The organism is Siculibacillus lacustris, assembly GCF_004328075.1.
Taxonomy (GTDB): Bacteria; Pseudomonadota; Alphaproteobacteria; order Rhizobiales; family Ancalomicrobiaceae; genus Siculibacillus; species Siculibacillus lacustris.
In genome coordinates, this window is record NZ_SJFN01000017.1 from 113912 (window position 1) to 156724 (window position 42813).

39 protein-coding genes and 1 pseudogene are annotated in these 42813 nt (G+C 69.2%); 18 read left to right on the top strand and 22 right to left on the bottom strand.

What is annotated here, in order from left to right; all coding sequences use genetic code 11:
- Nucleotides 1–188 precede the first annotated feature (188 nt).
- From EYW49_RS12775 to kduD, 3 genes are read left to right on the top strand one after another with little or no spacing between them, the layout of a single operon-like run.
- Nucleotides 189–905: a GntR family transcriptional regulator gene (locus EYW49_RS12775; RefSeq protein ID WP_131309967.1), complete on the top strand. Its 717-nt coding sequence runs from the start codon at nt 189–191 to the stop codon at nt 903–905.
- Nucleotides 906–962: 57 nt separating this feature from the next.
- A complete protein-coding gene (gene kduI, locus EYW49_RS12780; RefSeq protein ID WP_131309968.1) occupies nt 963–1799 on the top strand; it encodes a 5-dehydro-4-deoxy-D-glucuronate isomerase in 837 nt (278 codons plus the stop codon).
- Nucleotides 1796–2560: a 2-dehydro-3-deoxy-D-gluconate 5-dehydrogenase KduD gene (gene kduD / locus EYW49_RS12785; RefSeq protein ID WP_131309969.1), complete on the top strand. Its 765-nt coding sequence runs from the start codon at nt 1796–1798 to the stop codon at nt 2558–2560. Before kduI ends, kduD begins: the two co-directional genes overlap by 4 nt.
- 84 nt (nt 2561–2644) lie before the next feature.
- Here the strand turns inward: kduD and hflX are convergent, their stop codons facing one another.
- The 9 genes from hflX to EYW49_RS12830 form a co-directional block, all read right to left on the bottom strand.
- Nucleotides 2645–4051 carry a GTPase HflX gene (gene hflX / locus EYW49_RS12790; RefSeq protein WP_131309970.1) on the bottom strand — a complete coding sequence of 469 codons (1407 nt, stop codon included), beginning with the start codon at nt 4049–4051 and terminating at the stop codon, nt 2645–2647.
- An 85-nt stretch (nt 4052–4136) separates the two neighbouring features.
- The gene (gene hfq, locus EYW49_RS12795; RefSeq protein ID WP_131309971.1) at nt 4137–4376 is read right to left on the bottom strand and encodes an RNA chaperone Hfq; all 240 of its coding nucleotides are present in this window, start codon (nt 4374–4376) and stop codon (nt 4137–4139) included.
- A gap of 277 nt (nt 4377–4653) precedes the next feature.
- Nucleotides 4654–6021, bottom strand: coding sequence for a nitrogen assimilation response regulator NtrX (gene ntrX / locus EYW49_RS12800; RefSeq protein ID WP_131309972.1), 1368 nt, complete (start codon nt 6019–6021; stop codon nt 4654–4656).
- Nucleotides 6011–8326 carry a sensor histidine kinase NtrY-like gene (locus EYW49_RS12805; protein WP_206365460.1) on the bottom strand — a complete coding sequence of 772 codons (2316 nt, stop codon included), beginning with the start codon at nt 8324–8326 and terminating at the stop codon, nt 6011–6013. Before EYW49_RS12805 ends, ntrX begins: the two co-directional genes overlap by 11 nt.
- Before the next feature lie 122 nt (nt 8327–8448).
- Nucleotides 8449–9081 (bottom strand): LysE family translocator, encoded by a 633-nt coding sequence (locus EYW49_RS12810; RefSeq protein ID WP_131309973.1) that lies wholly within the window; start codon nt 9079–9081, stop codon nt 8449–8451.
- A 399-nt stretch (nt 9082–9480) separates the two neighbouring features.
- On the bottom strand, nt 9481–10923 hold the full coding sequence (gene ntrC, locus EYW49_RS12815; RefSeq protein ID WP_131309974.1) for a nitrogen regulation protein NR(I): 1443 nt from the start codon (nt 10921–10923) through the stop codon (nt 9481–9483).
- Nucleotides 10924–10945: 22 nt separating this feature from the next.
- Nucleotides 10946–12085: a two-component system sensor histidine kinase NtrB gene (locus EYW49_RS12820; protein ID WP_131309975.1), complete on the bottom strand. Its 1140-nt coding sequence runs from the start codon at nt 12083–12085 to the stop codon at nt 10946–10948.
- Nucleotides 12082–13134: a tRNA dihydrouridine synthase DusB gene (gene dusB, locus EYW49_RS12825; RefSeq protein WP_131309976.1), complete on the bottom strand. Its 1053-nt coding sequence runs from the start codon at nt 13132–13134 to the stop codon at nt 12082–12084. The genes EYW49_RS12820 and dusB overlap by 4 nt, the downstream gene beginning before the upstream one ends.
- A 194-nt stretch (nt 13135–13328) precedes the next feature.
- Complete coding sequence (locus EYW49_RS12830) at nt 13329–14192, bottom strand: response regulator (RefSeq protein ID WP_165498235.1); 864 nt, start codon at nt 14190–14192, stop codon at nt 13329–13331.
- Between the two features lie 222 nt (nt 14193–14414).
- Here EYW49_RS12830 and EYW49_RS12835 point away from each other — a divergent pair, with 222 nt between their 5' ends.
- Complete coding sequence (locus EYW49_RS12835) at nt 14415–15620, top strand: bifunctional 2-C-methyl-D-erythritol 4-phosphate cytidylyltransferase/2-C-methyl-D-erythritol 2,4-cyclodiphosphate synthase (RefSeq protein ID WP_131309978.1); 1206 nt, start codon at nt 14415–14417, stop codon at nt 15618–15620.
- An 11-nt stretch (nt 15621–15631) separates the two neighbouring features.
- Nucleotides 15632–16129 carry a CinA family protein gene (locus EYW49_RS12840; protein ID WP_131309979.1) on the top strand — a complete coding sequence of 166 codons (498 nt, stop codon included), beginning with the start codon at nt 15632–15634 and terminating at the stop codon, nt 16127–16129.
- Between the two features lie 14 nt (nt 16130–16143).
- On the opposite strand, the gene kdsA is transcribed toward EYW49_RS12840, so the two are convergent.
- The 5 genes from kdsA to secG form a co-directional block, all read right to left on the bottom strand.
- Nucleotides 16144–16974 carry a 3-deoxy-8-phosphooctulonate synthase gene (gene kdsA / locus EYW49_RS12845; RefSeq protein ID WP_131309980.1) on the bottom strand — a complete coding sequence of 277 codons (831 nt, stop codon included), beginning with the start codon at nt 16972–16974 and terminating at the stop codon, nt 16144–16146.
- Nucleotides 16971–17927: a VOC family protein gene (locus tag EYW49_RS12850; RefSeq protein ID WP_165498236.1), complete on the bottom strand. Its 957-nt coding sequence runs from the start codon at nt 17925–17927 to the stop codon at nt 16971–16973. Before EYW49_RS12850 ends, kdsA begins: the two co-directional genes overlap by 4 nt.
- A gap of 43 nt (nt 17928–17970) precedes the next feature.
- Entirely contained in the window at nt 17971–18390 is a 420-nt protein-coding gene (locus EYW49_RS12855) for a DUF350 domain-containing protein (RefSeq protein WP_131309982.1), read from the bottom strand.
- A gap of 35 nt (nt 18391–18425) precedes the next feature.
- Nucleotides 18426–20054 (bottom strand): CTP synthase, encoded by a 1629-nt coding sequence (locus EYW49_RS12860; protein WP_131309983.1) that lies wholly within the window; start codon nt 20052–20054, stop codon nt 18426–18428.
- A gap of 187 nt (nt 20055–20241) precedes the next feature.
- Nucleotides 20242–20625 carry a preprotein translocase subunit SecG gene (gene secG, locus EYW49_RS12865; RefSeq protein WP_131310012.1) on the bottom strand — a complete coding sequence of 128 codons (384 nt, stop codon included), beginning with the start codon at nt 20623–20625 and terminating at the stop codon, nt 20242–20244.
- 331 nt (nt 20626–20956) lie between these two features.
- On the opposite strand from secG, the gene EYW49_RS12870 reads away from it, so the two are divergent.
- A complete protein-coding gene (locus EYW49_RS12870) occupies nt 20957–21355 on the top strand; it encodes a DoxX family protein (protein WP_131309984.1) in 399 nt (132 codons plus the stop codon).
- Nucleotides 21356–21678: 323 nt separating this feature from the next.
- Here EYW49_RS12870 and tpiA read toward each other — a convergent pair whose 3' ends face one another.
- Both tpiA and EYW49_RS12880 read right to left on the bottom strand, forming a co-directional pair.
- The gene (gene tpiA, locus EYW49_RS12875; protein WP_131309985.1) at nt 21679–22419 is read right to left on the bottom strand and encodes a triose-phosphate isomerase; all 741 of its coding nucleotides are present in this window, start codon (nt 22417–22419) and stop codon (nt 21679–21681) included.
- Between the two features lie 130 nt (nt 22420–22549).
- Nucleotides 22550–23062 carry a hypothetical protein gene (locus tag EYW49_RS12880; protein WP_131309986.1) on the bottom strand — a complete coding sequence of 171 codons (513 nt, stop codon included), beginning with the start codon at nt 23060–23062 and terminating at the stop codon, nt 22550–22552.
- Between the two features lie 267 nt (nt 23063–23329).
- Between EYW49_RS12880 and EYW49_RS12885 the strand changes: the two genes are divergently transcribed.
- The 3 genes from EYW49_RS12885 to EYW49_RS12895 all read left to right on the top strand — a co-directional run bounded on the left by EYW49_RS12885 (nt 23330) and on the right by EYW49_RS12895 (nt 28247).
- Nucleotides 23330–25225 (top strand): peptidylprolyl isomerase, encoded by a 1896-nt coding sequence (locus EYW49_RS12885; protein ID WP_165498237.1) that lies wholly within the window; start codon nt 23330–23332, stop codon nt 25223–25225.
- An 8-nt stretch (nt 25226–25233) separates the two neighbouring features.
- The gene (gene trpE, locus EYW49_RS12890; RefSeq protein ID WP_131309988.1) at nt 25234–26751 is read left to right on the top strand and encodes an anthranilate synthase component I; all 1518 of its coding nucleotides are present in this window, start codon (nt 25234–25236) and stop codon (nt 26749–26751) included.
- A gap of 197 nt (nt 26752–26948) precedes the next feature.
- Entirely contained in the window at nt 26949–28247 is a 1299-nt protein-coding gene (locus tag EYW49_RS12895) for a TadE/TadG family type IV pilus assembly protein (protein ID WP_131309989.1), read from the top strand.
- 8 nt (nt 28248–28255) lie between these two features.
- Here the strand turns inward: EYW49_RS12895 and EYW49_RS12900 are convergent, their stop codons facing one another.
- Both EYW49_RS12900 and EYW49_RS12905 read right to left on the bottom strand, forming a co-directional pair.
- Nucleotides 28256–28972 (bottom strand): ankyrin repeat domain-containing protein, encoded by a 717-nt coding sequence (locus tag EYW49_RS12900; protein WP_131309990.1) that lies wholly within the window; start codon nt 28970–28972, stop codon nt 28256–28258.
- Between the two features lie 59 nt (nt 28973–29031).
- Nucleotides 29032–29724 (bottom strand): ankyrin repeat domain-containing protein, encoded by a 693-nt coding sequence (locus EYW49_RS12905; RefSeq protein ID WP_131309991.1) that lies wholly within the window; start codon nt 29722–29724, stop codon nt 29032–29034.
- Between the two features lie 257 nt (nt 29725–29981).
- Between EYW49_RS12905 and EYW49_RS12910 the strand changes: the two genes are divergently transcribed.
- The 5 genes from EYW49_RS12910 to EYW49_RS12930 are packed head-to-tail and all read left to right on the top strand — an operon-like array spanning nt 29982 to nt 34143.
- Nucleotides 29982–30587, top strand: a complete 606-nt coding sequence (locus tag EYW49_RS12910; protein WP_131309992.1) for an anthranilate synthase component II — start codon at nt 29982–29984, stop codon at nt 30585–30587.
- A 37-nt stretch (nt 30588–30624) separates the two neighbouring features.
- Complete coding sequence (gene trpD, locus EYW49_RS12915; RefSeq protein ID WP_131309993.1) at nt 30625–31638, top strand: anthranilate phosphoribosyltransferase; 1014 nt, start codon at nt 30625–30627, stop codon at nt 31636–31638.
- The gene (trpC, locus tag EYW49_RS12920) at nt 31635–32438 is read left to right on the top strand and encodes an indole-3-glycerol phosphate synthase TrpC (RefSeq protein WP_206365461.1); all 804 of its coding nucleotides are present in this window, start codon (nt 31635–31637) and stop codon (nt 32436–32438) included. The genes trpD and trpC overlap by 4 nt, the downstream gene beginning before the upstream one ends.
- Before the next feature lie 2 nt (nt 32439–32440).
- Nucleotides 32441–32926, top strand: a complete 486-nt coding sequence (moaC, locus tag EYW49_RS12925) for a cyclic pyranopterin monophosphate synthase MoaC (RefSeq protein ID WP_131309994.1) — start codon at nt 32441–32443, stop codon at nt 32924–32926.
- A complete protein-coding gene (locus tag EYW49_RS12930; RefSeq protein ID WP_131309995.1) occupies nt 32923–34143 on the top strand; it encodes a molybdopterin molybdotransferase MoeA in 1221 nt (406 codons plus the stop codon). Before moaC ends, EYW49_RS12930 begins: the two co-directional genes overlap by 4 nt.
- A gap of 56 nt (nt 34144–34199) precedes the next feature.
- Here the strand turns inward: EYW49_RS12930 and EYW49_RS12935 are convergent, their stop codons facing one another.
- Together EYW49_RS12935 and EYW49_RS12940 are read right to left on the bottom strand one after the other, a co-directional pair.
- Nucleotides 34200–36023, bottom strand: coding sequence for an SPFH domain-containing protein (locus EYW49_RS12935; protein WP_131309996.1), 1824 nt, complete (start codon nt 36021–36023; stop codon nt 34200–34202).
- A gap of 273 nt (nt 36024–36296) precedes the next feature.
- Nucleotides 36297–37235: an AEC family transporter gene (locus EYW49_RS12940; protein WP_131309997.1), complete on the bottom strand. Its 939-nt coding sequence runs from the start codon at nt 37233–37235 to the stop codon at nt 36297–36299.
- Between the two features lie 423 nt (nt 37236–37658).
- On the opposite strand from EYW49_RS12940, the gene EYW49_RS12945 reads away from it, so the two are divergent.
- Both EYW49_RS12945 and EYW49_RS12950 read left to right on the top strand, forming a co-directional pair.
- Nucleotides 37659–38642, top strand: a complete 984-nt coding sequence (locus EYW49_RS12945; RefSeq protein ID WP_131309998.1) for a carcinine hydrolase/isopenicillin-N N-acyltransferase family protein — start codon at nt 37659–37661, stop codon at nt 38640–38642.
- Nucleotides 38643–38762: 120 nt separating this feature from the next.
- Nucleotides 38763–39230 carry a DUF1203 domain-containing protein gene (locus EYW49_RS12950; protein WP_131309999.1) on the top strand — a complete coding sequence of 156 codons (468 nt, stop codon included), beginning with the start codon at nt 38763–38765 and terminating at the stop codon, nt 39228–39230.
- Nucleotides 39231–39329: 99 nt separating this feature from the next.
- On the opposite strand, the gene EYW49_RS12955 is transcribed toward EYW49_RS12950, so the two are convergent.
- Nucleotides 39330–39878, bottom strand: coding sequence for a hypothetical protein (locus tag EYW49_RS12955; RefSeq protein ID WP_131310000.1), 549 nt, complete (start codon nt 39876–39878; stop codon nt 39330–39332).
- Between the two features lie 599 nt (nt 39879–40477).
- On the opposite strand from EYW49_RS12955, the gene EYW49_RS12960 reads away from it, so the two are divergent.
- Both EYW49_RS12960 and EYW49_RS12965 read left to right on the top strand, forming a co-directional pair.
- Entirely contained in the window at nt 40478–41722 is a 1245-nt protein-coding gene (locus EYW49_RS12960) for a YbjN domain-containing protein (protein ID WP_131310001.1), read from the top strand.
- Nucleotides 41723–42207: 485 nt separating this feature from the next.
- Nucleotides 42208–42558 carry a hypothetical protein gene (locus EYW49_RS12965; protein ID WP_131310002.1) on the top strand — a complete coding sequence of 117 codons (351 nt, stop codon included), beginning with the start codon at nt 42208–42210 and terminating at the stop codon, nt 42556–42558.
- A 100-nt stretch (nt 42559–42658) separates the two neighbouring features.
- Here EYW49_RS12965 and EYW49_RS12970 read toward each other — a convergent pair.
- Nucleotides 42659–42813 (bottom strand): annotated as a pseudogene (locus EYW49_RS12970) (IS256 family transposase); the annotation flags it as partial.

Consider the following 42813-nt stretch of genomic DNA (forward strand, 5'->3'; position numbering starts at 1 on the left):
TGGCTGTTCCTCTCCGCCGCGGGTCATTGCTGGTCCTGCCGGGACCGTGATCCGTCGTTTTGATTTTTGGTATGGTACGCCATTCCCAAGTGGCCGGCTAGTGTGGTATGGCAGATCTCGTCAGAGATTTCCAGTGGTCAGTGGCCTTACCACTTTACCAGCCTCTGCGCAGATCGGGTAAAATGCAGATGAGAAGTGCTGTGGCCGGCCAGGGGCCGGACATTCTCGAGCAAGTTGCGATCGCCGGCGCCGAAACGGCCGCTCGGCGGGTCGAACGTGCGATCCGCAAAGCCATCATAATGCTCGAATTTCCGCCCGGCGCATCGCTGTCGGAGAAGGATCTGGCGGAGCATTACGGCGTGTCGCGCCAACCGGTGCGCGAGGCCTTCATCGCGCTCGCCCGCGCCGAACTGGTCGAGATCCACCCGCGCCGCGGTACCTTCGTGGTCAAGATCTCCAGCGAACGCATGCGCCAGGCGCGATTCGTGCGCGCGTCGCTCGAGGTCGCGGTGGTCCGCGCCGCCGCCACCGGCCCCTTCGATCCGAAGGTACGCGAACGCATCGAGCGCCTGCTCGACGCCCAGGAAGAGCTCGCCGCCGACCGCGCCCACTACCCGTTCCAGCGCGCCGACGAGAACTTCCACCGGGCGCTCGCCGAGGGCGCCGGCTTTCCCACGGCCTGGGACGTGATCGACGACATCAAGGCCCACATGGACCGGGTGTGTCACCTCACCCTGCCGCTGCCGCACACCACGCCGCTCCTGCTGCGCCAGCATCGCGACATCGTCGCGGCGATCGACGCCCGCGATCCCGACGCCGCCGAACGCGCCATGCGCGACCATCTCGAAGAGATCCTGCGCGCCCTGCCCGAGATCGAAGCCGCGTACGGCGACCTCTTCGCCTGATCATCGCCGCCCGCCGGCCCCGCCCGAATTCGTCGTCATCCTCGAAAGGACCCGACATTGGATAACCGTCACGCCGTCCATTACACTCAGGCCGAGACGCTCGGCACCGAGGAGCTGCGTCAGCACTTCCTGATCGAGAAGCTGTTCGTTCCCGGCGCCATCTCCGCCACCCTGACCCACTATGACCGTCTGCTGCTGCTCGGCATCATGCCGACCACCACCCCGCTCGCCTTCGGCGAGGCCGAGGCCAAGCCGGTCGGCACGTCGTTCTTCCTGGAGCGGCGCGAAGTCGGCTTCATCAACATCGGCGGCCCGGCCCGCATCGTCGCCGACGGCACCACCTGGGAGATCGGCTTCCAGGAGGCGCTCTACCTCGGCATGGGCATCCGCGAGGTGTCCTTCGCCAGCGTCGATCCGGCCAACCCCGCCAAGCTCTACGGCGCCTCGGCCCCGGCCCACGCCACCCATCCGACCCGCAAGGTGACGATCGACGAGGCGTCGCCCGCCCCGCTCGGCGCGCAGACCACGGCCAACGCGCGGACGATCTACAAGTATTTCCATCCCGGCCTGCTGCCGACCTGCCAGCTGGTGATGGGGCTGACCCGCCTCGAGCCGGGCAGCATCTGGAACACCATGCCGGCGCATACCCACGATCGCCGCATGGAGGCCTACCTCTATTTCGAGCTGCCCGCCGACGCCTTCGTCGTCCACCTGATGGGCCGGCCGCAGAACACCCGCCATCTGATGATCCGCAACGAGCAGGTCGCGGTGTCGCCGCCGTGGTCGATCCACAGCGGCGCCGGCACCTCGGCCTATGCCTTCATCTGGGCCATGGCCGGCGACAATCAGTCCTTCGCCGACATGGACCACATCCCGATGGGAGAACTGCTGTGAGCGGTACCAATCTGTTCGATCTGACCGGCAAGACCGCGTTGGTCACCGGTTGCCGCGCCGGTCTCGGCCTCGGCATGGCCAAGGCCCTGGCCTCGGCCGGTGCCGACATCGTCGGGGCCGACTACATGGAAATGGGTCAGGCCCAGGCCGAGATCGAGGCGATGGGGCGCCGGTTCCACGGCGTCGTCGCCGACTTCGGCAAGCCGATCGACTTCCATGCGATGGTGGCGAAGATCGAGGCGGACTTCGCGCCGGTCGACATCCTGATCAACAACGCCGGCATCATCCGCCGCGCCGACGTCCTCGAGTTCACCGAAGAGGACTGGGACGCGGTGATGAACATCAACATCCGTGCCGCCTTCTTCATCGCGCAAGCCGTGGCCAAGCGGATCGTGGCGCGCGGTGTGCCGGGCCGGATCATATCGACCGCCTCGCTGCTGGCCTTCCAGGGCGGCATCCGGGTGCCGTCCTATACCGCGTCGAAGCACGGGATCGCCGGCATCACCAAGCTGCTCGCCAACGAGTTGGCCGGCAAGGGGATCACCGCCAACGCCATCGCGCCGGGCTACATGGCGACCGACAACACCACGGCGCTGCGCGCCGACGCAGTGCGCGAGCGCCAGATCGTCGAACGGATTCCCGCCGGTCGCTGGGGCCTGCCCGAAGATCTCGCGACCACGGTGCTGTTCCTCGCCTCGCCGCACTCCGGCTACGTCAACGGCATCGTCGTGCCGGTCGACGGCGGCTGGCTGGCGCGCTGACGCGTCGGTCATCGCAGGATACGCGAAGGGCGCCGGGCAACCGGCGCCCTTCGGCGTTCAGGAACCTGTGCGGAAACCGCCGATTCAGGCCAAGGGATCGAACGGCACCAGCGGCCGATTCTTCTCGACCGGCTCGGCGACCACCCGTCCGTGCACTTCGCGGATGAAGCGGCCGGCGCGCGAGCGGAACAGATCGAGCGACTTGGCCGGCACCCGCAGGCTGAGCGAGGTCGCGCCGTCGAGATCCTCGCGCGCCACGACTTCCGCCGAGCGATAGAGCCAAGCCTGCAATTCGCCTTCGGCCGCCGGGATCTCGACGCGGAACACCGCGCGGTCGCGGTTGAGCCGCTGTTCGACGAGCTCCAGCAGGGCCGGGACGCCGTCGCCGGTCACCGCCGAACACGGGGCCGCGGTCGGCCCGTCGAGCGCCGCCCGCGTCCCCTCGTCGAGGAGCAGGGCGCGCCGTTCGGGGTCGAGCTTGTCGATCTTGTTCCACACTTCGACGACGCGGTCGCGATCGGTGACGTCGACCCCGAGCTGGGCCAGCACCGTCTCGACGTCCTTGGCCTGGGCGGCGCTGTCCTCGTGGGAAATGTCGCGGACGTGGAGGATCAGATCGGCCTCGATCACCTCTTCCAGCGTCGCCCGGAAGGCAGCGACCAGGGTGGTCGGCAGATCGGAGACGAAGCCGACGGTGTCGGACAGGATCACCTCGCCGCCGTGCGGCAGGCGCACCTGACGCAGCGTCGGATCGAGGGTCGCGAACAGCAGGTCCTTGGCGAAGACGTCGGACGAAGTCAGGAGATTGAACAGGGTCGACTTGCCGGCGTTGGTGTAGCCGACCAGCGCCACGACCGGATGCGGCACCTTGCGGCGGTTCTTGCGATGGAGCGCGCGCGTCCGGGCGACGCTCTCGAGATCGCGCTCGAGCTTGGCGATGCGCTCCTGGATCTGCCGCCGGTCGGCCTCGATCTGGGTTTCGCCGGGGCCGCCGAGGAAGCCGAAGCCGCCGCGCTGGCGCTCCAGATGGGTCCAGGACCGCACCAGCCGGCTCTTCTGATAGGTGAGATGGGCGAGCTCGACCTGCAGCCGCCCTTCCTTGGTCTGGGCGCGCTCGCCGAAGATCTCCAGAATCAGGCCGGTGCGGTCGAGCACCTTGGCGCCCCAGGCCTTCTCGAGATTGCGCTGCTGGATCGGGGTCAGCGGATGGTCGACGATCACCAGCTCGATGGTGTCGGCCTCGATCATCGCCTTGATCTCGTCGACCTTGCCGGTCCCGAACAGGGTGGCCGGCCGCGGCGCGGTGATCTTGACCGTCGGATCGCCGATGACGTTCAGTTCGATCGCCCGGGCCAGTCCGACCGCCTCTTCACGACGCGCATCGAGCGAGCGCGGGGCCACCGTCCCTCCCCCGACGTCGCCGCGATGATGCGGCGGTGTGCGCCACGGCACCACCACCAGGGCACGCGTCGGCTGACGGTCGCGGGCCATGGCCTTCTGCGTCCGTTCGTTCCGGCGTTCCCGATCGGTCTCTTCCGAGCCGTCGTCTGGATCGCTCAAAGGCGGCTGTCCTGGGTCAAGCGTCTTCCGAGGGTTCGAACAACTGCACCGGTCCGCCCGGCATCACGGTCGAGATCGCATGCTTGTACACGAGCTGCGAGTGTCCGTCGCGACGCAGGAGGACACAGAAATTGTCGAACCAGGTCACGACTCCCTGCAGCTTGACGCCGTTGATGAGGAAGATCGTCACCGGGGTTTTGTTCTTACGAACGAAGTTGAGGAACGTGTCCTGGAGATTGGGAGCGCGGTCCGCCATATGTTACGACCTCTTTTGAATTCGATTTTGTGTCGCGAGGTTCCCGCCACGTAGCGAGCGGGTTGTCACCCGTTCGTCACGGGCGCCTCGGGGTCCAGCCATACAAGATAGAGCGGCACACCGGCTTCGAACAGTCTGCTGTGCGCATGGCTGCCCGAGAAGTGCGCAATTGCAACAGTTGCCGGTCGATTGTGCTTCCCGCGCAACGGCGATGCAGCGAAACCACGGGCGGCCGCCTTCGCAATCCCCCGTCGCGCCGTCGACGGCGATTCTCCGATCAACCGACCCCGAGCGACTTCAACTTGCGGTGCAGCGCCGAACGCTCCATGCCGACGAACTCGGCGGTGCGCGAGATGTTGCCGCCGAAGCGGTTGATCTGGGCCACCAGATATTCGCGCTCGAAGATCTCGCGGGCGTCGCGCAGCGGCAGGCTCATCAGGTGCTCACCGCCGGTCGAAGTCGGCAGCGCCGGCAACATCGCGCCGATCTCGGCCGGCAACAGGTCGGCGGTGATCACCGCGTCGGGGTCGCCGCGGGTCAGAATCAACAGCCGTTCGACGTTGTTGCGGAGTTGCCGGATGTTGCCCGGCCAGTCGTGGGCCTGCAGCACCGCCATGGCGTCCTCGCCGATCTTGCGGATCGGCAGGCCCGAGGCGCGCGAGATCTGCTCCATGAAATAATCGACGAAATGCGGGATGTCGTCGCGTCGTTCGGCCAACGACGGCACCCGGATCGGCACCACGGCGAGGCGGTGGAACAGGTCCTCGCGGAACCGCCCTTCCTGGATTTCGCGCGGCAGGTCGCGGGCAGTCGAGGAGACCACACGCACGTCGACCTGGACCTTGGTCGAGCCGCCGACCCGGGTGAAGCTCTGTTCGACCAGGACCCGCAGGATCTTGCTCTGCGTCTCGCGCGGCATGTCGGCGACTTCGTCGAGATAGAGGGTGCCGCCGTGGGCCTCCTCGAGCGCACCAATCTTGCGCCCCGCCCCGGTGTCCTGTTCGGTGCCGAACAGCTCGACCTCCATGCGGTCGGGGGTGATCGCCGCGGCGTTGAGCGCCACGAAGGGGCCGCTCGCCCGGAGCGACATGGCGTGGATGGTGCGCGCCGCCATCTCCTTGCCCGAGCCCGAGGGGCCGGTGATCAGGATGCGGCTGTTGGTCGGGGCGACCCGCTCGATCTGCTGGCGCAGTTGATGGATGGTGGTCGAGGTGCCGAGCATCTCCTGCGAGGCGCCGGTGCGCTCGCGCAGTTCCTTGACCTCGCGCTTGAGTTTCGACGCCTCGAGCGCCCGCTCGGCGATCAGCACCAGCCGATCGGCCTTGAACGGCTTTTCGATGTAGTCGTAGGCGCCGCGCTTGATCGCCGAGACCGCGGTCTCGACGTTGCCGTGGCCGGAGATGATCACCACCGGCAGGTCCGGGTGCTGGCCCTTGACCACGTCGAGCAGCGCCAGCCCGTCGAGCCGGCTGCCCTGCATCCAGATGTCGAGAAACACCAGCGACGGTCGCCGCTTCTCGATCGCCGCCAGGCATTCGTCGCTGTTGCCGGCGGTCCGGGTGCCGTGGCCCTCGTCCTCGAGGATGCCCGAGACCAGGTCGCGGATGTCTTTCTCGTCGTCGACGATGAGGATGTCAGACGCCATCTGTGGGCACTTCGCTGTCGGTTGTGGAAATGGAAGCGGTCGGAGCAGGCGCGGAGGGCGGAAGGGTACGGGTCGAGGTTTCGTCTTCGGGCACGCCGGCTTCCGGCAACAGCAGCCGCACCAGGGTGCCGCGGCCGCCGGAGGCCACGGCGGGCGCATCGACCAGATCGATGCGACCGCGATGGTCCTCGACGATCTTGCGGACGATCGCGAGCCCGAGGCCGGTGCCCTTCTCGCGGGTGGTCACGTAGGGCTCGAGCAGACGGTGACGGTTCTCGGCGGGCAGGCCGATGCCGTCGTCGATCACCTCGACGACGATGCCCTCGGGCGTCCGTCGCAGACGCGCCTCGACGTGGCCGCCCGCTCCGCCGTCGCCGGTCACCGCCTCGATCGCCTCGCAGGCGTTCTTGACGATGTTGGTGAAGGCCTGGAGCAGCAGCCGCTGATCGAAGCGCCCGAGCACCGGGATGTCGGGCAGATCGGTGTGGAAGACGATGTCGGGCTTGGCCACCGCCATCAGGAATACCGCCTCGCGCAGCGCCTCGCCAACGTCCGCGGCGACCAATTGGGGCTTGGGCATCCGCGCGAACGAGGCGAACTCGTTGACCATCCGCTCGATGTCGCCGACTTGACGGATGATCGTGTCGATGCACTGATCGAACACCCCGCGGTCGTCCTCGATGCGCTTGCCGTAGCGCCGCTTGAGGCGCTCGGCGGAGAGCTGGATCGGGGTCAGCGGGTTCTTGATCTCGTGGGCGATACGCCGCGCCACGTCGGCCCAGGCCGAGGAGCGCTGGGCGGCGACCAGATCGGTGATGTCGTCGAGCGTCACCACGTAGCTGCGGCCGATGGCGTCGGAGGCCTCGCGGGTCAACCGCGCCGTGATCGTCTGTTCGCGGCCCGCCCGGCGCAGCGTGATCTGCCCCTGATGCGGTCGCGGCGTCTCGTCGCCGAGCGCCGCCTCGAGGATCGGCCCGAGTTCCGGCGCGACCTCGAAGACCCGCGCGCCGATCAGGTCGGCTTCGGGGGTCGCCAGCAGCGTCGTTGCGGTGCGGTTGGCCAGCGTGATGCGGCCCTCCGCGTCGATGCCGAGCACCCCGGCGTCGACCCCGGCCAGCACCGCCTCGGTGAAGCGACGGCGCCGGTCGATCTGATCCTTGGCGGCGATCAACTCGGCGCGCTGGCCGCGCAATTCATTGGTCATGGTGTTGAAGGTCTCGGCGAGATGGGCGAGGTCTCCCTCCTTGCGCCGCACCGGCACCTGCACCGCCAGATGGCCCTTGGAGACGTAGTCGGCGGCGAGGATCAGCCGGCGGATCGGCGACACCAGCCGATTGGCGAAGCCGATGCCGATCCAGATCGCGGCGATCAGGAAGATGAAGGCGACGCCGACGAAGATCAGGCCGAAGGCCAGTTGCGCACCGAAGCGGCTCGATTCGAGCTGGCGATAGTCGCCCGCCGCCGCCTGGGCCTGATGCAGCGGCCCGAGCACGACCGGATCGAGCGGTCGCGTCACGTAGAGATAGGTGTCCTCGAATTCGCCGAGCTTGGTGATCACGCCGACCTGGCTGGACGCCCCGGGGGTCAACACGATCGGCTCGCCCTGGGCCGCCTCGACCATCGCCTCGGGCGGCGGCATCAGAGGCTCCGTCCATTCCGGGGCCAACAGGGTTCGGGTGATGATCGTGCCGTCGGCGGCGAGCAGGAACACCGCCGGCAGGCCGCGCAGCCGCGCCTGGGTCATCATCAGCGCATCGAAGCGGTCGGGCTCGCTGTCGTAGAGCGCCTTGGCGCGGTCGACGTCGGTGGCCATGGCGATGGCGTCGGCGCGGATCGCCCGGCCGTGTTCGCGGATATAGGCCTCGCCGACCTGGGCGGCGCTCTCGACGATGGTCCGGGTGCGGTCTTCGAACCAACGGTCGAGGCCGCGGTCGAGGGTCACCGAGGCGAGGATCGCGACGATCAGCGCCGGCGCCGCGGCGACCGCCGAGAACACCCCGATCACCCTGAGATGCAGGTTGGCGGCGGCGCGGCCCGCTCGCCAGGCGACCCACAGGCCGACCAGTTCCCAGGTGATCAACCCGGTCAGGACCGCCAGGAACACCGCGTTGACGGTCAGGGTGACGCGCACCACGGCGGAGGTCGGGACGATCCGGGTCATGCCGGTGAGGATCGCGAAGGAGGCGACGACGGTCGCCAGGGCGATCACCGTCAGCACCAGCCCGAGCTTGCGCATCCGTCGCGTCGCGTCGCCGACGGGGGCGATCGCCATCTTCGGGATGGTCAGAATCGGCTGCTGGTCCAAAGCGTACTCCCACCGCACGACGCGACGCCGCTCGCGCGGGGAATCGCCGGCCCTGTCTCGCCCTCTATTGTTGCCGAATTACGGCAGTGTTGCCACGACACAACAGCGCCTGCGGCAACCGGTCAGGATCGGTGGAGCCCGGCGGCGGCGTCCCAGGCGGTGCGCAGGCCGAAGGCGACGAAGATCAGCCCGATCGCCCGCGAGATCGGCCCGCGGAAGCGCAGGAACGCCCGCCCGACCGCCGGAAGCCCCGTCCAGGCGACGGTCAGCCCGTCGCCGATCGCCATGCCGAGGGTGGTGGCGGCGAACAACAGGCCGGCGTCGGCGAGGGTCAGGCTCGGCCCGGCCCCGACCGACAGGGCGCCGTACATGGCCAGCGAGAAGGGATAGGCCTTGGGATTGGTCAGCCCGAAGATCATACCGGTGCGGATCGGTCGTTCCGCGCCGATCACCGTCGCGTCGGCGGAGCCGCCGCCGCCGCGCAGGGCGCGAAGCCCGAGGTGGACCAGATAGAGGCCGCAGATCAGGCCGAGCAGATGGAACAGCTCCGGGCCGAGCCGGCTCGCCCCGAGCAGCGCGGCGAGCGCCAGCGCCGACCAAGTGACGTCGCCGACCCCGTGGCCGAGGAAGAAGGCGAGGCCGCGCCGGCGCCCGTGGGTGGCGGAGAGCCCGAGCACCGCCAGCGTCGCCGGTCCGGGGGTGACGACATAGACGACGCCGGCGGCGACCGCGGTGAGGAACAGGCTGAGGGTCATGGTCCGGCTCCGGTTCGGGGGCGTCGCGCGACGGCGGCGCCCTGCCCCCCTCCCTGTCCCTCACCCTCCGAGGGGGAGGGAACGCTGGGGAGATCACCTTCGAAAATGCTCGTTCGGTCCCCGCGGGCATCGTCCCCTCCCCCCTTGTGGGGGAGGGACAGGGAGGGGGGTACGCGGCGCCCCAGCAGTGGAATTACGCCGACGTGGCAACGGGTTGATTCTTCCCGCACCCCCCTCTCCGTCTCTCCCCCACAAGGGGGGAGAGGGCGCTGGGGAGGTCGCCTTCGAACCACTCGCGCCGTCGCCTTCCGATCACCCTCGCCCCCACGTCCCCTCGCCCCTAGAGGGGGAGGGACAGGGAGGGGGCTCGGCGTCTCCATACGGCACGCCGCCCATCCCTCACCGCGACGAGCGGATCACCTGGACGTCGAGGTCGCGGATCTTCTTGCGCAGGGTGTTGCGGTTGACCCCGAGGAGCTCGGCCGCCTTGATCTGGTTGCCCCGCGTCGCCGCCAGCGCCGCCGAGATCAGCGGATATTCGACCTCGCGCAGGATCCGGTGATAGAGGCCGGGGGGCGGCAGGTTGTCGCCGAAGCCGGTGAAATAGGCGTTGAGATGCCGCTCGACCGAGGCCGACAGGCCCTCGTCGCCCGGCTTCTCCTCGGGCATCGACGACAGCACCGGCTGGGCCAGCTCGGTCTCGATCACCGAGGCGGCGATCACGTCCTGCGGGTAGAGCGCGGCGAGGCGGCGGATCAGGTTCTCGAGCTCGCGGATGTTGCCCGGCCAACGATAGCGGCGCAGGCGCTCCAGCGCGGCGTTCTCGATCTGCTTGGCCGGCAGACCCTCCTTCTCGGCCTGGGAGAAGAAGTGGCGGACCAGATCGGCGATGTCCTCCGAACGCTCGCGCAGGGGCGGCAGGCGGATCGGCACGACGTTGAGGCGGAAGTACAGGTCCTCGCGGAACAGGCCCTGGTTGATCAGCTGACGCAGATCCTTGTTGGTCGCGGCGACGATCCGCACGTCGGTCTTGATCGCCGTGCGCCCGCCGACCGTGGTGTATTCGCCCTGCTGCAGCACCCGCAGCAGCCGGGTCTGGGCGTCCATCGGCATGTCGCCGATCTCGTCGAGGAACAGCGTGCCGCCCTCGGCCTGTTCGAAACGCCCGGCCGAGCGCGAGGCGGCGCCGGTGAAGGCCCCCTTCTCGTGGCCGAACAGTTCCGATTCGATCAGATCGCGCGGGATCGCCGCCATGTTGATGGCGACGAAGGGCCCGGCCCGGCGCTTGCCGTAGTCGTGCAGCGCCCGCGCCACCAGTTCCTTGCCGGTGCCGCTCTCGCCGGTGATCATCACCGTCAGGTCGGTCTGCATCAGGCGGGCGAGGACCCGGTAGATGTCCTGCATCGCCGGCGAGCGCCCGACCAGCGGGATCGCGTCGGCCTCGGCGTCGCTGTCGTCGACCACCCGCTTGTGCTTCGGCTCGGCGAGCGCCCGGCCGACGATGGCGATCAGCTCCTTCAGGTCGAAGGGCTTGGGCAGATATTCGTAGGCGCCCCGCTCGGAGGCGCGGATCGCCGTCATGAAGGTGTTCTGGGCGCTCATCACGATCACCGGCAGATCGGGCCGGAGCTTCTTGATGCGCGGCAGGAGGTCGAAGGCGTTCTCGTCCGGCATCACCACGTCGGTGATCACCAGATCCCCCTCCCCTTGCGCGACCCAACGCCACAGCGTCGCGGCGTTCGAGGTCAGGCGCACTTCGTAGCCGGCGCGCGACAGCGCCTGATTGAGCACGGTGCGGATGGCGGCGTCGTCGTCGGCGACGAGAATGTTGCCGGAAGGCATGACCGTATGTCCTCGTCAGATGTCAGAAACCGCCACGCGTCTTGTCGTCCCTGGCGCCGCTGAAGGCGGGCATCAGGATCCGGAAGACGGTGCGACGGGGCTGGGATTCGCATTCGACCACGCCACCGTGGTCACGGATGATCTTGGCGACCAGGGCGAGGCCGAGGCCCGAACCGTTGGTCTTGGTGGTCACGAAGGGGTCGAACAGATGTTCGATCAGATCGGCCGGCACACCGGGGCCGTTGTCCTTGACGCAGAACTCGAGGGCCAGCGTCACCTTGTCCTTGGAGCCGGGCACCGACAGGCGGACGCCGGGCCGATAGGCGGTGGTCAGGATGATCTCGGCGTCCGGCTGCTCGCCGAGCGACTCGCAGGCGTTCTTGACCAGATTGAGGAACACCTGGACCAATTGGTCGCGGTTGGCATAGACCGGCGGCAACGACGGATCGTATTCCTCGACGATCCTGACCGAGCGTCCGAAACCCGATTGCGCCAATCTCTTCACGTGATCGAGCACGGTGTGGATGTTGACCGCGTCGCGCTCGACCGGGCGATCGTCGGAGAACACCTCCATCCGGTCGACCAGTTTGACGATCCGGTCGGCCTCGTCGCAGATCAGCCGGGTCAGCGCCCGATCCTCGTCGCCGGCCGACTGCTCGAGCAACTGGGCGGCGCCGCGGATGCCGGACAGCGGGTTCTTGATCTCGTGGGCGAGCATCGCCGCCAGCCCCGACACGGTGCGCGCGGCGCCGCGATGGGTCAGCTGGCGGTCGATCTTGTCGGCCATCGAGCGTTCCTGGAGCATCACCACCACGGCGTCGGGACGCTCGCCGAGCGGCGCGGCGTAGATGTCGACCATCTTGTCGCCGGGCAGGCGCGGGCTCTCGATGTCGACGCGGTATTCCGACACCGGCGCCTGACGGTCGCGCACCTGATTGATCAGTTCCAGGAGCGGCGAGCCGAAGGGGATGAAATAGCTGATCTTGTGGCGGCGCATGAAGCCGACGCTGGCCTGGAAGAAATGTTCGGCGGCGTCGTTGGCGGCGATGATCATGCCGGCCCCGTCGACGGTGATCACCGGATGCGGCAGCGCGTTGAGGACCGAGATCGGCGTCGCGGGCACGGGCGTGACGGGCGCCGGGGCGGAGTCGGTGTTGGTCATGCGGCACTCCTTGCCGACAGATCCGCGAACAGGCATTCGATCAGACGGATCGCCCGGACGGGATCGTCGGCGGTCAACAGGGCTCGGCGGTCGGCGGCCGCGACGGGCGCCGCACCGGCGGATTCGGCGGCGTCGAGATACCAGGCGAGATGCTTGCGCGCCGCCTTGACCCCGACGAAGCGGCCGTGATGGGCGATCATCGCCTCGTAATGTTCGGCGACCAGGGCGGCGAGCGCCGCGCCGCTCGGTGCAGGCACCTCGGGTCGTCCCGCCAGCGCCGCCGAGATCGCTCCCGGCAGCCACGGCCGACCGCAGGCGGCACGCCCGATCATCACCCCGTCGGCGCCGGACGCGAGAAGCGCATCCTCGGCGGTTTCCGGCGAGGCGATGTCGCCGTTGACGATCAGCGGAATGGCGATCGCCGCGCGCACCGGCCGGACCGCCGCCCAGTCGGCTTCGCCTTCGTAGAACTGATCGCGGGTGCGGCCGTGGACGGTGACCATCGTCACCCCTTCGGCCTCGGCACGACGAGCGAGCTCGGGCGCCACCAGCGCCGAGCGGTCCCAGCCGAGCCGCATCTTGACGGTCACCGGTACTGCCACCGCGGCGCGCACCGCGACGATGATCGCCGTCGCCAGATCGAGGTCGCGCATCAAGGCGGCGCCCGACCAGCCGTTGACCACCCGTTTGGCCGGGCAGCCCATGTTGAGATCGATCACGTCGGCGCCGGCGTCGACCGCCATCTTCGCCGCCCGCGCGGTCTGGGCCGGCTCCCGTCCGGCGATCTGCACCACGTGGCAGGCGAGCCCTTCGCCCGCCAGCCGCACCGTGGCGTCGACGTCGCCGACCTGCAGCGCGTCGGAAGCGACCATCTCGGTCACCACCACGTCGCAGCCGAAGCGCGCCGCCAGCCGGCGGAAAGGCAGATCGGTGATGCCCGACATCGGCGCCAGGAACACCGGACGACGGTGAGTCCAGCGACCGAGCACCACGGGACGGTCGACCGTCCGGGGGGCTTCCGTCTCCGGTTGCGGAGAATGCCTGCTCATTCGCTGTGCATCGTGGGCCATCGGCCACATGAATGGCAGAATTTTGGGCGAGAGCAAGCCACCATGTGAAATTTTGCGCAGATTCATCACCGATCGGCGCCGCCGCAGCCCGAAAACGTCATCGCGGGTATAGCGAACCGCGTTTCCCGGAGCCAGTACCGACCATTCCTACCCGCAATCGGGCGCGTCGGCCTTCACAGAGGCGTCTGCAGATCGATGAAGGTCGCGGCCGGCACGACCGACGCCATCTCTTCGACGAAGTCGCCGGCGAAGACCTCTCGCTCCGCCACTTCGAGGAATCGGGCATCGCTCATGTCGTAGAAGGCATGGAGCACCGCATCGACGTCGCTCGGGTAGAACGGCTTCTTCAGGAAGAATTCCACGCCGATGTGCGAGGCGGCGCGTCGCACCCCCTCGTCGGACTGGCCCGACATCAACACCACATGGGTGTCGGCGCGGCTGTAGAGGATCTCGCCGGCCGCCTCAAGCCCGTCGATGCCGGGCATGTTCAGGTCGATGAAGGCGACGTCGTAGACCTGACCGCGGAACGCCGCGATCGCCGCTCCGCCGGTCGCCGCCTCTTCGACGGTGAGATTGAACCGGCTCTTCTCGATGATCTTGCGCACCAGCGTCCGAACGGTGGCGCTGTCGTCGACCACCAGCACCCGCCGCGAGCGCGACATCTGCATCACCCGCAACAGCACCGCGGCGACCTTCTGCGGATCGAAGGGCTTCGGCAACACGTCGTAGGTGCCGCGCGCCTCCAGCTTGCTCAGGGTCGAGTCCGACAGGTCGGAGGAGATCGAGACGATGATCGGCGGCTTGCGCCCGCACATGATCGCGTCGAGCTTGTCGAGAAAGGCGATGCCGCTGACCTTGGGCATGTTGAGATCGAGGAACACCACTTCGGGAATGAACTTCGACAGGAAGCGCGCCGCCTCGAGGGCGCCTTCCGCCTCGAACACCTGACAATCGCGAATGATGTTGGCGATGGCGACTCGGAGGTGATTACGTACCGTAACCGAGTCGTCGACGATCAGAGCACTCAAGACCGGCATGGTTGTTCCTACGACGCGAGGGCGGTCGAGACCGACAATTCGCGAACAACTATAAAATTCCGTTGATTTCTGCCGGCACACGCGCGACGTCGCGCCAACATCGCGCCTCGGCGCTCGCCGCGACGGTTCACCGTCCGCGCTCGCCGCCATGTTCGGCCGATCGATCCTCGGCTATACCGATCGCGGACCGCGGCGGCGGTCGCAACGGAGGGGAGACGGCGAGTGGCCGAGAGACAGGTGGCGGTGGTGATCGTCGCGGCGGGGACCGGAACGCGGGCCGGCGAGGTCGGCGAAGCGCCCAAGCAGTACCGCCGGCTGGCCGGACGCAGTCTGCTCGCCCATACGCTCGACGTGTTCCTCGCCCATCCGGCGATCGACCGCATCGTCACCGTCATCCATCCCGACCACGGCGATCTCTATGCCGCGGCGATCGCCGACCTCGCCGCCGCCGCGCGCCTGGGGCCGGCGGTCACCGGCGGCGCCAGTCGCCAGATCTCGGTCGCCCGCGGGCTCGAGGCGCTGGCCGCCGATCCGCCCGATCTGGTGCTGGTCCACGACGCCGCCCGCCCCTTCGTCACCGCCGCGGTGATCGACCGGGCGATCGCCGCGCTCGCCGAAGTCGAGGGTGCGCTGGTCGCCGTCCCGGTGGTCGACACCCTGAAACACGCCGACGCGGCGGGCCACATCCTCGCCACGCGCCCTCGCAACGACCTCCATGCCGCCCAGACCCCCCAGGGCTTCCGCTATCCCGCCCTGCTCGCCGCCCATCGCCGCGCCGCAGCGGAAGGCCAGGACGCCTTTACCGACGACGCCGCGGTCGCCGAATGGGCGGGGCTGGCGGTGCGGGTGGTCACCGGCGACCCGGCCAACGTCAAGGTCACCACGGCCGAGGACCTGATCGAGGCCGAGCGCCGCCTCGATCGCGACCGCTTCGCCCGCGCCGCCGACGTCCGGGTCGGCACCGGCTACGACGTCCACGCCCTGGTGCCGGGCGACTTCGTCACCCTGTGCGGGGTGCGGATCGACCATGACGCCCGCCTCGACGGCCATTCCGACGCCGACGTGGCGCTGCACGCCCTGACCGACGCGATTCTCGGGGCGCTCGGCGACGGCGACATCGGCGCCCATTTCCCGCCCTCCGAGATGCGTTGGCGTGGCTGCGATTCGGCGGTGTTCCTGGCGGATGCGCTGGCGCGGATGGCGGCGCGCGGCGGGTTCCTGGCCCATGCCGACGTCACACTGATCGCCGAGGCGCCGAAGATCGGGCCGCACCGCGAGGCGATGCGCACCCGCCTCGCGCAGCTGTGCGGCGTCGCCCTCGACCGGGTGGCGGTCAAGGCCACCACCAACGAGAAACTCGGATTCGTCGGCCGTCGCGAGGGTATCGCGGCGATCGCCACCGCCACCGTCCGTCTGCCGCTGCCCTGAAGGAGCCCGAAGTGCAGGATCTCTCCCCCCTCGAAGCCCGTGCTGCCGCGACGCTGGCCGCCGCCCGCGCCCGCGGCCTCAAGCTCGCCACCGCCGAGAGCTGCACCGGCGGCCTGGTCGCCGGCCTCTTGACGGCGATCGCCGGGTCCTCGGACGTGTTCGAGCGCGGCTTCGTCACCTATTCCAACGACGCCAAGGCCGAGATGCTGGGGGTCGATGTGGCGCTGCTGGCCCGGCGCGGCGCCGTCGATCCGCAGGTCGCGGTCGAGATGGCGGCCGGCGCGCTGGCGCATTCCAAGGCGCAGGTCGCGGTGGCGATCACCGGCATCGCCGGCCCCGGCGGCGGCTCGGCCAAGAAGCCGGTCGGCCTCGTGCATTTCGCGGTGGCCCGCGGCGATCGGGTCGAGCCGGTCGAATGCCGCTTCGGCGATCTCGGGCGCGACGCGGTGCGCCACGCCTCGATCGTCCAGGCGCTCGATCTGCTCGACGCGGCGATCGCCTGGGGCTGAGTCCGCGGGTCGGGTCAGACGGCCTTGGCGATGCGGTCGAAGGCCTGGAGACGGGCGAGCAGCGCCGGCATCTCGGCGAGCGGCACCATGTTGGGCCCGTCGGACGGCGCGCGGTCGGGATCCTCGTGCGTCTCGATGAACAGGCCGGCGACGCCGACCGCCACCGCGGCGCGAGCCAGCACCGCCACGAAGCGCCGTTCGCCGCCCGACGAGGTGCCCTGCCCGCCCGGCTGCTGCACCGAATGGGTGGCGTCGAAGATCACCGGCGCGCCGGTCTCGGCCATGATCGGCAGCGCCCGGAAGTCGGAGACCAGGGTGTTGTAGCCGAAGCTGGCGCCGCGCTCGGTCAAGAGCACGTTGGGATTGCCGGCGTCGACCAGCTTGGCGACGACGTTCTTCATGTCCCAGGGCGCCAGGAACTGGCCCTTCTTGACGTTGACCACCCGGCCGGTCGCGGCGGCCGCGAGCAGCAGGTCGGTCTGGCGGCACAGGAAGGCCGGGATCTGCAGCACGTCGACCGCTTCGGCGACCGGCGCGCACTGATGGGCGTCGTGGACGTCGGTCAGCACCGGGATCCCGAGGCTTTCGCGGATCTCGGCGAACACCGGCAGGGCCGCGTCGAGACCGAGGCCGCGCGCCGCGCTCGCCGAGGTGCGGTTGGCCTTGTCGAACGAGGTCTTGAACACCAGTCCGATGCCGAGGGTCTCGGTGATCTCCTTCAGCGCCGCGGCCATCTCCAGGGCGTGGGCGCGGCTCTCCATCTGGCAGGGGCCGGCGATCAGCGCGAAGGGCAGATGGTTGGCGAAGCGGACCGAACCGATCCGGACTTCCGTGGCGGGGGTCATCGAAGCTCCTGAGGCGGTCGGGGAGACGCAGGCTCGAACGCCACCGCGACCCCGGCGACATCGGCGACGACGAAACTCTCGGCCCGGTCGAGGACCGGGAAGCCGCCGGCAATCAGTTGCGCCGCCGCCTCGCCGAAATCGGCGACGGCGAAACGCAGACCGGCGAGCGACAGCCCGCGCGGCTCGATCGGCAGGCTGTCGGCGCCATGGCGCCAACGGAAGGCGGCCGGCGTCAACACCTCGAGGGTGCCGCGCGGCAGATCGAGGGCCAGCCCGAAGCTCGAGGCGCGCAGGGCGCGCAACCCCGCGAAGGCCTCGAGATCGATGTGGTAATCGGCCGGATCGGGCGCCACCGCGACGATCGCCGAAAGCCCCACCGCGGTGTTGGGATGGCGCGGCGGCACCGCGTCCCAGAAGTCGTCCGGCACCCGATGGCGGCAGGTGAAGAACCCGGCGTCGCAGGACTCGCCGATCCGGCTGCCGCGCAGGGTCGCGAAGGTCAGATCGAAGCCGACGGTCCGCTCGCTGCCGTCCTCGGCGACTGCCTGACGCTCGAAACCGAAGGGTGCGGCGAGCCCGAGCCCGGCGGCTGCGAAGGCGGCACGATCGGCGTCGGGATCGTCGGAGGCGAGCGCCAGCATCGCCAGCCCTTCACCCCGGCGCGCCAGCCGGTCGGCGACGAAACCGCCGAAGGAGAAGGCGCCGGATTCTGTCGGCGGGATCCGGCCGGGCTCGGCGATCGCCAGAAGCTCGACGAACGAATGATCGAAGCGGATCGTTCGGTTGATCGTGCCCCAGGGATGGACGCCGATCTCGGTGGTGCGGAAGCCGAGCCGGTGCCAGGCGTCGGAGAGCCGGTCGAGGGCGTGGCCGACAACCACGACGTGGTCGACGCCGCGGCCCGCCGGGGGACCGCCGGCGATGGCGCGGACGAGCGTCGGGATCGGGGTCACGGCAGGTCCTCGCGGGTCGCGCTCGGGACGGGGAACGGGCGGGTCAGATCGCCATCGCCGCGGCGTCGACGATGCCGCCGGCGATCGAGGCGCTGGCGAGCAGGATGCCCGAAGAGATTTCGCCGCGCTCGATCCGCGCAGAGACGTCGCGCAGCAGCATCAGTCGGAAGAACCAATAGACCCCGACCTGCACCACGATCGCCACCACGCCCCACACCAGATAGACCAGGAGGGTCGCGGCGTGCTGGGCGGCGACCGCCAGCGGCAGGGTGTAGCCGATCATGCTGCCGGCGAAGGCGATCGCCGCGGCGCGATTGTCGGCGCGGATCAGCGCCAACTCGTCGTGCGGCGTGGCGACCGTGTAGACCGCGACGTAGAGGGCGATCAGCCCCAGGGCCAGCCCGACATAGACCACGAAGGGTCCGAGGCCGGCGAGGCTTTCGGTGAGCGGTTGCAGATCCATGGTCGCGGGCCCTTCGGTCTCGGGGGCGCTCGACGTCACACCAGCCGGCTCTGCTCCTTCGCCGCAGCGATGAAGGAGGTGAACAGCGGATGCGGCTCGAACGGCCGGCTCTTCAGTTCCGGATGGTACTGGACGCCGATGAACCACGGATGATCGGCGATTTCCACGGTTTCCGGCAAGATGCCGTCCGGCGACATGCCCGAGATGTGCAGGCCCGCCGCCTCGAGGGCGTCGCGATAGGCGATGTTGACCTCGTAGCGATGGCGATGGCGCTCGGAGATCACCGTCGAGCCGTAGATCTCGGCGATCTTGGAGCCGGCCTCGAGCCGCGCCTCGTAGGCGCCGAGCCGCATGGTGCCACCGAGGTCGCCGCCCTCTTCGCGGGTGTGCAACTCGTTGCCCTTGACCCATTCGGTCAGCAGGCCGACCACCGGCGCCTCGCAGGGGCCGAACTCGGTCGAATTGGCGTCGGCGATGCCGGCGAGATTGCGGGCCGCCTCGATCACCGCCATCTGCATCCCGAAACAGATGCCGAAATAGGGGATCTTCTTGCGCCGGGCATGGCTCGCCGCGAGGATCTTGCCCTCGGTGCCGCGCTTGCCGAAGCCGCCGGGTACCAGGATGCCGTGGACGTGTTCGAGATAGGGGGTCGGATCCTCCTTCTCGAAGACCTCCGACTCCAGCCAGTCGATGTTGACCTTGACCCGGTTGGCGATGCCACCGTGGGTCAGCGCCTCGGTCAGCGACTTGTAGGCGTCCTTCATCTCCGTGTACTTGCCGACCACCGCGATGGTCACCTGACCTTCCGGATTGTGGATCCGGTCGGAGATGCCACGCCAGCGCGACACGTCGGGCTCGCGCACCCCGCCGATGCCGAAGGCCGCCAGCACTTCGTCGTCGAGCCCCTGCTCGTGATAGGCGATCGGCACGTCGTAGATCGACGGGACGTCGAGGGCCTGGATCACCGCCGAGGGGCGGACATTGCAGAACAGCGACAGCTTGCGACGTTCGGTCTCGGGGATCGAGCGGTCGGCGCGCACCAGGAGGATGTCGGGCTGGATGCCGATTGAGCGCAGTTCCTTGACCGAATGCTGGGTCGGCTTGGTCTTCAACTCGCCGGCCGACGGGATGTAGGGCATCAGGGTCAGATGGACGTAGACCGCGTGATCGCGCGGCAACTCGTTGCCGAGCTGGCGGATCGCCTCGAAGAACGGCAGGCCCTCGATGTCGCCGACCGTACCGCCGACCTCGATCAGGACGAAGTCGTAGTCCTCGTTGCCGGCGACCACGAATTCCTTGATCGCGTCGGTGACGTGGGGAATCACCTGGACGGTGCCGCCGAGGTAGTCGCCGCGGCGCTCCTTGGCCAGGATGTCCTGGTAGATCTTGCCGGTGGTGATGTTGTCCTGCTTGGTCGCCGGTCGCCCGGTGAACCGCTCGTAGTGGCCGAGATCGAGATCGGTCTCGGCGCCGTCGTCGGTGACGAAGCATTCGCCGTGTTGATACGGCGACATCGTCCCGGGATCGACGTTGAGATACGGGTCGAGCTTGCGCAGCCGGACCTTGTACCCACGTGCCTGAAGGAGCGCTCCGAGGGCCGCCGACGCAAGCCCCTTGCCGAGCGAGGACACCACACCGCCGGTGATGAATACGTACCGCGCCATGGGATTCGACCATTAGCTCATCGACGCCCGATTCGCGAGAGCGCGAACGGCGTACGTCGATATCATCCACGGGGGTCGGTGCCGATCGCAATCCGACCTGTTCACGAACGAAAGCGGGACCGGGGGGGCATCGTCGGCCCGACCGGTCCCGGATCGATGCGCGGGCCCCGTCACCGGAGCCCGGCGGTCACTGACCGGCGGGCTTGGGAGCCGGAGCCGACTGGCCGCTCTTCTGCATCTGCTGGAGCTGGTCGAGGATGCCGGCCGGGCTCGCCGGTGCCGCCGGAGCACTCGGGGCCGCCGGCTGCGACGCGGCCGGGACCGCCCGGTCGAGAATCGACGAGGGCCGCTCGCCGGTGCGCCCGGCGAGGACCGCCAGCACCAGCGACGTGGCGAAGAACCCGGCGCCGAGGATGGCGGTGGTGCGGGTCAGCACGTTGGCGGTACCGCGCGACGACATGAAGCCGCCGCCGCCGATGCCGAGCGCCCCGCCCTCCGACTTCTGGAGGAGCACGACCCCGACCAGAGCCAGCACCAACATCAGATGAATCACGATGATGACGGTTTCCATCGATCCCAACCGGCTTTCTCGAAGACTGCGGCATCCGTCCGCTGACGGGGTCCGAGCCATGAATCACGCGCCGCGAGCGGGTAGACCCGCACGACGTTCGGAGGGGGTCTTACACGATCCCCGCCGCCGACGCCAGAGCGACGAGCGTCGCGATGATCGTTCGTAAACACCCCCTCACATATCGGTGATCACCCCGTCATTGTTTCCATATGTCGAACGATGCGTCGCTCCGACGGTGGCTCGTGCGAACCGGTCGCAGAGGGCAAGATCCGCTCACCCCAAACCGCGACCCGCCGACGCGCCGGTCGCCCCGATCCGAGGACGAGATCCGATGACGCTCACCGAAACGCTCAACCCCCAGGCTCCCAAGGCCCTCGCCGCCCTGCGCATCGTCACCGCGCTGGTGTTCCTGGCCCACGGCACCGCCAAGTTCTTCGCCTTCCCGCATGTCGCGATGTTCGACGGCATGCCGGTGTTCTCGCTCTACGGCCTCGCCGGCGTGCTCGAGTTGGCCGGCGGTCTGCTGCTGCTGGTCGGCCTGTTCACCCGCCCGACCGCCTTCGTGCTGGCCGGCTTCATGGCCGTCGCCTACTTCATGGCCCACGCACCGAAGAGCTTCTTCCCGATCATCAACGGCGGCGACAGCGCCATCCAGTTCTGTTTCGTGTTCCTCTATCTGGTGTTCGCCGGCGCCGGCGCCTGGTCGCTCGACGCCAAGCGCGGCGCCTGATCGGAGCCGACACCGGTCCTCGGCCCTTCCCCGCGATCGGGCTCCGGCTCGGTCGCGGCGGGTGGAACGAGGCCCCAGAAACGACGAAGGCGGCAGGCTCCTCGGAGCCGCCGCCTGTCTCGTCTGCACACTCGTTGATCGAGTGGTTCTCCTCGGGCGTCCTCAAGGGAAACCCGTTTCCTCCGCGGGCGCTTTCGACGGAGCGCCTTCTGCCGGAACCCGCCGATGCGACCCGTGGGCGGCGCATCGGTGTGTAGCATTTCTGCTGCGCAACGCATCTAGACCCGTCCGGATCCGAAGGCGATGCGCAAATCGCCGCACCGTCAGCGATAGGCCGCGGCGATCGCCAGGAAGTCGGTCGCCTTGAGGCTGGCGCCGCCGACCAGGGCGCCATTGACGTTCTTCACCGACAGCAGTTCCTTGGCGTTCGACGGCTTGACCGAGCCGCCGTAGAGGATCCGCACGCTTTCGCCGACCGGCCCGTAGAGGGCGACGAGCTTGGCGCGGATGAAGCCGTGGACTTCGGCGACGTCGGCCGCCGTCGGTACCAGCCCGGTGCCGATCGCCCAGACCGGCTCATAGGCGACGACCAGCGACTCGGCGGTCGCGCTCGCGGGCATCGAGCCGTCGACCTGGGTGCCGACCACATAGAGGGCGCGGCCCGACTTGCGCTCGGCTTCGGTCTCACCGACGCAGACGATCGCCACCAGTCCGGCGCGCTGCGCCGCTTCCGCCTTGGCGCGGACGATCTCGTCGGTCTCGCCGTGATCGGTGCGGCGCTCCGAATGGCCGACGATCACCATCGTCGCGCCGGCGTCCTTGAGCTGCTCGGCGGCGATGTCGCCGGTATGGGCGCCGGAGACCTTGGCGTGGCAGTCCTGACCGCCGATGGCGATCGGGCCGGAGCGCGGCGCAAAGGCGGCGATCAACACGGCCGGCGGGCAGATCGCCAGATCGACCACGGCGCGGCTGGCGGCATCATGGCCGGCGATCATGGCATCGAGCTCGGCGACCGAGGCGGCGACGCCGTTCATCTTCCAGTTGCCTGCGACGAGGGGCTTCATCTCGGGTCTCCACGCGGTTTGTTGCGAGGCGCGCCCGGCCCGACGGACCGGCGACGCCGCGCCGATCGGTAGCACTTCGCTCGAACATCCCGCAACCATCGCGCTGGTGCCCGGCCGTCCGGCCGGAACACTACGGATCGGTCCGCCGCCCGGGCGCCGCCCCGCCCGCCGCCCGCCACAGCGCCCGCATGTGCTCGGCGAGATCCTCGGGCTCGAGCCCGTAGCTGTCGACCAGAGAGCGGCGATCGAGGGTCGGATCGCGCGGCAGGCCGGGAATCCGGCGGGCGTCCTCGGCCGGCGCCAGTTCGATCAGCACCGATCCGCCGGACCAGGCCTCGCCGGCGTCGATCGACAGCACCGCGTTCCAGGGAATGGTGTGGGCGAACACCAGCCACGCCCGGATCCGGAAGCCCGCGGCGTCGAGCCGCAGCGTGTTGGCACCGGGCAGGATCAGGGCGAGACAGCCGAGCACCATCGCCCAACAGATTGCCAGGGCGATCACGCCGGTCAGCCCCGGTTCGAGGGCGTGCAGCACCCCACCCGCCACCGCGGCGCCCAAGGCCAAGCCGAGGAGCGGTATCCGCCGCATGTCGCGCGCCGCCAGGGTGACCGGAACGAGAAGCGTAGGATCGGTCGGCGGCATGCGGGCACTCCGGAGGCGAGCCGCAGCGCGCCCGCACCGGAGGGCGACTCGGCGCGCTCATCATGTCTCCCGCCCGCCCTCTGCGGCAACCGGTTGCGCGGGATGTCTTTCGACGGAGAATCGGTCGCCGCGGCGCTCCGCGAGCTTCGATACCGGAGGTCCCGATGCCGCCTTGCCTCGCGCCCGCTCCGTTCCTATGATCCGCGCCGCTCGCGCCGGGGCCCTCTCCGGCTGCCCGAACCCGCATCCGATCGGTCCCACGCCCCCATGCTCGACGTTCTGCGCCGCGGCGCCTCCACCTGGGTTTCCAAAGTTCTCCTGTCGGTGCTGATCGTCAGCTTCGGCGTCTGGGGTATCGCCGACGTGTTCCGCGGCTTCGGCTCGAACACCGCCTTCCGGGTCGGGTCGCACGAGATCGGCGTCGCCGAACTCGATCAGACCTACGCCCGCGAGTTGCAGCAGGCGTCGAGCCGGCTCGGCCGCAACCTGACCAAGGACGAGGCGCTGCGCACCGGCGTATCGCAACAGATCCTGTCGAAGATCGTCACCGACGTGACGCTGTCGGAAGCGGTACGCAGCCTGCACCTCGGCATTTCCGATTCGACCATCGGCGCGCAGATCCTGATGGACCCCGCCTTCAAGGGCGCCTCGGGCGCCTTCGATCGCAGCCGCTTCGTCGAGCTCTTGCGCTCCAACGGCTGGAACGAGGACATCTACGTCACCCGTCGCCGCGCCGATGCGCTGCGCAGCCAGCTGCTCGACGGCGTCTCCGGCGGCTTCACCGCGCCGAAGGTGTGGGCCGAGGCGATCGACCGCTACCGCAACGAGACCCGCACCCTGCGCTACGTGACCGTCTCGCCGGCGAGCCTCGGCGCTCTGCCGACGCCGTCGGAGAGCGATCTCGCGACGTTCTATGAACAGCGCAAGGCCGCCTTCCGGGCGCCGGAGACCCGCGGACTGATCGCCCTGGTGCTCGACGCCGCGGCGATCGCCAATCCCGCCGACGTCACCGACGACGACGCCCGCGCCGAATATGCCCGCCAGAAGGCCAAGTTCACCACGCCCGAGAAGCGTCGGGTGCTGCAACTGAGCTTCGACGACGCGGCGGCGGCCACGGCTGCCGCCGCCCGTCTCGCCGCCGGAACGCCCTTCGAGGATCTGGTCGCCGAGCGCGGCGCCAAGGTCGAGGACGTCGATCTCGGCCTGCTGGCCCGCACCGGCTTCGTCGATACGACGATCGGCGACGCCGCCTTCGCCATCCCCGAGGTCGGCGGCACCGTCGGCCCGGTCGCCGGCCGCATCGCCACCGTCATCCTCAAGCTCGCCGAGAAGGTGCCCGGCACCGAGAAGGCCTATGCGGATGTCGCGAACGAGTTGAAGACCGAGATCGCCCGTCGTCGCGCCGAAGGCGAGGTGCTGTCGCGCCACGACCAGATCGAAGACGCGCTGGCCGGCGGCGCCAAATTGTCCGAGGTCGCGACCCGCTTCGGCCTCAACCCGGTGGTCATCGACGCGGTCACCCGCGACGGCACCCTGTCCTCCGGCGTCAAGCTGACCGGCCTGCCGCAGCAGGCGAAGCTCCTGACCGGCGCCTTCGAGAGCGACGTCGGCGTCGAGAACGACACCCTCGATCTCGGCGGCCACGGCTTCCTGTGGTACGCGGTGACCGCGGTGGCGCCGGCCCACGACCGGCCGCTGGCCGAGGTCCACGATCGTGTCGTCGCCGCCTGGACCGCCGAAGCCGACGCCAAACGCCTCGATGCCGCCGCCGCCGCCTTCGTCGCCCGCCTGAAGGCCGGCGAGGAATTCGACAAGGTCGCCGCCGACACCAAGCTGGAGCCCAAGACGTCGAGCGAGATCAAGCGCGACGAGCCCGCCGACGACCTGTCGACCGCCGCCGTCTCGGCCGCCTTCGCCGGCGGCGAGGGCCATGTCGCGATCGCCCCGGCCAAGGACGAGGGCCGCATCGTCCTGCAGGTCGCCTCGATCACCGAACCGGTGTTCTTCGCCGAGACCGACGACGCCAAGGCGCTCGCCGCCCAGACCTCGAACGCGATCCAGAACACCCTGCTGGAGAGCTGGCTGGTGCGGGTTCAGAAGGAGATCGGCGTCAGTTCCAACCAGCAGGTGATCGCGCGCGTCATCGGCCGTTCCAAGGACTGAGGCCCGTCATGCGTGTCGAACCGTCGCCGGAAGCCTTCGCCCCGCTCTACGACGCCGGGCGCTCGACCGTGGTGTGGACCACCCTGGTCGCCGATCTCGAGACCCCGGTCTCGGCCTATCTCAAGGTCGCCGCCGGGCGTGATCCGAGCATCCTGCTCGAATCGGTCGAGGGCGGCTCGACCCGCGGCCGCTATTCGATGATCGCTCTCGATCCCGATCTGGTGTTCCGCGCCCGCGGCGAGGCCGGCGAGATCAACCGCCGCTTCGCCGTCGACCGCACCGCATTCGAGCCGGTCGAAGGCCGTTCGCTCGACGTGCTGCGCAGCCTCGTCCACGACAACGAGTTCGAGATGCCGCCGGGCCTGCCGCCGATGTCGGCCGGCATGTTCGGCTATCTCGGCTACGACATGGTCCGCCAGATGGAGGCGATCGGCGCCCCCAATCCCGATCCGATCGGCCTGCCCGACGCGATCCTGGTGCGGCCGCGCACCGTGCTGATCTTCGACGCGGTCAAGGACGAGATCTGGATCGTCACCCGGGTTCACCCGGAGGCCGGGGTTTCGGCACCCCATGCGCACGCCCGCGCCGTCGATCGGCTGACCGCGGTGGTCGACGCCCTCGACCGGCCGCTCGCCCGCGGCGCCTACGAGATCGGCGATCTGTCGCTCGACATGGCCGCGACCTCCAACACCACGCCGGCCCAATATGCCGCGATGGTCGATCGCGCCAAGGACTACATCCGCGCCGGCGACATCTTCCAGGTGGTGCTGTCGCAGCGCTTCGAGGCGCCCTTCCCGCTGCCGCCCTTCGCCCTCTACCGGGCGCTGCGGCGGGTCAATCCGGCGCCGTTCCTCTACTTCCTCGACTTCGGCGACTTCGCGGTCGCCGGTTCCAGCCCGGAGATCCTGGTACGGGTGCGCGACGGCGAGGTCACCATCCGGCCGATCGCCGGCACGCGGCCCCGCGGCGCGACGCCGGTCGAGGACGAGCGCAACGCCGCCGACCTGCTCGCCGACCCGAAGGAATGCGCCGAGCACCTGATGCTGCTCGACCTCGGCCGCAACGACGTCGGCCGCGTCGCTTCGATCGGCTCGGTACGGGTCACCGACAAATTCTTCGTCGAGTACTACAGCCACGTCATGCACATCGTCTCGAACGTCGTCGGGCGCCTCGCCCCCGGCCGCGACGCCCTCGACGCGCTGGCCGCCGGTTTCCCGGCCGGCACCGTGTCGGGCGCCCCCAAGGTGCGGGCGATGGAGATCATCGACGAGCTCGAGGCCGAGAAACGCGGCCTCTATGCCGGCTGCGTCGGCTATTTCTCCGCCGACGGCGCGATGGACACCTGCATCGCGCTGCGCACCGCGGTGGTGCGCGACGGACGCATGTATGTCCAGGCCGGCGCCGGCATCGTCGCCGACAGCGTCCCGGCCTCCGAGCAGGTCGAATGCGTCAACAAGGCCAAGGCGCTGTTCCGCGCGGCCGAAGAGGCGGTGCGTTTCGCCGCGACGGTCGGCGACGGGCAGTGACCGCCCGCCGCCGGGGCGAGCGCGGCATATCGTCCGAAACGTTCGGGATCGTCGCGAATTGATGGAAATACCCCGGCGTTTCGCCGGTCGAATTAGGACTCTCTTGGTCTCTGGGCGTCAGACTCCGCGCCTGTGAGTCGGGAGGATCGGTCGGAAGACCGGTCCACCGCCCCGATCGGCACCCGGAGAGCCCCTCTATGACGGACCCGTTGCGCACCCGTCTCGCGCGCTTCGCCGCCGATCGAAGCGGCAACGTCGCGATGATGTTCGCCCTGGCGCTGGTGCCGCTGATCTTCGCCGTCGGCCTGGCGATCGATTATTCGGTGGCGGTGCGCAACCGCACCGAATTGCAGAGCGCCGTCGACGGCGCGGCGCTGGCCGCCTCGCGCGCCGCGGTCGACTACCTGTCCGACAACGGCTTCTCCGCCGCCAATGCCGCGACCGCCTCGACCCTCGGCGTCAACGCCGGCACCGCGCTGTTCAACGCCTCGGTCGCCGGCCTCAAGCTCGCCGCCGCGCCGGTTCTGACGCTGACCATGAGCATCCCCTCGGCCCAGAGCATCGGCGCCACCGCCTCGGCCACCGCTTCGGCCCCGACCTCGCTGCTGGCCGCGGTCGGCAAGACCTCGATCGATCTCGCGGCGGATGCCAGTGCCGTCGCCGCGCTGCCGGTGTCCTATTATCAGTTCCTGTTCCTGGTCGACATTTCCGGCTCGATGGCGATCGGCGGAACGTCGGCGGACATCGCGACGCTGCAGGCCAGTTCGGCCTTCGGTTATTGTGGCTTCGCCTGCCACGACCCCAATCACTACTACGGATCGACCGATTATCGCGTTCTCGCCAAAACCAAGAACATCAAGCTGAAGATCGACTACGTCACGACCGCGGTACAGACCTTTCTGACGACGCTCAATACCGCCCTGACCAAGGCCAATGCGCAGTCGAAGACGGCGATCTACACTTACGCGACGAATTTCACGACGCTGCAGGCGAGCACTTCGAGCATGTCGACGGCGATCTCCAGCGCCGCCAACATCGACGTCGAGCCGGTCGGCACCTCCTCGTCGAACTGGGGTTACACCAAGACCGCCAGTGCGCTCACCTCGATCAAGAACCTGCTCGCCAACGTCGGCGACGGCACCTCGACGACCAGCCGCAAGACCTATGTGATCTTCATCACCGATGCCCTCGAGGACCTGCCGGCGCCCGGCACCACCTACGGCCGCTCCACCGATCTCGCCTATGGCACCAACTGCACCACCTTGAAGAACGCCGGCGTGACCCTGATCACCGTCGAGGCGACCTATCCGGTGGTTCCCAACGACGCCCAGTACACCCAGATCGTCGCGCCTTGGGCGTCCTCGATGCAGCCGACCATGAAGGCCTGCGCGACCAGCGCGCAATGGGCCTTCTCGGCCACCGACGGCCCCGGCATCCAGGCGGCGATGAACACCGCCGTGGTCCAGATCACCAGCACCCTGCGCATCAGCAACTGAGTGCCCGCTCATCGCGCCGCGCCGGCCCCCTTCGCCGCGCAAGCGGCTTCGGTGCGGGCGGCGAGGTCGGACATGCCTTCGGACGCGAGCCAGATCGCGAGGGGAACGCGGTCGTCCGAGCCCGACCGGCGACGAACCGGCGTGCAGGGATCGAGCCCGCGATCGAGCAGCAGAGTGACGAAGCCGGGCTGATCGCGACAGTCGTCCGAGCAGAGCAGATCGAGCACGCCGCTGTCGTATCCGTCTCGCGCGTTCGGATCGGCACCGTGATCGAGCAGAACGGCGAGCAGGGCCGGTTTGCCCTGACGGGCGACCATGACGATCGGGAGCTGTCTCGATGCGTCGCGGCGGTTCGGATCGCCACCGGCGTCGAGGATGACGGCGAGCTTTTCGGGCGACGTGTACATCGCGGGATAGTCCAGAGCCACGGTCAGCGGCGTATAGCCTTGGATCGACGCATTGGGATCGAAGCCCCACCCGCGCATCCAGCGCATCAGCCCGGCGCCGCCCTCGAGCGCGAGCGCAGAAACGTAGCGGTCTTCGGGTGTGCCGATCGCGAGCAGATCCGCCACCCAGACGACGGCGAGCTCCGTGCGTTGCGGCCAACGTTCGTGGAGTTCGTCGTAGACGATCACCCCGGCGACGAAGACGGCGAACAACGCCACGGCTGAGGCGAGCCCGACGCCGGCGATCTTCAGGAGGCGGCGACCGAGAGGCCGGGTCATGGGATGTGCGCTCCGTGGTCGTGACGGATCGGCTGCTGTAGTCCTCGTCGGCGCCCCACTCATCGCACGGTCTCCCCGACCCCCTTCGCCGCGCAAGCGGCTTCGGCGCGGGCGGCGAGGTCGGGAAGGTCGAGGTCGGTGAGACGGAAGTGCAAGGGTCGGGTTCCATCAGGCCCGCGAAGGCCGGTACACGGATCGAACCCACGGTCCAGAAGCAGCGGCCAGATCATCCCGCGATCGGGTCCGAATGCCGTTTCACCCAGAAGATCCAACAGGCCTTCGCCTCCGGAATTGCGTGCATTGGGATTTGCCCCTGCCGCGAGGAGGATCCGCACGAGATCGGGTCGCTTGCACGCTGCGGCGACGAGCACGATCGGGCCGGCGGTCCCGACGCCTCGTTCCAGGTCGATACCACTCGACGCCAGCGCTTCGAAGGGGCGGACCGGGGGCGTACAGCCCCCTCCGAGGATCACGAGGGCGTAGTCGATCGGCCGATATCGGCGTGCGGGTGGATTGGGATCGAAGCCGCGCCAACGCGCCCATCGAACGAAGACGTCGCCCCACTCGTTTTCCGCGGCCACGAACAGGAGATCTTCGCGGTTCTCCAGTGCGAAGGCGTCCTCGAAGGAGAGAGAGGACAGTTGGAACGACCGGAACGCGTGATCGTGCCAATAATCGAGCGCGAGCGCCACGCCGAAGGGCAGCGAGCCGAGAACCACCAAAACGGCGAGCAATCTCGCAATGCGCTTCATGGGGTCGGTCCCCCGCGGTAGTGATCGGAGCGCAACGCGGCGATCGAGGGCGTCGTGGGGTGGTAGGGGGCGGCGGAACGGGGAACCATGGCGGAGGTCTCGCGAACGATGAGAGTGTATCATCGTCGCACGCGTTTTGCGCGAGAGGATTATATTCCTATCGTCCCCGACGGATGTGGGGCGCCCCCTCCCCGCGTGACAAAGCCGCCTCGCCTCGTTATCTGTGACGTCACGTCCGGCACGGAGGTCCGCCCGCCTTGTTCCTGGTCATCGACAACTACGACAGCTTCACCTGGAACCTCGTCCATCTGATCGGGGAACTCGGTCCCGAGCTCGAGGTCGTGCGCAACGACAAGATCACCGTCGACGAGATCGCCCGCCGCGATCCCGAGGGCATCGTGCTGTCGCCCGGGCCCCGCACCCCGACCGAGGCCGGGGTGTGCCTCGAGGTGATCACCCGCCTCGGCGCCGAGGTGCCGATCTTCGGCGTCTGCCTCGGCCATCAGGCGATCGGGCAGGCCTACGGCGGCCGGGTGATCCGCGCCCCTTCGCTGATGCACGGCAAGACCAGCACCATCCGTCACGACGGCCGGGGGCTGTTCCGTGGCCTCAATCACGATTTCCGGGCGACCCGCTATCATTCGCTGATCGTCGCCCGCGACGACCTGCCGCCGTCGCTGATCCCGGTCGCGAGTTCCGACGACGGGCTGATCATGGGCATGATGCACGCCGAACACCCGGTGCACGGCGTGCAGTTCCATCCCGAATCGATCGCCTCGGAATGCGGCGCCGACCTGATGCGCAACTTCCTCGCCATCGCCCGCGACTTCAACGACCACCGGCGCGGGCGGCGCGCGGCGTGAACCCGCGGCGGATCGGCCGCGACGGAGACCTCGACCCATGACCGACCTCAAGGCGCTGATCGGCAAGGCCGCCACCGGCGCGAGTCTGAGCCGCGAGGAGGCGCGCACCGCCTTCGACGTGATGATGTCGGGCGCCGCCACTCCGGCGCAGATCGGCGGCTTCCTGATGGCACTCCGGGTCCGCGGCGAGAGCGTCGACGAGATCACCGGCGCCGTCGAGGTGATGCGCGACAAGATGCTGCGGGTCGCGGCCCCCGCCGACGCGGTCGACATCGTCGGCACCGGCGGCGACGGCTCCGGCTCGTGGAACGTCTCGACCGCCTCGGCCTTCGTCGCCGCCGCCATGGGCATCCCGATCGCCAAGCACGGCAACCGCGCGCTGTCGTCGAAGTCCGGCTCGGCCGACGTGCTGGTCGCCCTCGGGGTCAAGATCGACATCTCGCCGGAGCGCATCGCCGAGTGCGTGCGCGAGGCCGGGGTCGGCTTCATGTTCGCCCCCGCCCACCATGCGGCGATGAAACACGTCGGCCCGGCCCGCGTCGAACTCGGCACCCGCACGGTGTTCAATCTGCTCGGACCGCTGTCCAATCCGGCCGGGGTCAAGCGGCAGATGACCGGGGTCTTCGCCCGCGCCTGGGTCGAACCGGTCGCCCGGGTGCTGGCCAATCTCGGCACGACCGCCGCCTGGGTGGTCAACGGCTCCGACGGTCTCGACGAGATCACCGTGACCGGCGAGACCCATGTCGCCGCGCTGGCCGACGGCCGCGTCACCGTGTTCACCGTGACCCCCGAACAGGTCGGTCTGCCGCGCCATCCGCCCGAGGCGCTGAAGGGCGGCGACGCCCAGCGCAACGCCGAAGCGCTGCGCGCGGTGCTGGCCGGCGAGCCCTCGGCCTATCGCGACATCGTGCTGATGAACGCCGGCGCCGCCGCGGTGGTCGCCGGTCGCGCCGCCGGCCTCGCCGAGGGCGTGGCGATGGCGAGGGAAGCGATCGATTCTGGCGCGGCGCACGCCCGCCTGTCGGCGCTGATCGAGGTCTCCGGCCGATGACCGAGATCCCCGACATCCTGCGCCGGATCGAGCGCTACAAGCGCGACGAGATCGCCGCCGCCCGGGCCACATTGCCCGAAGTCGAGTTGCGCGCTCGCCTCGCCGACGTCGCGCCGCCGCGCGGCTTCGCCGCGGCGCTCGCCGCCCGCAAGGCCGCCGGCCGTCGCGGCCTGATCGCCGAGATCAAGAAGGCGAGCCCGTCCAAGGGGCTGATCCGCCCCGACTTCGATCCGCCGGCACTGGCCCGCGCCTACGAGCAGGGCGGCGCCGCCTGCCTGTCGGTGCTGACCGACGCGCCGTCGTTCCAGGGCGCCCCCGGCTTCCTCGCCGCCGCCCGCGACGCCACCGCCCTGCCGGTGCTGCGCAAGGACTTCCTGTTCGACCCCTACCAGGTGGTCGAGGCCCGCGCCTGGGGCGCCGACTGCATCCTGATCATCCTTGCCGCGGTCGACGACGCCACCGCCGCGGCGCTCGAGACGGAAGCCTTCGCCCTCGGCATGGACGTGCTGATCGAGGTCCACGACGAGGCGGAACTGGCGCGCGCCCTGCGCCTCGCCTCGCCGCTGATCGGCGTCAACAACCGCGATCTGCGCACCTTCGAACTGTCGCTCACGGTGTCGGAACGGCTCGCGCCGCAGATCCCGGCCGACCGTCTGGTGGTCGGCGAGAGCGGCATCTTCACCCCCGCCGACTGCGCCCGCCTCGCGGCGGTCGGCATCACCACCTTCCTGGTCGGCGAGAGCCTGATGCGCTCGTCCGACGTCGCCGCCGCCACGGCGGCCCTCCTCGAGGACGCCTGACCATGGCCGACACCCCTACCCTCAGCCACGTCGATGCCTCGGGCTCGGCCCGCATGGTCGACGTCGGCGACAAGGCGGTGACCTCGCGCACCGCCGTCGCCGAGGCCCATGTGACGATGGCACCGGCCACCCTGGCCCTGATCCTCGAGCATCGCGCCGCCAAGGGCGACGTCATCGCCACCGCCCGCATCGCCGGGATCATGGCCGCCAAGCGCACCCACGAATTGATCCCGCTGTGCCATCCGCTGCTGCTGACCAACGTCGCGGTGGTGATCGAGCCCGACACCGAACTGCCGGGGCTCAGGATCGTCGCCACCGCCCGGGTCTCCGGCCAGACCGGGGTCGAGATGGAGGCGCTGACCGCGGCTTCCGTCGCCGCCCTCACCGTCTACGACATGGCCAAGGCGGTCGACCGCGGCATGGTGATCGGCGGCGTCCGGCTGCTCGAGAAGTCCGGCGGCCGCTCCGGCCACTGGCACGCTTCATGAGCCCGCGCAAACCGCTGACCCCGGTCGAGACGGCGCGTGCCGCCCTGCTCGCCGACGTCGCCCCGACGCCAATCGAACGCATCACACTCGCCGACGCACCCGGCCGGGTGCTCGCCGAAGATCTCGCCGCGCGACGGACCCAGCCGCCCTTCGACGTCTCGGCCATGGACGGCTGGGCGATCCGCGCAGCGGATGCCGCGCACCCGGGCGCCGTCCTGACGGCGATCGGCGAGGCCGCCGCCGGCCGGCGCGCCGCCGTGCCGGTCGCCGCCGGCGAGGCCGTGCGGATCTTCACCGGCGCGCCGATGCCGGTCGGCGCCGACACCGTGGTGGTCCAGGAAGCGACCCGCAGCGAGGGCGACCGGGTGATCCTCGGCGACGCCGTCACGCCCGGCCGCAACGTCCGCCGCGCCGGCGCCGACTTCCGCGACGGCGAGATCGGGCTCACCGCCGGCACCCGCCTCGACTTCACCAATCTCGGCCTGATCGCCGCGATGAACCACGCCGAGATCGCCGTCCACCGCCGTCCGCGGGTGGCGATTCTCGCCACCGGCGACGAGTTGGTGGCGCCCGGCACCGAGCCCGGCCCCGATCAGATCGTCGCCTCCAACGGCGTCGGCATCGCCGCCCTGGTCGCGGCGATCGGCGGTGTGCCGGTCGAGCTCGGCATCGTGGCCGATCGGCTCGACGCCACCGTCGCGGTGGTGACCGCGGCGCTCGCCGGCGACGTCGACGTGCTGGTGACCATCGGCGGCGCCTCGGTCGGCGACCACGACCACGTCCACGCGGCCCTCGGCGAGGCCGGCGTCGACATCGGCTTCTGGAAGATCGCCATGCGCCCAGGCAAGCCCTTGATGCTCGGCCGCCGCGGGCGTCAACGGGTGATCGGCCTGCCCGGCAATCCCGCCGCCTCGCTGGTCGGCGCGGTGGTGTTCCTGGCGCCGCTGGTGCGCGCGCTGTCGGGCGACCGGCGGCCGGTGGTGCCGTTCGAGCGGGCGATCGCGGCCTCAGACCTCGCCGCCAACGACGAACGCCAGGACTATCTGCGCGGCACCCTCGGCCGCGACGCCGACGGCCGCACCACGGTGCGCCCGGTCGATCTCCAGGATTCCTCGCTGCTGTCGCGCTTCGCCGCCGCCGATGCGCTGATCCTGCGCCCGCCGCATGCGCCCGTGGCCCCCGCCGGCAGCCCGGTCGAGGTGCTCAGGCTGCGCTGAGCCGCGCCGCCGGCGACGGGCGCCGACGCCCCGCATCCTGCAACCGCATCGCCCGCTCACTTGCCGAGGCCGCGGGCCTCGGGCACCGCACCGCCGAGGAAGGCGCCGAGCACCGCGGCGGTGCCTTCCAGGCCGTTCGAGCCGGACACCCAGACGCTCGGCAGCTTCAGGCCGGTGACGATCTGCGGATTGTCGCGCAACAGGGTCAGCACCAGTTCCAGCTCGCGCAGGCGCAGCACGCTGTCCTTGCCGAGGACGTTGGCCTGGGCGGTCTGGCCGGCGGCCTGTTCCTCGAGGAACAGCCGCTCGGCGTGGCCCTCGGCCTGACGACGGTCCTGGGCGAGTTGCGCGGTCTTGACCGCGATCTGCGCCTTGACCAGATCGCGCTGCTGGTCGGCGGTGGCGCGGGCCTGCTCGGTCTTCTGGCGCTGCTCCTGCGAGGTCTGTTCCTGGATGTAGGCGGCCTTGAGTTGCCCGGCGAGTTGCTCGCGCTGGCGGGCGAGCAGCAATTCGGGCGGGATCGCCGATTCGCCGAGCCGGATCTCCTTGATGTCGACGCCGGCGCGGCGGCCGTCGACGCGCGCCCGATCGAGAATGGCGTTCTCGAGCTCGACCCGGTGATCGATGGTGTCGAGCACCCGCGTCGGCCGGCGGATCTCACGGGTCCCGCCGGCGCCGTCGGGTTCGGTGACGGCGATCTCGGAACCGTAGACGTTGCGGACGTGGCTGCGGATCGCCGGGATGACGATGCGCTGATCGACCTGATCCTGCCCGCCGACCGCGGCGACGACGATCGGCGCGTTCTCCGGGGTGATCTGGACGATGGCGCGCAGTTCCTGGGGGATCTCCCAGCCTTCGACCTTGGTGTTGACCGCGCTGTCGGCGGCGCCGTCGGGAACCGAGAAATTGGCCGAGCGCTCGGTCTGCTGGAAGTCGCCCTTGGCATCGACCTTGAGATCGAGGAAGCGCCGTACGAAGCCGCCCTTGAACTCCAGGGTGGTAACCCGCGTCGAGACCAGGGTCACGTCATAGGCGTCGCGGTTGAGGTAGTAGTCGTTGGGCGGCAGCGAGGTGCGCCAGATGCCCTTGCAGCCCATCGGCACGACCTCCGCGGTCAGGCCGCCGACGTCGGTGCTGGCGGTGTGGGTCACGCAGTCGATGCCGCGGCGGGCCACTGTCGAGCGGACCACCCCGACGGTGCCGGCCGGCACGCGGGTGATGGCGGTGGTGAGCGGCGTGTTCTCGCGCTTCTTGCCCTCGATCGAATAGACGTCGTCGACCGAGTCGGTGATGTCGCGGCCGTTCTTCTCGTAGCCGATCCGCACGCTGAACAGCGCCAGATTCAACGGATAGACGCCGGGCTTGAGGATCGACAGCTGCAGCCCGCGCTTGCCGTGATGCTGGAGGAACCATTCGGCATCGAGGAACTTGGCGAACTCGGCCTCGGGCCATTCCTCGGCCATCACTTCGCCCTCGGCGAGCGGCTCGCCGTCGTTGGCGACGATGCGGCCGTAGAAGCCGTTCGGCACCACCACCACCGGCAATTCGTGAATGGTGTTGAGGACATTGTAGAACGGCCAGATGTGGAAGGCGCCGGGCGGGATGATGTCGGCCTGGAAGCCGGTCTCGCCGGCGGTGGCGATGACGTGGCCGGCGGACAGCGAACCGCCGAGATAGAGCCGCTGGACCACACCGACGCTCGACGGCCCGATCCGGACGACCGAGGTCGACAAGACGGCGGCGCCGGCGATCAGCAGCGTCACGAAACGAACGGCGAAGACCGCCGCGGTCCGACGGTCGCCGGCCAAGGCCTGCGGCAGGCGCGGCGGGACGACGACGGCGGCGAGAATCGCGAGCAGAAAGACGGTGAGAGCGAGCATCGCTGGGCCCTTTCCGTGCGAGATCTGACCTCGGGACGAGGTCGGTGCGGGACATCATCCGGGCGTACGGGGAAGCGCGACGAACGCCGGCGATCGGCGCGGCCCGGTCGCGCGCGACCAACCCGACCGGGGCGCGAGATCCGGCCGACCTCGCCCCCGCTCGGTCCCACCGATTCCATAGTCGAGGTTCGGCCGACCGGCCACTCGTGATTGCGCGCGACCGGCAATGTGCCGCAGGTTCCGCGACGATTCGACGACGGCGTCGCGCCGGGATCAGAACGGCGCGTGCAGCCAGCCGACCAGCAGGGTCAGGGTGAGGAAGGACAGCGAGGTTGCGCCGAGCAGGGCCGCTGCGGCGCGCTTCTCGTGGCCGTAGGTCTGCGACAGGAGCGCATAGACCGACAGCATCGGCGAGGCGGCGAAGATTAGCATCGCCTGCTGATGGGCGATCGCCGGCGCCGGCAGGACCAGCAGCGCCAGACCGACGGCGAGCGGGTGCAGCAGCAGCTTCCCCGAGACGATGCCGCCGATGTCCCAACCGACGGTCGACAGGCGCAGGCTCGCCAGCGCGCCGCCGATCGCGAACAGCGCCGCGGCGGTCGAGGCGTCGGCGAGCAGATCGATCGCCCGCTGGAGCGGCGCCGGCGGCAGCCAGCCGGTGGCCGAGGCGGCACAGCCGGCGAGGATGCCGAGGATCATCGGATTGCGGGTGAGGCGGCGCAGCACGAACAGCAGGATGCGGTGGATCGGCTCGCCCGCCCGGCGGCCGCTCTCGGCCAGCCCGAGGCCGATCGGGATCATCACCAGATTCTCGACGATCAGGGTCAGCGACAGCGCGACCAGGGCATCGGGGCCGACCACCATCACGGCGATCGGAAAGCCGATGAAGCCGCTGTTGGAGGACGACGAACCGAGCCCCATCATCGCCGCGTCGGCGACGTCGCGCTTGGCGAAGACCCGCGCCGACAGGAACACGAAGCCGAAGGCGAACAGCGAACCGGCGACATAGACGCCGAGATAGTTCCAATCGAGCAATGCCAGGATCGGCCGCTGCGACAGCGCCCGGAACAGCATCGCCGGCAGGGCCAGGCGGATGACGAAGACGCCGATGCCGCGAATGTTGGCCGCCGAGGTGATGCCCGAGATGGTCGCGCCCCAGCCGACCAGGATCAGCAGGAAGATCGGAAAGGTGATCGCCAGAATCGACAGCATGGGCTCGCTCGGGTCATCGGCCGCCCGAGGGCGAGGTCTATCAGGACGATCTATACCGAGCGCAGGGCGCGGGAGATCACGCAAGGGTCCCAAGAGCCTACGACTTTAGTCGCAATTATGGCGCAGCTCCAGCTCCGGCGGCCGAGCCCCATGCGCGGCACGCATGGCTACGCCCTCCGATCTCGCATCGATCCCCGGCGATCCGATCGAAGGGAAGCGCGAACGTCGATCCTTCCGGCCGTCTTTATCGCCGGCCGGCGCAGAACGGCCGCGTCGCTCCGGCGGCGCCTTTGCTCCCGCCCCCCCCTCGCGGCTGTCGCGCGCCTCGATTTTGAACGTCGTTCAATTTTCTTTTTGAACAACGTTCATTTCGTGCTATCGATGGGTCTAGCGAACCCTCGCGGCTTTCGGGACACCGCCCTCATGACCCACCTCGATCCGATCCCCTTCATCGTCCCCCTCCCCGGCGAGGAACCGGCCCTGGCCGCCCTGCGCCACGCGCCCGAAAAGCTCGACCTCCTGCTGGCGTCGGCGCGTCGGACCTATACGCCGCTGGGCGTCCGGGTGGCCGACGCACTTTCGCGCCGATGGGCGCGGCGCGTCGCCAGCCCCTACGAGGGCGCGATTTCCCAGGTCGACCGGGTCCTGGGCCGGCCGGGCGCCTTTCTGCTCAACCACTCCTATGAATGGGGCTGCACCACCGGCGTGGTCGCCGACCCCGCGCTCGGCGGGCCGACCCTGCTGCGGGTGCTCGACTGGCCGTTCGACGGCCTCGGCCGCGCCGTGGTCGCCACGCGGTGCGCCGGACCCGCCGGCCCCTATGTCAGCCTGACCTGGCCCGGCCATGTCGGCGTCCTGACCGCCTGTGCGCCGGGGCGGTTCGCCGCGGCGATCAACCAGCCGCCGCTGCCGACGCCGTGGGGCAAGGCGGTCGGCTGGCCGACGGCGCGCTGGCACGTCGGTCGATCGACCGCCCTGCCGCCGAGCCATCTCCTGCGCCTGGTCTTCGATCGATGCGCGTCCTTCGACGACGCCGTGAGTTTGCTGCGGACCATGCCGATCTGCATTCCGACCATCTTCACCGTCGCCGGTGCGCGCCCGGGCGAGGCGATCACCATCGAGCGCACGCAGAACCGCGCCCATGTCTGTGCCGAACCGGCCGCCGCCAACCACTGGGCGAGCCCCGACGGCCCGACCGGACGGCCGCGCAATCGCAGCAGCCGGCAGCGCCGCGCCGACATGCTCGCCCTCGCCCGGCGGCCGCCCGACTGGTCGATGAAGTGGCTCGCGGCGCCGATCCTCCACGACGAAACCCGCCTGTCGGTGATGGCCAATGCCGCGAGCGGGCGCCTGATCGCCCAGGGCTTCGAGGCGACGGGGCCGGCGACGGCCCTCACGGTTCTCTGACGCTCCCGGAAGCGGATGGGGGCTTGCCGAGACGGATGTCGGCCGACCGTCCGGAATCGGGTGGCCGGCGGAGGCCCGGAGCGGCGAAGCTCGCCGCTCATCGCAAGAGGAGCGACGCCCATGACCTTCCGCATCACCGGCCTTTCCCCCGACGAATTCCGCCCGCTGTGGGGCCTGCCGGAGGCCGAACTGGCGCGGCGCGCCATCCGCCGCGTCGTCGCGACGGAGGGCCCGGGCTATCCCGACCGCATCGAAATGCGCGAGGCGGCCGCCGGCGAGACCCTGCTGCTGCTCAATCACCTCTACCAGCCGGCGGATTCGCCCTATCGCGGCAGCCACGCGATCTATGTGCGCGAAGGCGCCGAGGCGCGCTACGACCGGATCGGCGAGGTGCCCGAGGTGATGCGCACGCGTCTCCTGTCGGTCCGGGCCTTCGACGCCGAGGCGATGATCGTCGACGCCGACGTGGTCGACGGCCGCGACCTCGAGCCGCTGATCGCCCGGCTGTTCGAGAACCCGGCGGCGACCTACCTCCACGTTCACAACGCCAAACGCGGCTGCTATTCGGGGCGGATCGATCGGGTGTGAGCGCGCCCGAGCGCCGTTTCGGCGTCGCAGCGGCGCGGCGACGACGCGACCGGGCATGCGGTCTCCCGACGGATCGCGAAGGCGCGCCGATCCCCGGCGTCAGCGATTTCGCAGCTGCGCCTCCACCGCCGCAATCGGGCGGTCGTTTCGCGGCAGAACGAAGGGAGGTTGTTTCATCGACGCGAGGCCCAACGGGTCCCCGCGAACCACTTCCACGCGGGTCTTCCGGAAGAGTTCGAACGGCTGGCATTCCCATGCCAGCCCCCGGCTTCCCGTCACGGGATTGTAGGTTTCGGCGCCGTATTGAAAACACAGCTGCACGAGCTTCGGGGCGCGACAGTCGATCCCCTGCGTCGGAACCCGGATCGGTTCGTGAACGACTTTCCAGTGCCCCGGAAGGATCACCCGGTTGCCCGGATACCACAGGAAGACGCGCCCGCCCGGCGTCGCATATTCGATCTGATTGCCGTGGCCGTCGGAATAACTCCGATAGGTCGTGTCGGACATGAAGCGCTTCACGTCCGAGGTCGTGATCTCCGAGCGAAACTGCTCCGAGAAGGCGGCGCACCGGGTGTCGTCGGTCGCCTTCGCCACGGGCGCGGACAGGACGAGCGCGACGGCCGCCAGGCCGAAAGCGGGGACACGCACCGTACTTTCCTCGTGTAAGGGTTTCGAGGCACAACTCCTACGACGGCGAGGGTCCGCCGTCACGGGCCAATTCGTCGCGCCGCCGCGGGCGGTCGGCTTGGTGCGGCCGGCGTTCGAGCCGCCGCACGATCCGGCCGCGAGCGGGGCGTTTCCCGACGAAATGCGCCGGAAGCCGCGACCGAACACCCTCTCGCGCGACGCGAGCCGACCCCGGTCCAGAGACGCCGCCGGCCTGCCCTCGGGTAAAACGGCGAACAGAAGCGAGCTCCTAGATTTGTCGTCCGATCAGGTTCTGGCTTTACCCCTTGCGGCACAACACGCGGTAAAGCGATCTGACCTGAAGAACCAGAACGGTCCCGCAACTCTGCGATGGTGTCTGCCGTAAGCCCCGCGTCTCAGCCGGCCGAGGCCGGAATCCTCGGGTCAGCTGTGGAGAAAGAATGATTTCGGCTCGGCGTTCTGCTGATGAAAGGGTTCGGCGGTCGAAAAAATACCTCAGGCGAGGAAGACGCGTTCCCATCTCAGTGTTAGTTTGAAATACGTAGATACCAGGACATTTCGGAAATTGGAAAACCAAGAAATCGAGTGGGAGGGGCACGATGAAGTTCGCAGCACTGGTGAGCGGTTCCATTCTCGTCGGCTCGATGGCGGCATCGGCGGTTCGCGCCGAAACCCCGAGCGAGCTGGGCGCCGCGGCGCTCGGCGGCTATACGATGATCACGGCCTTCGCCGGCGCCTGCAAGTTCGAGATCGAAAAGCCGATCGCGGCGGTGCTCGATGGCAACATCCGGGCGCTGGTGACCAAGTTGGCGGTTCCCGCCGGTACGGTCGAGGCCATGACGGCGGCAAACGCCAAGCAACTGAGCGGTCACGAGGCCGAGAGCTGTGTATGGGGCCCGGACAAGTTCAACGCGATGATCGCCGAAATGGCGAAGGAGTCGCTGGCCGCGGCGACCAAGGCCGGGGTCGAGCAGGCCCCGATCCCGCCGTCGAAACGCCCGCTCTCGTCCTTCCCGCCCGATGCCGCGGCCAATCCGGTGAAGGAGAAGGCGCAGGCCGGGATCGGCGGCTATGTGGCGATCCTGGCGATCGGCAAGCTCTGCGACTTCACCGCCGATCCCGCCACGGTTCGCACCATCGTCGACAACGTCAACGCGCTGCAACCGAAGTCCGAGCTGAGCGACAAGGACATCGACGCCATGGTCGAGGCGGGCGTGGCGAACTTCGGCAAGGACAAGGCCAAATACTGTGGCCCCGGCCCGGCGAAATATGCGACCGCGGTCGTCGACATGGCGAAATACGCGGTGGCGGCGGCGGAGGGCAGCGGCGTCGCCCTGAAGACGGTGGAAGCCCCCAAGGCTGAGCCCGCACCGGCGGCTGCCCCTGCGGCGTCCCCCGTCGCCAAGGCCCCTGCGCCCGTCACCTCGCCCCCCGCCGGCTCCGGCACCCTCACCGGCGCCGACGCCGAAGCGATCGCCGCGATCGCTCGCGCCTACGGCGAGGCCACCGTGTCGAAGGACAAGAACGGCGATCCGACCATCAAGGTCCGCTCGAAAGGCGCGGGATGGACGATGTCGTTCTACGGCTGCGAAAAGGGCACGGATTGCCTGTCGATCGAGCTCTATCACGGCTTCGAAACCGACGCCAAACCGTCGCCGGAGCGGATCAACGAGTGGAATCGGACCAAACGCTGGGGCAAGGCCTATCTCGACAAGGACGGCGATCCCAACCTGAACTTCGACATCAATCTGCGTGGAGGGGTGATGCGCGCCAACCTCGACTCCGACATCGCCCGTTGGGTCGACATGATCGGTGACTTCAAGGCGTTCGTCGCCAAGAAGTGAAGGCCCGATCAGGCCGATCCTCCGCCCCTTCACCGACCGCTCGGCGGGGGGCGGCGGGTCGCTCGTGCCCAAATCGCGGCACTTGCGCGGGAGCCCTCCGCCTTCCCCTCGGCTCGCTGGCGCTCCCGCGCGCGCCCCGCGCAGCACGGGGGGGCGACGACCGCCGGCCGGCACGCCGGTTCGCGGTGACCCGTCGCAGTGCTGCCGCCGCCCTGCTCGCACCGGGGACGTCGACCGGTATGACGACACGCTGCCCGAGGCTCGTGGCCGACCGGCCTGCTGCCGGTTTCACGGACGCCCCGCGGCAAAAGTGAATTCACGAACAGACGCAAGACAATAGGTTTGGTGCTTTTCCCGGTTCTCGCTTTACCCCTTGCAGAACAACCAGGGGTAAAGTGATCTGACCAGAAAAAGCCAGAACGGACCCGCAACTCTGCGATGGCCGATGTGCCTAATCGTACGCCAGATTCGATTGTTGGATTGGCATGACGGATTTTCGGCGCACGATTTTTTGCCGAGGTGCCGATCTGACGCAAGTTGATCGGCTTTCTCGCAAGTTCGACACCGATCAGAACGCGACGGTGAACCCCAGTCTAGTCTGCCAACTGGTCGCCCCTACGGTCGGGATGGTGGCGACGACTTTGCCTTCGGCGGCGATGTTCGTTCCCAAGGGCAGGCGCAGAGCGGCCGAGGCCTCGGCCCAATCCGCGGCGGGGGACGAAGCCGGCACCGACACGTTCAAAATCTGCGGCAGCGAGGCGGAGATCGAGCCGGTACGCCCCCGATTCAACGATGCCCCCAAGCCAGGCCGGCGGTCATCCAGATGTCGGACGTGAAGTCGTATTTGGCTCTCACTCCGAGCCGTAGCGTGATCGTGTCCCGAGAGGTGGTGTAGCTGACCGGTGGCCAGCGGGCGCGCCGATATGGGCGGCGTCCTCAGGCCGCCATGTTCGGCAGGCCGAGGACGGCAGGATCATCGTCGATGGCGGCGATCGTTTCCAGCGTCATGTAGCGGGAGCGTTGGACGGCCCATTCGTCGTTCTGTTCGAGCAGGATCGCCCCGACCAACCGGACGATGGCATCTTCGTTGG

Bases quoted from the DNA above. Each gene is read 5' to 3' on its own strand.
- EYW49_RS12960 (WP_131310001.1), top strand. From the start codon at position 40,478: ATGAAGTTCGCAGCACTGGTGAGCGGTTCCATTCTCGTCGGCTCGATG.
- EYW49_RS12950 (WP_131309999.1), top strand. From the start codon at position 38,763: ATGACCTTCCGCATCACCGGCCTTTCCCCCGACGAATTCCGCCCGCTG.
- EYW49_RS12855 (WP_131309982.1), bottom strand. From the start codon at position 18,390: ATGGATCTGCAACCGCTCACCGAAAGCCTCGCCGGCCTCGGACCCTTC.
- kdsA (WP_131309980.1), bottom strand. From the start codon at position 16,974: ATGACCCCCGCCACGGAAGTCCGGATCGGTTCGGTCCGCTTCGCCAAC.
- EYW49_RS12830 (WP_165498235.1), bottom strand. From the start codon at position 14,192: ATGCCGGTCTTGAGTGCTCTGATCGTCGACGACTCGGTTACGGTACGT.
- trpD (WP_131309993.1), top strand. From the start codon at position 30,625: ATGACCGACCTCAAGGCGCTGATCGGCAAGGCCGCCACCGGCGCGAGT.
- EYW49_RS12905 (WP_131309991.1), bottom strand. From the start codon at position 29,724: ATGAAGCGCATTGCGAGATTGCTCGCCGTTTTGGTGGTTCTCGGCTCG.
- EYW49_RS12895 (WP_131309989.1), top strand. From the start codon at position 26,949: ATGACGGACCCGTTGCGCACCCGTCTCGCGCGCTTCGCCGCCGATCGA.
- dusB (WP_131309976.1), bottom strand. From the start codon at position 13,134: ATGAGCAGGCATTCTCCGCAACCGGAGACGGAAGCCCCCCGGACGGTC.
- ntrX (WP_131309972.1), bottom strand. From the start codon at position 6,021: ATGGCGTCTGACATCCTCATCGTCGACGACGAGAAAGACATCCGCGAC.
- EYW49_RS12885 (WP_165498237.1), top strand. From the start codon at position 23,330: ATGCTCGACGTTCTGCGCCGCGGCGCCTCCACCTGGGTTTCCAAAGTT.
- EYW49_RS12965 (WP_131310002.1), top strand. From the start codon at position 42,208: ATGACGGATTTTCGGCGCACGATTTTTTGCCGAGGTGCCGATCTGACG.
- EYW49_RS12930 (WP_131309995.1), top strand. From the start codon at position 32,923: ATGAGCCCGCGCAAACCGCTGACCCCGGTCGAGACGGCGCGTGCCGCC.
- trpC (WP_206365461.1), top strand. From the start codon at position 31,635: ATGACCGAGATCCCCGACATCCTGCGCCGGATCGAGCGCTACAAGCGC.
- EYW49_RS12880 (WP_131309986.1), bottom strand. From the start codon at position 23,062: ATGCCGCCGACCGATCCTACGCTTCTCGTTCCGGTCACCCTGGCGGCG.
- EYW49_RS12900 (WP_131309990.1), bottom strand. From the start codon at position 28,972: ATGACCCGGCCTCTCGGTCGCCGCCTCCTGAAGATCGCCGGCGTCGGG.
- secG (WP_131310012.1), bottom strand. From the start codon at position 20,625: ATGGAAACCGTCATCATCGTGATTCATCTGATGTTGGTGCTGGCTCTG.
- ntrC (WP_131309974.1), bottom strand. From the start codon at position 10,923: ATGCCTTCCGGCAACATTCTCGTCGCCGACGACGACGCCGCCATCCGC.
- EYW49_RS12870 (WP_131309984.1), top strand. From the start codon at position 20,957: ATGACGCTCACCGAAACGCTCAACCCCCAGGCTCCCAAGGCCCTCGCC.
- EYW49_RS12820 (WP_131309975.1), bottom strand. From the start codon at position 12,085: ATGACCAACACCGACTCCGCCCCGGCGCCCGTCACGCCCGTGCCCGCG.
- EYW49_RS12860 (WP_131309983.1), bottom strand. From the start codon at position 20,054: ATGGCGCGGTACGTATTCATCACCGGCGGTGTGGTGTCCTCGCTCGGC.
- hflX (WP_131309970.1), bottom strand. From the start codon at position 4,051: ATGGCCCGCGACCGTCAGCCGACGCGTGCCCTGGTGGTGGTGCCGTGG.
- moaC (WP_131309994.1), top strand. From the start codon at position 32,441: ATGGCCGACACCCCTACCCTCAGCCACGTCGATGCCTCGGGCTCGGCC.
- trpE (WP_131309988.1), top strand. From the start codon at position 25,234: ATGCGTGTCGAACCGTCGCCGGAAGCCTTCGCCCCGCTCTACGACGCC.
- EYW49_RS12810 (WP_131309973.1), bottom strand. From the start codon at position 9,081: ATGACCCTCAGCCTGTTCCTCACCGCGGTCGCCGCCGGCGTCGTCTAT.
- EYW49_RS12935 (WP_131309996.1), bottom strand. From the start codon at position 36,023: ATGCTCGCTCTCACCGTCTTTCTGCTCGCGATTCTCGCCGCCGTCGTC.
- EYW49_RS12945 (WP_131309998.1), top strand. From the start codon at position 37,659: ATGACCCACCTCGATCCGATCCCCTTCATCGTCCCCCTCCCCGGCGAG.
- EYW49_RS12940 (WP_131309997.1), bottom strand. From the start codon at position 37,235: ATGCTGTCGATTCTGGCGATCACCTTTCCGATCTTCCTGCTGATCCTG.
- tpiA (WP_131309985.1), bottom strand. From the start codon at position 22,419: ATGAAGCCCCTCGTCGCAGGCAACTGGAAGATGAACGGCGTCGCCGCC.
- EYW49_RS12775 (WP_131309967.1), top strand. From the start codon at position 189: ATGAGAAGTGCTGTGGCCGGCCAGGGGCCGGACATTCTCGAGCAAGTT.
- hfq (WP_131309971.1), bottom strand. From the start codon at position 4,376: ATGGCGGACCGCGCTCCCAATCTCCAGGACACGTTCCTCAACTTCGTT.